General features: G+C 74.5%; 54 protein-coding genes and 1 riboswitch (1 of these 55 only partly in view). Of the genes, 15 read left to right on the top strand and 39 right to left on the bottom strand.

Annotated elements, in window-relative coordinates; genetic code table 11:
* Positions 1-1,500 carry the 5' portion of an APC family permease gene (locus tag HJG43_05460; GenBank protein ID UER54085.1) on the bottom strand. 504 nt of this gene lie to the left of the window's left edge, so the window shows 1,500 of its 2,004 coding nt (coding positions 1-1,500); the start codon lies at positions 1,498-1,500; its stop codon lies beyond the left edge, outside the window.
* A gap of 78 nt (positions 1,501-1,578) precedes the next feature.
* Between HJG43_05460 and HJG43_05455 the strand changes: the two genes are divergently transcribed.
* Together HJG43_05455 and HJG43_05450 are read left to right on the top strand one after the other, a co-directional pair.
* Positions 1,579-2,244 (top strand): TrkA family potassium uptake protein, encoded by a 666-nt coding sequence (locus HJG43_05455; GenBank protein ID UER54084.1) that lies wholly within the window; start codon positions 1,579-1,581, stop codon positions 2,242-2,244.
* The gene (locus HJG43_05450) at positions 2,241-2,903 is read left to right on the top strand and encodes a TrkA family potassium uptake protein (protein UER54083.1); all 663 of its coding nucleotides are present in this window, start codon (positions 2,241-2,243) and stop codon (positions 2,901-2,903) included. Before HJG43_05455 ends, HJG43_05450 begins: the two co-directional genes overlap by 4 nt.
* Before the next feature lie 45 nt (positions 2,904-2,948).
* Here the strand turns inward: HJG43_05450 and HJG43_05445 are convergent, their stop codons facing one another.
* Genes HJG43_05445 through dut form a run of 4 tightly spaced genes read right to left on the bottom strand, consistent with a single transcriptional unit; the run spans position 2,949 to position 5,294 of the window.
* Positions 2,949-3,635: a DUF3159 domain-containing protein gene (locus HJG43_05445; protein UER54082.1), complete on the bottom strand. Its 687-nt coding sequence runs from the start codon at positions 3,633-3,635 to the stop codon at positions 2,949-2,951.
* On the bottom strand, positions 3,632-4,018 hold the full coding sequence (locus HJG43_05440; protein UER54081.1) for an OB-fold nucleic acid binding domain-containing protein: 387 nt from the start codon (positions 4,016-4,018) through the stop codon (positions 3,632-3,634). The genes HJG43_05445 and HJG43_05440 overlap by 4 nt, the downstream gene beginning before the upstream one ends.
* On the bottom strand, positions 4,015-4,722 hold the full coding sequence (locus HJG43_05435; GenBank protein ID UER55738.1) for a DUF3710 domain-containing protein: 708 nt from the start codon (positions 4,720-4,722) through the stop codon (positions 4,015-4,017). The genes HJG43_05440 and HJG43_05435 overlap by 4 nt, the downstream gene beginning before the upstream one ends.
* A gap of 2 nt (positions 4,723-4,724) precedes the next feature.
* Complete coding sequence (gene dut, locus HJG43_05430; protein UER54080.1) at positions 4,725-5,294, bottom strand: dUTP diphosphatase; 570 nt, start codon at positions 5,292-5,294, stop codon at positions 4,725-4,727.
* A 53-nt stretch (positions 5,295-5,347) separates the two neighbouring features.
* Between dut and HJG43_05425 the strand changes: the two genes are divergently transcribed.
* Positions 5,348-5,812: a DUF3093 domain-containing protein gene (locus HJG43_05425; protein UER54079.1), complete on the top strand. Its 465-nt coding sequence runs from the start codon at positions 5,348-5,350 to the stop codon at positions 5,810-5,812.
* Here the strand turns inward: HJG43_05425 and HJG43_05420 are convergent.
* The gene (locus tag HJG43_05420) at positions 5,790-6,086 is read right to left on the bottom strand and encodes a DUF4193 domain-containing protein (protein ID UER54078.1); all 297 of its coding nucleotides are present in this window, start codon (positions 6,084-6,086) and stop codon (positions 5,790-5,792) included. The two genes, HJG43_05425 and HJG43_05420, sit on opposite strands and share 23 nt — an antisense overlap.
* A 376-nt stretch (positions 6,087-6,462) precedes the next feature.
* On the opposite strand from HJG43_05420, the gene HJG43_05415 reads away from it, so the two are divergent.
* The gene (locus HJG43_05415; protein ID UER53197.1) at positions 6,463-6,720 is read left to right on the top strand and encodes a hypothetical protein; all 258 of its coding nucleotides are present in this window, start codon (positions 6,463-6,465) and stop codon (positions 6,718-6,720) included.
* Here HJG43_05415 and HJG43_05410 read toward each other — a convergent pair.
* Positions 6,710-7,537, bottom strand: coding sequence for an inositol monophosphatase (locus tag HJG43_05410; protein ID UER54077.1), 828 nt, complete (start codon positions 7,535-7,537; stop codon positions 6,710-6,712). The two genes, HJG43_05415 and HJG43_05410, sit on opposite strands and share 11 nt — an antisense overlap.
* Positions 7,534-8,673: a ferrochelatase gene (locus tag HJG43_05405; protein UER54076.1), complete on the bottom strand. Its 1,140-nt coding sequence runs from the start codon at positions 8,671-8,673 to the stop codon at positions 7,534-7,536. Before HJG43_05405 ends, HJG43_05410 begins: the two co-directional genes overlap by 4 nt.
* A gap of 139 nt (positions 8,674-8,812) precedes the next feature.
* On the opposite strand from HJG43_05405, the gene HJG43_05400 reads away from it, so the two are divergent.
* On the top strand, positions 8,813-9,997 hold the full coding sequence (locus tag HJG43_05400) for a DUF3071 domain-containing protein (protein ID UER54075.1): 1,185 nt from the start codon (positions 8,813-8,815) through the stop codon (positions 9,995-9,997).
* A gap of 10 nt (positions 9,998-10,007) precedes the next feature.
* Here HJG43_05400 and HJG43_05395 read toward each other — a convergent pair whose 3' ends face one another.
* From HJG43_05395 to HJG43_05380, 4 genes are read right to left on the bottom strand one after another with little or no spacing between them, the layout of a single operon-like run.
* The gene (locus HJG43_05395) at positions 10,008-10,652 is read right to left on the bottom strand and encodes a thymidine kinase (GenBank protein ID UER54074.1); all 645 of its coding nucleotides are present in this window, start codon (positions 10,650-10,652) and stop codon (positions 10,008-10,010) included.
* A 23-nt stretch (positions 10,653-10,675) separates the two neighbouring features.
* On the bottom strand, positions 10,676-11,809 hold the full coding sequence (locus tag HJG43_05390; GenBank protein UER54073.1) for an alkaline phosphatase family protein: 1,134 nt from the start codon (positions 11,807-11,809) through the stop codon (positions 10,676-10,678).
* The gene (locus HJG43_05385; GenBank protein UER55737.1) at positions 11,806-12,411 is read right to left on the bottom strand and encodes a phosphodiesterase; all 606 of its coding nucleotides are present in this window, start codon (positions 12,409-12,411) and stop codon (positions 11,806-11,808) included. The genes HJG43_05390 and HJG43_05385 overlap by 4 nt, the downstream gene beginning before the upstream one ends.
* 18 nt (positions 12,412-12,429) lie before the next feature.
* Complete coding sequence (locus tag HJG43_05380) at positions 12,430-15,105, bottom strand: GNAT family N-acetyltransferase (protein UER54072.1); 2,676 nt, start codon at positions 15,103-15,105, stop codon at positions 12,430-12,432.
* Between the two features lie 61 nt (positions 15,106-15,166).
* Here HJG43_05380 and HJG43_05375 point away from each other — a divergent pair, with 61 nt between their 5' ends.
* Entirely contained in the window at positions 15,167-15,787 is a 621-nt protein-coding gene (locus tag HJG43_05375; protein UER54071.1) for a nitroreductase family protein, read from the top strand.
* 275 nt (positions 15,788-16,062) lie between these two features.
* On the opposite strand, the gene HJG43_05370 is transcribed toward HJG43_05375, so the two are convergent.
* Positions 16,063-17,349, bottom strand: coding sequence for an ArgE/DapE family deacylase (locus HJG43_05370; protein ID UER54070.1), 1,287 nt, complete (start codon positions 17,347-17,349; stop codon positions 16,063-16,065).
* A gap of 120 nt (positions 17,350-17,469) precedes the next feature.
* Between HJG43_05370 and HJG43_05365 the strand changes: the two genes are divergently transcribed.
* The 6 genes from HJG43_05365 to HJG43_05340 all read left to right on the top strand — a co-directional run bounded on the left by HJG43_05365 (position 17,470) and on the right by HJG43_05340 (position 26,292).
* Positions 17,470-18,546, top strand: a complete 1,077-nt coding sequence (locus tag HJG43_05365; GenBank protein ID UER54069.1) for a GNAT family N-acetyltransferase — start codon at positions 17,470-17,472, stop codon at positions 18,544-18,546.
* Positions 18,543-19,988: an oligosaccharide flippase family protein gene (locus HJG43_05360; protein UER54068.1), complete on the top strand. Its 1,446-nt coding sequence runs from the start codon at positions 18,543-18,545 to the stop codon at positions 19,986-19,988. The genes HJG43_05365 and HJG43_05360 overlap by 4 nt, the downstream gene beginning before the upstream one ends.
* Positions 19,975-21,114, top strand: a complete 1,140-nt coding sequence (locus tag HJG43_05355) for a GNAT family N-acetyltransferase (protein UER54067.1) — start codon at positions 19,975-19,977, stop codon at positions 21,112-21,114. Before HJG43_05360 ends, HJG43_05355 begins: the two co-directional genes overlap by 14 nt.
* Positions 21,086-22,543 (top strand): aminotransferase class V-fold PLP-dependent enzyme, encoded by a 1,458-nt coding sequence (locus tag HJG43_05350; protein ID UER54066.1) that lies wholly within the window; start codon positions 21,086-21,088, stop codon positions 22,541-22,543. Before HJG43_05355 ends, HJG43_05350 begins: the two co-directional genes overlap by 29 nt.
* Entirely contained in the window at positions 22,540-23,745 is a 1,206-nt protein-coding gene (locus HJG43_05345; GenBank protein UER54065.1) for a M20/M25/M40 family metallo-hydrolase, read from the top strand. The genes HJG43_05350 and HJG43_05345 overlap by 4 nt, the downstream gene beginning before the upstream one ends.
* A 75-nt stretch (positions 23,746-23,820) precedes the next feature.
* Positions 23,821-26,292, top strand: coding sequence for a DNA topoisomerase IV subunit A (locus HJG43_05340; GenBank protein UER54064.1), 2,472 nt, complete (start codon positions 23,821-23,823; stop codon positions 26,290-26,292).
* Positions 26,293-26,526: 234 nt separating this feature from the next.
* Here HJG43_05340 and HJG43_05335 read toward each other — a convergent pair whose 3' ends face one another.
* A complete protein-coding gene (locus HJG43_05335; GenBank protein ID UER54063.1) occupies positions 26,527-28,674 on the bottom strand; it encodes a type IIA DNA topoisomerase subunit B in 2,148 nt (715 codons plus the stop codon).
* A 188-nt stretch (positions 28,675-28,862) separates the two neighbouring features.
* Between HJG43_05335 and HJG43_05330 the strand changes: the two genes are divergently transcribed.
* Both HJG43_05330 and HJG43_05325 read left to right on the top strand, forming a co-directional pair.
* A complete protein-coding gene (locus HJG43_05330) occupies positions 28,863-29,090 on the top strand; it encodes a hypothetical protein (protein UER54062.1) in 228 nt (75 codons plus the stop codon).
* Between the two features lie 67 nt (positions 29,091-29,157).
* On the top strand, positions 29,158-29,646 hold the full coding sequence (locus tag HJG43_05325; GenBank protein ID UER54061.1) for a DUF456 domain-containing protein: 489 nt from the start codon (positions 29,158-29,160) through the stop codon (positions 29,644-29,646).
* Between the two features lie 106 nt (positions 29,647-29,752).
* Here the strand turns inward: HJG43_05325 and HJG43_05320 are convergent, their stop codons facing one another.
* The 3 genes from HJG43_05320 to HJG43_05310 form a co-directional block, all read right to left on the bottom strand.
* Positions 29,753-31,468 (bottom strand): RNA polymerase sigma factor, encoded by a 1,716-nt coding sequence (locus HJG43_05320; protein UER55736.1) that lies wholly within the window; start codon positions 31,466-31,468, stop codon positions 29,753-29,755.
* A 312-nt stretch (positions 31,469-31,780) separates the two neighbouring features.
* Entirely contained in the window at positions 31,781-32,377 is a 597-nt protein-coding gene (locus HJG43_05315) for a Fe-S cluster assembly protein HesB (protein UER54060.1), read from the bottom strand.
* 3 nt (positions 32,378-32,380) lie between these two features.
* Positions 32,381-32,782, bottom strand: coding sequence for a universal stress protein (locus HJG43_05310; protein UER54059.1), 402 nt, complete (start codon positions 32,780-32,782; stop codon positions 32,381-32,383).
* Between the two features lie 100 nt (positions 32,783-32,882).
* Between HJG43_05310 and HJG43_05305 the strand changes: the two genes are divergently transcribed.
* Positions 32,883-33,359, top strand: coding sequence for an NUDIX hydrolase (locus HJG43_05305; GenBank protein UER54058.1), 477 nt, complete (start codon positions 32,883-32,885; stop codon positions 33,357-33,359).
* Between the two features lie 12 nt (positions 33,360-33,371).
* Here HJG43_05305 and HJG43_05300 read toward each other — a convergent pair whose 3' ends face one another.
* The 22 genes from HJG43_05300 to HJG43_05195 form a co-directional block, all read right to left on the bottom strand.
* Entirely contained in the window at positions 33,372-34,547 is a 1,176-nt protein-coding gene (locus HJG43_05300; protein UER54057.1) for a homoserine O-acetyltransferase, read from the bottom strand.
* A complete protein-coding gene (locus tag HJG43_05295) occupies positions 34,544-35,863 on the bottom strand; it encodes a bifunctional o-acetylhomoserine/o-acetylserine sulfhydrylase (GenBank protein UER54056.1) in 1,320 nt (439 codons plus the stop codon). The genes HJG43_05300 and HJG43_05295 overlap by 4 nt, the downstream gene beginning before the upstream one ends.
* Positions 35,864-36,119: 256 nt before the next feature.
* Positions 36,120-36,237: riboswitch (SAM riboswitch) on the bottom strand.
* 48 nt (positions 36,238-36,285) lie between these two features.
* Positions 36,286-37,428, bottom strand: a complete 1,143-nt coding sequence (locus HJG43_05290; protein UER54055.1) for a DUF4192 domain-containing protein — start codon at positions 37,426-37,428, stop codon at positions 36,286-36,288.
* Positions 37,429-37,547: 119 nt separating this feature from the next.
* Complete coding sequence (locus HJG43_05285; protein ID UER55735.1) at positions 37,548-37,934, bottom strand: DUF1232 domain-containing protein; 387 nt, start codon at positions 37,932-37,934, stop codon at positions 37,548-37,550.
* Between the two features lie 123 nt (positions 37,935-38,057).
* A complete protein-coding gene (locus tag HJG43_05280) occupies positions 38,058-38,843 on the bottom strand; it encodes a matrixin family metalloprotease (GenBank protein ID UER54054.1) in 786 nt (261 codons plus the stop codon).
* Positions 38,844-38,955: 112 nt separating this feature from the next.
* Positions 38,956-39,606: an EcsC family protein gene (locus HJG43_05275; protein UER54053.1), complete on the bottom strand. Its 651-nt coding sequence runs from the start codon at positions 39,604-39,606 to the stop codon at positions 38,956-38,958.
* A 102-nt stretch (positions 39,607-39,708) separates the two neighbouring features.
* Positions 39,709-41,943: an LLM class flavin-dependent oxidoreductase gene (locus tag HJG43_05270; GenBank protein UER55734.1), complete on the bottom strand. Its 2,235-nt coding sequence runs from the start codon at positions 41,941-41,943 to the stop codon at positions 39,709-39,711.
* A gap of 108 nt (positions 41,944-42,051) precedes the next feature.
* Positions 42,052-42,993 (bottom strand): LLM class flavin-dependent oxidoreductase, encoded by a 942-nt coding sequence (locus tag HJG43_05265; GenBank protein UER54052.1) that lies wholly within the window; start codon positions 42,991-42,993, stop codon positions 42,052-42,054.
* 73 nt (positions 42,994-43,066) lie between these two features.
* Positions 43,067-43,630: an NUDIX hydrolase gene (locus tag HJG43_05260; GenBank protein ID UER55733.1), complete on the bottom strand. Its 564-nt coding sequence runs from the start codon at positions 43,628-43,630 to the stop codon at positions 43,067-43,069.
* A 122-nt stretch (positions 43,631-43,752) separates the two neighbouring features.
* Positions 43,753-45,465 (bottom strand): CTP synthase, encoded by a 1,713-nt coding sequence (locus HJG43_05255; GenBank protein ID UER55732.1) that lies wholly within the window; start codon positions 45,463-45,465, stop codon positions 43,753-43,755.
* Between the two features lie 33 nt (positions 45,466-45,498).
* Positions 45,499-46,677 carry a glycosyltransferase family 4 protein gene (locus HJG43_05250; protein UER54051.1) on the bottom strand — a complete coding sequence of 393 codons (1,179 nt, stop codon included), beginning with the start codon at positions 46,675-46,677 and terminating at the stop codon, positions 45,499-45,501.
* A complete protein-coding gene (locus tag HJG43_05245) occupies positions 46,674-48,320 on the bottom strand; it encodes a virulence factor MviN (protein UER54050.1) in 1,647 nt (548 codons plus the stop codon). Before HJG43_05245 ends, HJG43_05250 begins: the two co-directional genes overlap by 4 nt.
* Positions 48,317-49,159 carry a hypothetical protein gene (locus HJG43_05240; protein ID UER54049.1) on the bottom strand — a complete coding sequence of 281 codons (843 nt, stop codon included), beginning with the start codon at positions 49,157-49,159 and terminating at the stop codon, positions 48,317-48,319. Before HJG43_05240 ends, HJG43_05245 begins: the two co-directional genes overlap by 4 nt.
* Positions 49,156-50,184 carry a copper transporter gene (locus HJG43_05235; protein UER54048.1) on the bottom strand — a complete coding sequence of 343 codons (1,029 nt, stop codon included), beginning with the start codon at positions 50,182-50,184 and terminating at the stop codon, positions 49,156-49,158. Before HJG43_05235 ends, HJG43_05240 begins: the two co-directional genes overlap by 4 nt.
* A complete protein-coding gene (locus HJG43_05230; GenBank protein UER54047.1) occupies positions 50,181-51,413 on the bottom strand; it encodes a hypothetical protein in 1,233 nt (410 codons plus the stop codon). The genes HJG43_05235 and HJG43_05230 overlap by 4 nt, the downstream gene beginning before the upstream one ends.
* A gap of 39 nt (positions 51,414-51,452) precedes the next feature.
* The gene (gene recN / locus HJG43_05225) at positions 51,453-53,141 is read right to left on the bottom strand and encodes a DNA repair protein RecN (GenBank protein ID UER55731.1); all 1,689 of its coding nucleotides are present in this window, start codon (positions 53,139-53,141) and stop codon (positions 51,453-51,455) included.
* 15 nt (positions 53,142-53,156) lie between these two features.
* Positions 53,157-54,068 carry an NAD kinase gene (locus HJG43_05220; GenBank protein ID UER54046.1) on the bottom strand — a complete coding sequence of 304 codons (912 nt, stop codon included), beginning with the start codon at positions 54,066-54,068 and terminating at the stop codon, positions 53,157-53,159.
* Positions 54,065-54,919, bottom strand: a complete 855-nt coding sequence (locus tag HJG43_05215) for a TlyA family RNA methyltransferase (GenBank protein ID UER54045.1) — start codon at positions 54,917-54,919, stop codon at positions 54,065-54,067. Before HJG43_05215 ends, HJG43_05220 begins: the two co-directional genes overlap by 4 nt.
* A gap of 3 nt (positions 54,920-54,922) precedes the next feature.
* Positions 54,923-55,150, bottom strand: coding sequence for a hypothetical protein (locus tag HJG43_05210; GenBank protein UER54044.1), 228 nt, complete (start codon positions 55,148-55,150; stop codon positions 54,923-54,925).
* A 10-nt stretch (positions 55,151-55,160) separates the two neighbouring features.
* Entirely contained in the window at positions 55,161-56,168 is a 1,008-nt protein-coding gene (locus HJG43_05205; protein UER54043.1) for an HAD-IIA family hydrolase, read from the bottom strand.
* Complete coding sequence (locus HJG43_05200) at positions 56,165-56,584, bottom strand: tetratricopeptide repeat protein (protein ID UER54042.1); 420 nt, start codon at positions 56,582-56,584, stop codon at positions 56,165-56,167. Before HJG43_05200 ends, HJG43_05205 begins: the two co-directional genes overlap by 4 nt.
* Positions 56,585-56,674: 90 nt before the next feature.
* Positions 56,675-57,469, bottom strand: coding sequence for a hypothetical protein (locus tag HJG43_05195; GenBank protein UER54041.1), 795 nt, complete (start codon positions 57,467-57,469; stop codon positions 56,675-56,677).
* Positions 57,470-57,671 lie beyond the last annotated feature (202 nt).

The raw sequence follows: 57,671 nt of genomic DNA, 5'->3' as shown, positions 1-57,671 counted from the left end.
CAGCTCCCTGGCCACGTGGTCGTAGTGCCGGCGGATCGCCTGCATGAGCACGGCCAGCACCGCCATCGCGACCAGGGTGATCCACGCCCCGCGGGTGAACTTGGTGAGGAGCACGATGAGGAGCACCGTGCCGGTCATCGCCAGACCCACGGCGTTGATCGCCCGCGAGCGCAGCATCCGACGCCGGTCGGCCCGGTCCACGGTCGTGCGCAGCAGTCGGGTCCAGTGCAGGACCATGCCGGTCTGGCTCATCGTGAACGAGATGAAGACCCCCACGATGTACAGCTGGATCAACCGGGTCACCTGGGCGTCGAACGCCACGATGAGCAGCACGGCGGCCGCCGACAGCGCGATGATCCCGTTGCTGAAGGCCAGCCGGTCACCCCGGGTGTGCAGCTGCCGTGGCAGCAGCCCGTCACGGGCCAGGACCGATCCCAGCACCGGGAAGCCGTTGAACGCGGTGTTGGCGGCGAGCACGAGGATCAGGCCGGTGGCGATGGCCACGACGTAGAACGCGGGCGGGAACGTGTCGAAGACACCCTTGGCGATCTGGCCGATCACCGGGTCCTGCACGAAGTCCTCGCCGACCGGCTGGCCGTCACGCAGCAGCTGCTCGGAAGGGAACTCGACGAAGTGCAGCTCCATGAGGTTGGCCAGTACCACGACCGACATGAGCATCGTCGCCGACGTGGCCCCCAGCAGCGCCAGGGTGGTGGCGGCGTTCCTGCTCTTCGGCTCCCGGAAGGCCGGCACGCCGTTGCTGATCGCCTCCACCCCGGTCAGGGCCGCAGCGCCGCTGGAGAACGCCCGCAGCACCAGGAGCGCTCCGGCCAGCCCGACGAGACCCTGCTCGAAGCCCGGCTGGGGCACGAGGTCGAGCTCGGCGCTCGCGGCGAGCGGGAGGTCACCGCGAAACCACCGGACGAAGCCCCAGGCGGCGGTGCCGAGGATGGCCGCCATGAACAGGTAGGTCGGGACGGCGAACGCCCGCCCGGACTCCTTGACCCCTCGCAGGTTGATCGTCATCAGGACGACGACGAGCAGGGAGGCCACGGCCGCCTCGTGGCCCCGCAGCTGGGGGAAGGCGGCGGCGGCGTACTGAGCGCCCGAGGAGATGGACACCGCGACGGTCAGGACGTAGTCGACGAGCAGCGCGCTGCCGACGGTGAGGCCGGCGCTGGGCCCCAGGTTCGTGGTGACGACCTCGTAGTCCCCCCCGCCGGAGGGGTAGGCGCGGACGTTCTGCCGGTACGAGGCGACGACGACCAGCAGGACCAGTACGACCGCGAGGGCGACCCATGGCGACAGCACGTAGGCGGTGACCCCGGCCAGCGCCAGGGTGAGCATGATCTCGTCGGGAGCGTAGGCCACGGACGACAGGGCGTCGGAGGCGAAGACCGGCAGCGCGAGCCGCTTGGGCAGCAGGGTCGCTCCGAGCCGCTCGCTGCGGAGGGGGCGGCCGACGACCAGCCGCTTGGCGGCGTCCACGAGGCTCGGCACGGCGGCCCATGCTAGGCCCGTCCGGCCCGTGCCCCGCAGCCCGTCCTGGGCGTGGGTCCGCGCGTGTAGCGTTGCCCTGTGCACTTCGTGATCATGGGTTGCGGCCGAGTGGGCGCGACCCTGGCCCACAGCCTCGAGGAGCACGGGCACACGGTGGCCGTGATCGACCAGAACGCCGAGGCCTTCCGGCGCCTCGGTCCGCACTTCGGCGGTGACACGGTCACCGGTGTCGGGTTCGACCGGGACACCCTGCGCGAGGCCCGGATCGAGGAGGCGTACGCCTTCGCCGCGGTGAGCAGCGGCGACAACTCCAACATCCTCGCCGCCCGCGTCGCACGGGAGACCTTCGGCGTCGCCAACGTCGTGGCCAGGATCTACGACCCCCGGCGCGCCGAGGTTTACGAGCGGCTCGGCATCCCGACCGTCGCGACGGTCCGCTGGGCGGCCGACCAGATGCTGCGCCGTCTGCTGCCGCGGGGCGCGGCCGGGGAGTACCGGGACGCCAGCGGCACCGTCCTGCTGGCCCAGTTCAGCACGCACCGGGGGTGGGTGGGTCGGACCGTCGCCGACCTGGAGGAGGCGGTGGGCTGCCGGGTGGCGTACCTGACCCGGCTGGGCGAAGCCGTCCTGCCGCGACCGGCGACGGTCCTCCAGGAGGGCGACGTGCTGCACGCCACCGTCCGGGTCGACGACGTGGCCAGGGTCGAGCGTGCGCTCGGCGCGGCGCCGGAGGGAGCACGATGAGGGTCGTCGTCGCCGGCGCGGGCAGCGTCGGCCGCTCCATCGCCAGCGAGCTGCTGCACAACGGGCACCAGGTGCTGCTCATCGACAAGGAGCCACGCGCGATCCGGACGTCGTCGGTGGCGGAGGCCGAGTGGTTGCAGGCGGACGCCTGTGAGCTCGCCTCACTGAGCGAAGCCGGTCTGGAGCGCACCGACGTCGTGGTGGCAGCGACCGGCGACGACAAGGCGAACCTCGTGCTGTCCCTGCTGGCCAAGACCGAGTTCGGCGTCCCGCGCACGGTGGCCAGGGTCAACAACCCGAAGAACGAGTGGATGTTCGACGAGGCGTGGGGCGTCGACGTCGCGGTGTCCACGCCTCGACTGATGACCGCGCTGGTCGAGGAGGCCGTGGCGATCGGCGACCTCGTCCGGATCTTCACCTTCCAGCAGGGTCAGGCGACGATGGTCGAGCTCACCCTGCCGGAGGACTCACCGCTGGCCGGCACCCCGGTCGGAGAGGTCACCTGGCCTCCGGAGACGGTGCTCGTGGCGATCATCCGGGAGGAGAGCCCGATCGCCCCCACTCCGGACGACGTGCTCGAGGGCCTCGACGAGCTGCTGCTCATCACCGTGCCGGAGAGCGAGGAGGAGCTGCAACGGCTGCTGCGGGCCACCACGTGACCCGAGGCCCGAGGTGACGGGCGACCGGAACGGGGCGTGGACCGCTCAGGCCACCGGCGGCGGGGTGTGCGGCTGGGCCGGCGGCACTCGCCGCAGCACCAGCCAGGTGAGGTACGCGGTCAGCGCGAACAGCGGGACCCCCATCACCAGCCGGGCCGCGCCCAGGGCGCCGACCGCGTCGGCGAGGTACAGCGGCACCTGGACGACGAGCCGGACGACGAACATCGCGACCCACAGCCAGGTCACCTGACGGTAGGCCCGCAGCCGAGCGGGGTCCCGGCGCCAGGCGAGTCCCTCCCCCACGAGCGGACCGACGAGCACTCCGATCACCGGGAACGGCCCCCACGCCGGCACCGGGCCCAGTCGCGGGAACCGCAGGGTCGAGACCGCGTACAGCGCGGCGTAACCGGCATTGAGCAGGAACCCCGGCAGGTAGTACGAGACCGCCTCCCCGGTCCGGGCGGCCGCCCAGGCGGAGATCGCGACCCCGACGGCGCCGGCGAAGGCCTGGCTGACGTTGCTGCCGGTGACGACGCGTGCGGCGACGAGCAGACCCGCCGCCCCCAGCGCGGCCACCAGTGCGCCGTCAAGATCTCGCGTGACGGTGAACCACGAGACGAACAGCAGGCCGGGCAGCAGGGCCTCGACGACGCCGCGTGGACCGCCCACCGCCTCGGCGAGGGAGAACTCCTCGCCGGCCGCCTGCGCGAGACCGCCCCGCCCCTCACTCACGCGCCGTCCACCGGGAGCAGGTCGTAGGCCGGGTTGTACATCACGGACCGGCCGTGGGAGCAGCTGACGAGCCCGGTCACCACGATCCGTCGGCCCGGCTCGATGCCGGCGATCTCCCGCCGGCCGAGCCAGATCACGGTGAGGGTGCCTGAGCCGTCGAACAGCTCAGCCTCCAGAGCCGGGACGCCGCCACGGGGACGCAGGGTCACGGTCCGCAGCACACCGCAGACCCTCGTGCGTACCCGGTCGTACAGGTCCGAGCAGGGGGTGCCGCCGAAGGCTGCCGCCAGCGCGGACTCCTCGCTGGCGGCGAGCTCGTCCCGGTCGGCGGTGAGGCGGGACAGCGCGGACCGCAGCCGGCCGCGGGGCGGTGGAGTGCTCACGACTCCGCCGCCGTCGCGCCGTCGCTGGTCGTGGAGACCTGGGCGTCGCCGCCGCCCTGGTCGGGCAGCCGCAGCGGCAGCAGGTCGCGCGGCGCCATCGCCTCGGCCCCTCGGACGACGACGGTGCCGCGGACGACCTCCTCCAGCGGCCGGGCGGCCTGCTCGTCGGCCGCCGCCGGGCCGCTGAACACGGCTCGCAGGAACCAGCGGGGGCCGTCGACCCCGACGAACCGAGCGGGCCGGTGAGCCGTGCGGCCGTCGCTGGTGCGGGCGGGCAGGCGGGCCAGCAGCTCACGGCCGAAGCTGCCGGGGATCTCGTCCGCGCTCCCGCCCGACTTCGTCACCTGGGTGGCGATCTCGGCGCGGATCTCGTCCCAGATGCCGTCCCGTCGCGGTGCGGCGAAGGCCTGCAGCTGGACGGTGGACCCGGCCAGTCCAACGGTCGCTGCGACGACCCGGCGGGTCTTCTCCTCCAGCTCGAGGCGCAGCTCCATCCCGGGACGTGGCGGCACCCGTAGCGCGCCCAGGTCGACCCGGGTCACGCCGGCGGGGGCGTCGGCCTCGTCGAACGGGCCGGTCGTGGCCGCGGGAGCCGTGGACCCTGCGCTCGGCGCGGCGGCCGGGTCGGCCGCCGCCTCCTCGGTGACGGCACCGGGCTCGCCGGCGCTCTCGTCCTCGCGCGTCGATCGTCCCTTGCCGAACAGCCTCACCCGCCGTCCCCTCCTGTCGTCGTCTCCGTCCCAGTGGTCCCGCTCGCCGTCGTGCCCGTCGCCGTCGTGGCTACGGTGGCCGTCGTGCCCGTCGCCGTGGCCGGCGACGCCTCGGCGCTCAGCCCGCCGGTCGAACCGTGCCCCCCGGCTCCCCGGGCGGAGCCGGGCAACCGGTCCACCGCCACGAACCGCACGTCGGCGACGCGCTGCACGACCAGCTGGGCGACCCGGTCGCCGCGCCGCAGGACGACCGTCCGCTCATCGTCAGTGTTGACCAGAGTGACCAGGATCTCCCCACGGTACCCCGCGTCGACGGTGCCGGGGCCGTTGAGCACGGTGACCCCGTGGCGCGCCGCCAGCCCCGAGCGCGGGTGCACGAACGCGGCGTAGCCGGCCGGCAGCGCGAGCGCGACGCCGGTCGGCACGGTCACCCGCCGGCCCGGTGCCAGCTCGACGTCGACGCGGGTACGCAGGTCCACCCCGGCGTCCCCCGGGTGCGCCCGGGCCGGGACGGGCAGGTCGGGGTCCAGGCGGTGCAGGAGCACCTCGACGTCCGCAGCGGTCACGGTGGCCGACCCTACCCGCGCCCCGGCAGACGGCGGCGTGCCAGGCTGGTGCGGTGCCGACCCCGCCGCCCTCGACCACGCAGTTCGACGAGCGTCTCTGGCCCAGCCCGGCGACCTGGCTGCTCGCACCCGGCCTGGGGCTCGGCGCCGGCATCGCCGCCGTGCCGTTCGGGACGGCGGCCGCCGTCGGCCTCGGGGTGCTCGCCGCGGTGGTCGTGGCCGCCCTGCTCGCCGCGACCGCACCGCGGGTGCGGGTCACCGACGACGTCCTGGAGGCCGGCCCGGCCCGGGTGCCCCTGGCGCTGCTGGGAACACCTCAGGCCTTCACCGGGGAGGAGGCCCGCCAGGAGCGCGGGCCGCGGCTGGACGCCCGGGCCTACCTGCTGCTGCGCGGCTGGGTGGACGCCGTGGTCCGGGTGCCGCTGGAGGACCCGGAGGACCCGACCCCGTACTGGTTGGTCTCGACCCGCCGGCCCGAGGAGCTGATCGACGCGCTCATGCGCACTCGGCGCAGATGAGCTGACCGTCCTTCTCCGCGGCCAGCTGGCTGCGGTGGTGGACGAGGAAGCAGCGGGAGCAGGTGAACTCGTCAGCCTGGCGCGGTAGCACCCGGACCGACAGCTCCTCGTTCGACAGGTCGGCACCGGGCAGCTCGAAGCCCTCGGCGGCCTCGGCCTCGTCCTCGTCGACCTTGCCGGAGTTCTTGTCGGTACGACGCGCCTTGAGCTCCTCGAGGGAGTCCTCGTTGAGCTCGTCGTCGGTCTTGCGCGGTGCGTCGTAGTCGGTTGCCATCGGTGGGTCACGCTCCGGATCTGCGGCATCGGGTGGGGCGATGTGCCTAACGTCGCGGGCGGCGGCTTTGTGCCCGCGGCGCGCGGGATTGTGCCCTACCTCGTCGACCGACGCGCAGCCGGGCGTCCCGGGACCTCCCAGCACCGGTCGACCGCCCCGTGACGCATCCCACACGGGGCCCGCCGGGGCAGAGCGTCCACGCAGGTCACCGGCGGGGCAGGAGGGCGGCGAGGCACTCGCCGGCAACCCGTCGTCCACCATCGCGTTCCGATCCGGTCGCCGGGGCCGTCTATCGTCGTGGGCGGCACGACATCGGCAGGACATCGGCACGAGGACGCACAGCAGCACGAACAGGTGAGGACGTCGAGGAGGTGTCATGAGCGAGTTCGCGAGCGAGGTGAGCGAGCGGGTGCAGGAGACCCGCCAGTCGCTGGCCGAGGCGCAGGCCACCGGCGACGACTACCTCGTCGGGGTGCATGCCGGCGCACTGGAGTCGCTCGCGCGGCTCGCCGCCGAGCACGACCTGGAGGTCCCCGGCCTGGACGAGGACGTCGCCCGGCTCACCGCAACGGACGAGGACGACGTCGTCGAGCTCCCGGGCACTGGTGCCGCCCGCCCGGACGTCAGCGTGTGACCCTGCCGGCTCCCAGCCGTTCGAGCTCGGCCACCAGGGCCCGCGCCAGCGGCGGCGAACCGGCCACCACCATCGCCTCCCCGGCGGGACGACCGTCGGTGCCGGTGACGAGTGCTCCTGCCTCGGCGGCGACCAGTCCACCGGCGGCGAGGTCCCACGGGCGCAGGCCCTGCTCGTAGTAGGCGTCGAGCCGGCCGCAGGCCACCGAGCACAGGTCGAGCGACGCCGCCCCGGCGCGCCGCACGTCCCGGATCCGCGGCAGCAGGTCCGCGACCACCCGGGCCTGTTTCCGACGGCCTTCGACGGTGTAGCCGAACCCGGTCCCCACGAGGGCCCGGTCGAGTCGCACGCCCTGGGTGACGCGCACCGGAACGCCGTCCAGGGCGGCGCCCTGCCCGAGGGCAGCGGTCCACGTCTCCCCCGTCACCGGGTTGTGCACGCAGGCGGCCAGCTGCCGCCAGCGTGCCGGGTCGGGGTCACCGGTCACGGCGGCCACACTCACCGCGTAGGCCGGGATGCCGTAGAGGTAGTTGACCGTGCCGTCGATCGGGTCGACCACCCAGGTGACCCCGCTGCTGCCGGCCCGCAGCCCGCTCTCCTCGCCGAGCAGCCCGTCGTCCGGTCGCTCACCGAGCAGCACCTCGGTGAGCCGGGCCTCGGCGGCGGTGTCCATCTCGGTGACGACGTCGGTCGGGCTGGACTTCGTCGCCGCCACCGTCACCGACGCCGGCCGCTGGCGGACGAGGTCACCGGCCGCCCGGGCGGCCCGCTCGGCGAGCCGGACCAGCGCACGGACCTCGACGGCGTCGCTGGTCACGGGACGACAGCCCCGACCGGCTCCGGTGGCACCCAGTCGGCGCCGCACGCGGCGGGAGTGCCGGGGGCGCGCAGGTTGCGGCAGCAGCCGACCGGGCACACGTCGTGGGAGGGCGGCAGGCTGCCGACGGTGGGCCGCTCCACGACGCCGCCCGCCTCGACGGCGACCCGCTCCAGGACGAGGTCGACCAGGCCGGCGACGAACTCAGCGGCGGTGCCGGCGGTGGCGGCCCGCTCGACCGGCAGGCCGAGCTCGCCGGCGGTCGCGGCTGCCTCCGTGTCGAGGTCGTAGACCACTTCCATGTGGTCGCTGACGAACCCGATCGGTGCCAGCACGACACCGTCGACGCCCGCGGCGGCGAGCTCGCGGAGGTGGTCGTTGACGTCCGGCTCGAGCCACGGCTGCGTCGGCGGCCCGGAGCGAGAGCAGTAGACGAGCGTCCACGGCAGGTCCCGGCCGACCCGGGCCGAGACCTCGGCGGCGACCGTCGCGGCGACGTCCTCGTGCTGGGCGACGTAGGCCCCGCCCGCAGGACCTGCGGTGTCTGCCATGGCCTCGGGGACGGAGTGGGTGACGAGCACCAGCCGCAGGTCGTCGGCGTCCACCCGCTCGGTGAGGCGTCGGACGGCGGCCTCGACCCGGTCCACGTTGGCGGCGACGAAACCCGGGTGGTTGAAGTAGTGCCGCAGCTTGTCCACCCGCATCGTGCGGCCCTCACCGGCGAGCGCGGTCAGCGCCCGGGCGACGTCCTCCCGGTACTGCCGGCAGCCGGAGTAGGACGCGTACGCGCTGGTGGCGATCATGAGCACCCGGCGGGCGCCGTCCTGGTGGGCCTGGCGCAGCGCGTCGACCAGGTAGGGGGCCCAGTTCCGGTTCCCCCAGTAGACCGGCAGCTCGACCCCGCGACGGTCGAGCTCCGCGCGCAGCGCCGCGAGCAGCGCCCGGTTCTGGTCGTTGATCGGGCTGCGTCCCCCGAACGCGAGGTAGTGCTCGCCCACCTCGGCGAGCCGCTCCCGTGGGATGCCGCGGCCGCGGGTGACGTTCTCCAGGAAGGGGAGGACGTCCTCGGGCCCCTCCGGGCCGCCGAAGGACATCAGGAGCAGGGCGTCGTACGGACCGTGGTTCACGGTGCCCATCGTCCCAGCACGACCGTGGCGCGGCCCGTCGGGGTCGTTCGAGGACGGTGGCACTCCTCCGGCGCGCCACCTTCTCCCGACCGCCCGGGAGGTGGCAGAGTCAGCGGGCGAGAGAGTCCCTCGGGCGGAGGTAGTCCCCATGCACGACCTGAGGCTCGTCGGTGTCCACGACGACGGCGAGCACCTGGTGCTGACCGGCGCCGACGGTGAGCGGTTCCGGCTGCGCATCGACGAGCCGCTGCGCGCCGCGGTCCGCCGGGACCGAGCCCGTCTGGGCCAGCTGCAGATCGAGATGGGCGGCGCGCTGCGGCCGCGGGACATCCAGGCCCGGATCCGCGCCGGGGAGAGCGCCGAGGACGTCGCGGCCACCTCGGGGCTGCCCCTGGAGCACGTCCGCCGCTACGAGGGGCCGGTGCTGGCCGAGCGCGAGCACGTCGCGGACCGCGCCCGCCGCGTACCGGCCCGGCAGGTGGCGCACCGCCCGCCGTTCGGGGACCTCGTCACCGAGCGGCTCACCGGCCGGGGCGTCGACGCCGCCGCCGCCGTGTGGGACGCCTGGCGCGCGCAAGGCTCCACGTGGACGGTCCAGGTCGCCTTCCGCGCCGGCACCAAGGACCGCATCGCCCAGTGGGCCTACGACGTCGCGGCAAGCCACCTGGAGCCACTGGACGACGAGGCACGCTGGCTCAGCGCGCCCGCCGCGGGCGACCCCGGGCCCCGGCCCGGCGGTCGCCGGCTGGCCGCGGTCGAGCACGTCTACGACGTCGAGGCCGACGGCGGGGTGCGCCCCGCGGGCCGGTCGCGCCGGAGCTCACCCGCGCCGGCGGTCCCCGCCGCGCACTCCCGTGCCAGCGGCCCCGAGGAGGCCCAGACCGCGTCCGAGAGCGATGAGCGGGCCCGCACGCTGGACCTGCTCGACGCCCTGCGGGAGCGGCGGGGTCGGCGTCAGCCGGTGCTGCCGCTCGACGACGACGATGACGCCGCTGACGACGCTGACGACGCCGAGGACGTCGACGGCGGCGGGCTGCCTCCGGCCGCGCACCCCCCGGCGTCCCGGCCGGAGGAGCTCGCGGACGCCGAGCTGCTGGCCCTGCCGCAGGCCTCTCCTGGCGACGAGGGCCGGGACCTGCACCTCGAGGCGGGCACCGAGGACGACGCACGCACCGCCACCGCCGTCAGCTCAGACGCCGGCTCCGACTCCGTCGCCGAGGCTGAGCAGCCGACGGCCAGCGCCCCCGCGGGCCCGGCGGGGCGGCCACGCCGCGGCCGGCGTCCCGCTGTGCCCAGCTGGGACGAGATCGTCTTCGGCGCCAAACGGGACTGAGCCGAGACGCTCAGGAGAACGGCAGCACGTCCGGGGACACCGTGGCGGCCCGTGCCGTGGCGGCGCTCATCCGGCGCATGTGGTGACGGCGGCAGAGGGTCTCGTAGGAGACCACCCCGCTGCGGTCCCCCACGTCCCCGACGACGACCTGCTCACCCTCGACCACCATGACGCCGTCCACGGTGCGGGCGTTGTGGGTGGCTCGGGCACCGCACCAGCACAGCGCCTCCACCTGCAGCACCTTCACCCGGTCGGCGAGCTCGATCAGGCGGCGCGAGCCGGGGAACAGCTGGCTGCGGAAGTCCGTCGTGATGCCGAACGCGAAGACGTCGACGCCCATGTCGTCGACGAGGCGGGCCAGCTGCTCGACCTGGGCGGGGGTGTAGAACTGCGCCTCGTCGCAGACGAGGTAGTCCACCCGGCGCCCGTGGGTCCGGGCGTCGACGACGGTGGCCCAGAAGTCGGTGCCGTCGGTGACCTCGACGGCCTGCCGGGCCAGCCCGAGGCGGCTGGACAGGACGTTCTGCCCGGCCCGGTCGTCGCGGGTGAAGACGATCCCGTCCCGGCCGCGGACGGCGTGGTTGTGGTCGAGCTGCAGGGCCAGCGTCGACTTGCCGCAGTCCATCGTCCCGGAGAAGAACACGAGCTCGGCCACGGGCGTCCATCCTGCCCGAGGGCTCAGCCGAGACGGCGGCCGGGGACGACGAGCAGCGGCACCCGGGTCTCCGCGGGGGTACGGCCGCCGTGCATGCCGACGAGCTTGGCCAGCTCGGGTCGCTGACAGCGCGAGTCGTGCACGGACACCGGTGCGACGGCCGCCGCGACGACGTCGCCGATCCGGGGCAGCACGTGGTCGGCGACCGGACCGAACCAGCCGTCCTCGACGGCCTGCTCCCGGCTCACCACCTCCACGGTGCTGCCCAGCCGTGACCGCCAGGTGGCCAGGACGTCGTCGGCCGCGCCGTCCCGGGTGTACAGCATCGGCGCCCGCGGCTCGCCGCCGGTGAGCAGGACGCCGTCTGCCAGCTCGGCGTCCTGGGCGAGGTCGGTGCGGGCACCGGCGGGCACGTCGACCATCCCGTGGTCGGCAGTGACCAGGACGAGAGTGTCGGCGGGTGCCCGGGCGGCAAGCCTGCGGACCGCGAGGTCCACGGCGGCGAGCTCCTCCCCCCACTCCCAGGACGTGCAGCCTCGCACGTGCCCGACCTTGTCGACGTCACCCCAGTACAGGTAGACCAGCGAGGGCGCAGGTCCGCGCAGAGCCGCCAAGGCGGCCTCCACCCGCTCGTCGAGGGACTCCGCGGCGGCGAACCGGCCACCGCGCAGGGTCGCCTCCGTGAGCCCGGAGCCGTCGAAGAACGCCGGACCGATCCGGGTGACGGCGGCACCCCGCGCGACGAGGTGCTCGAGAACGGTCTCCTGGGGCTGCCAGGTCCGCGGGTCCGGGCCGTCCTCCCAGGACAGCTCGTTGAGCAGCCGGTCGGTGCCGGGCAGACGCACCTGGTAGCCGACCATGCCGTGGGTGCCGCTGGACAGGCCGGTGCCGAACGAGCCCATCGACGTGGCGGTGGTCGAGGGGTAGCCGCACGCCAGCACGTGCCCGTCGGCCAGCAGCCCGCCGAGGAAGGGGGCGTGACCCGCCCGCTCCGCCAGCAGACGCTCCCCGAGCCCGTCCACGAGGACGACGACCACTCGGGCCGCGTCCGGCAGCCGCAGCGGGGTCGCACGCTGGGGCAGTCCCAGGGCCGCCGCCGCGGCGGGCAGCACGTCGGCGAGGGTCCCGGAGACGGGGGGCAGCGCGTCCCGGCTCACGCGGGGCGGGTCATCGAGGACAGCACCCGGGCGAACTCCAGCGCCCCCGCCACGGCGTCCGTGCCCTCGGCGCCGGCGCTCACCCGGACCGAGATGTCGTCTCCGGCCATCGTCCCGGTGTAGCCGTGGTCGGCCTCGCACTGCGGGTCTGAGCAGCCCGCAGGCTCCAGGTCGATGTGCTGCACCGACCCCCAGCCGAGGGTCAGCGTCAGCTCACGGGCGGCGTCCCCGGGGCGGTGCCGGGCCGGGTCGGCGACGACGTGCGAGAGGACCACGGAGGTCACCCGGTCCAGCGGGACGGCCTCGGTGGACGCCGAGGCGTAGACCGTCGGGGAGGACTCGTCCGGGCCGTGGTCGTCGGCGTGGGCGGCGATGAGCCGGGTGGGGGTGACGACCAGGACGGTGACGTGCCGGCGGACCTCGGTGCTGTCGAAGGTGGTCTCCGGGTGCACGAGGTGGGCGACGACCTCCTCACCGGCGACGGCGGTCGCCACGACGTCCTCGACGAACGCCGGGTAGTAGCCGGCGCGCTCGATCTCCGTGCGCAGCCGCTGGGGCAGGGGAACGGTCGACGCGGCGGCGGGTGGGCGACGGTCACGCATGGCTGTCATCCTCCCACCTCACCCGGACAGCACCCGCCGTCCGGCGTCGGCACGGCCGGCGGGCGTCGCCAGCCGGGCGGTCGCGCCGGCCACGGCCAGGCCGCGCCGGCACACCATGACGGGGTTCAGCTCGAGGTCGGCGACCTCGGGCAGGTCGTCGGCCAGGCAGGACACCCGGGCGACGACGTCGCGCAGGGCCTCGAGGTCGACGGCCGGCGAGCCGCGGTAGCCGGTCAGCCGCGGAGCGGCCCGCACGGAACGGACCAGGTCGTCGACGTCGACGTCGGTCAGCGGCGGGATCCGGTGGGCGACGTCACCGAGAAGGTCCGAGGCGTCACCGGCCAGGCCGAAGGACACGATCGGTCCGAACAGGGCGTCCTCCATCGTCCGGACGACGCAGGCGACGCCCGGGCCGGCCATCCGCTGGACGACGAGCAGCGTCTCCTCGCCGGCGATCTCCCGCATCTCCTCGACGTGGCCGCGCAGCTCGTAGGGGTTGTCGATGCCGAGGCGGACCCCGCCGAGCTCGGCGCGGTGCCGCAGCCGCTCGTCGGTGGTCTTCAGCGCGACCGGCCAGCCGAGCCGGTCTGCCGCCGCGACGGCCTCGGCGCCGGTGCGCACGTACTCGGTCGGCCACAGCCGCACGCCGTAGTACCCGAGCAGGGCCTCGACGTCGGCCGGCGCGAGCCGGACGCCGGCCGGGTGCTCGACCCCGGCGAGCCGCTTCTCCACCAGGTCCCGGGCCGCGGCCCGGTCGATCCCGGGCGGGTCGACCCTGGTGCCGATCGGCCGGCGCCGCCACTGCGCGTGCCGGACGGCGGCGACCAGGGCACGCACCGCGTCCTCCGGGGTGGGGTAGGCGGGCACCGCGCGCTCCACCGCCGGCTCGTAGCCGGGGCTGTTCATCCCGACGACGGCGTCGGTGACACCGCGCATCCCCAGCAGGCAGGCCACCGTCGGCCGCTGGGAGGCAGCGGCGACCTGCTGCAGGACGCGGACGATCTCGACGTCCACGGTGCCCAGCGGTGGGATGAAGCAGACGACGACGGCGTCGAGCCGGTCGTCGGCATACACCTGCTCGAGCGCCCCGCGGAACTCCTCGACGCCGGCCTCGGGGTGCACGAGCACCGGCGGTGCCCCGATCTCGAGCCCCCAGCTGGTGGCGGCGTCCGCGACCAGCGCGGCCAGCGCGTCGGAGTTCCCGACGACGCCGATCCGGTCGCCGGAGGGCAGCGGCTGGTGGACGAGCATCTGGGCGACGTCGAACAGCTGGTGCAGGTTCTCCACCCGGACGACGCCCGCCTGGCGGAGCATCGCGTCGAGGGCCTCCCTCGGTGCCCGGCTGGTGCGCACCGCGTGGCCGGGCGGCACCCCGTACCCGCTGATCCCGGACTTCAGCACGACGACCGGCTTGCTGCGCGACAGCCGCCGGGCGATCCGGGAGAACTTGCGCGGGTTGCCGATGCTCTCCAGGTACAGGCCGACCACGGCCGTGGCCGGGTCCTCCTCCCAGTACTGCATGCAGTCGTTGCCCGACACGTCGGCGCGGTTGCCGGCGGACACGAAGCTCGACACCCCCAGCCCCCGGCGGGCAGCCGAGGACAGCACCGCGACGCTCAGGGCACCGGACTGGCTGAACAGGCCGAGCCGGCCGGCGGGCGGCCACATCGGGGCCAGGGACGCGTTGAGCCGGACCTGTGGGTCGGTGTTGAGGACGCCGAAGGAGTTCGGTCCCACCACGCGCATCCCGTTGGCCCGCGCCACCCGGACCACCTCGCGCTGGCGCGCCAGCCCCTCGGCGCCGACCTCGGCAAAGCCGCTGGAGATCACGACGACGCCCTTGACGCCGATGCCGGCGCACTCCCGCACCACCTCGACGACGGACTCGGCGGGGACGACGACGACGGCGAGGTCGACCGGGCCGGGGACCTCGCGGACGTGGGCGTAGGACTGGACGCCGTGCAGCTCAAACGCCTCGGGGTTGACCGCCAGGACCGGCCCGGTGAACCCGCTGTCGACGAGGTGCTGAAGGACCCGGGCGCCGATCGAGTCGGGCTCCCGGCTGGCGCCGACGACGACGACGCTGCGCGGGCTGAGCAGCGCCGCCAGGCTGTTCGCCTCGGCCCGGTGCTCGCGCGCCTCCATCACCGCGAGCGAGCGGTCGGTGGGGTCGATGTCGAAGGCCAGGGAGATCACGCCCTCCTCGAAGTGGTGGGTGACCTCGTAACCCGCCTCCTGGAAGACGGTGACCATCTTGCGGTTCTGGGGCAGCACCTCGGCGACGAACCGGTGGATCCCGTTCTCTCGTGCGGCCACTGCGAGGTGCTCGAGCAGCACCGACCCCAGTCCACGGCCCTGGTGGGCGTCGGCGACGTTGAACGCGACCTCGGCCTGCCGCTCGTCGAGCCGCTCGTACCGGCCGACCCCGATGATGTCGTCGCCGACGAGGGCGATCAGCGCGACCCGGTCGCGGTGGTCGACGTGGGTGAACCTGCGCAGGTCCTTGTCGGACAGCTGCGGCAGGGGGGCGAAGAACCGCAGGTAGGTCGACTCCGCCGACTGGGCCATGTGAAACCGCTGGAGCGCCTCGGCGTCCTGCGGGGTGATCGGGCGCAGGTGAGCCGTCCCGCCGTCCCGCAGGACGATGTCGGCCTCCCAGTGCGCCGGGTAGGTCACGCTCGGGTCCTCCGCCATGGTGTCAGAGTAGGGCGAGCGCGTCGTTGACCGGCCGCGGTACCGCTGGGAGGTTGCCGGGATGGAGCTCGCCGAGGTCATCCGCCGTCGCCGGATGGTCCGCGCCTACGACCCGACCCGACCAGTGCCGCCGGAGGTCGTCGACCGCCTGCTGCAGGCTGCGGTGCGGGCGCCGAGCGCCGGTTTCACCCAGGGCTGGGACTTCCTCGTGCTGGCCGACCCGGCGGACAGGGAACGGTACTGGCGGGCCACCACCGACCCGGACGCCGAGCCGGACTCCTGGCTGCGCGGGATGCGGACCGCTCCGCTGCTCGTGGTGTGCCTGAGCCACCGTGACGCCTACCTCGACCGGTACGCCGAGCCGGACAAGGGGTGGACGGACCGGGACGAGGCGCGCTGGCCGGTGCCCTACTGGGACGTGGACACCGGGATGGCGGCGCTGCTCATGCTGCTCACGGCCACCGACGCCGGCCTGGGCAGCTGCTTCTTCGGGGTCGGCGGGCCCCGGCAGGTCGAGCGGTTCCGGGAGGCGTTCGGCGTGCCGGACTCACGGCGCCCGGTCGGCGTGGTGAGCGTGGGCTACCCCGCGCCGGACCGCCGCTCCCCCAGCCTGCGCCGCGGCCGCCGCCCCGTTCACGAGGTCACCCACGTCGGCCGCTTCGGCACCCCACCCCCTCCGTGATCAGTCGAAAACCCCCCCTCCGTGATCATGCAGTCCCGCCACCCCGCACGACCCACTCGTGATCATGCAGTCCCGCCACCCAGCCCCACCGCCCGATCCCAGAATGCTGGGTTGCTGGCGCGACACGCCGGCCAAGATGCGCCGAACGCAGCATTCTGTGGCCGAGGCGCCTGACCCGACGTGGGCTGCCATGGCCACCACGGCCTGTTTTCATCTCTCGGGGTGGCCGCCAGCGGCCATGAGGCGTTCATGCAATCCCGCCACCCACGCGGACGTCAGTCGCTCACGATGCCGCACCGCCGGATGGCCAGCAGCGCGTAGGCCCGGGCGGCCGTCACGAGGTCTGCCTCCGCGACGTGCTCGTCGACCGTGTGGGCACAGGAGATGTCGCCGGGCCCGTACTGCAGGGTGGGGATGCCGGCGCCGGCGTAGAGCCGCAGGTCCGACCCGTACGGGGCGCCGACCCGCTCGGGCGCGCGGACGCCCAGACCGACGAGGCAGCCCGCGACGTCGTCCGCCAGCGGGTCACCAGCCGGCAGCTCGCCGGGAGCGAACTGCCCGCCCGACCACGTGACCCGGGCCGGGTGCTCGGCCAGCCAGTCGTCGTCCGCGCAGGCCGCCGCGACGGCCGCCTCGAGCTCCTGGCGAGCCTGCTCGACGGCCTCCCCGGGCAGGACGCCGAAGCGCCCCTCGGCGACCAGCCGGTCCGGCACCGTGCTGGGCCAGTCCCCGGCCCGCACGGTGCCGACCGAGATGGGAGCGGCGAGGTCGAGGTGCCCGAAGCCCGCAGGAAGGACGGCGTTGCGTCGGGCCTCCAGGTCGCGCAGGGCGTCGAGCACCGGCAGGAACGCCTCGAGGGCGGACACCCCGAGGGTGCGGGTGGCGCCGTGGGCCGCGTGACCCGCCACCTCGACCCGGAAGGTCAGTGCGCCGGCGTTGGCGACGAGCAGGTCCCCTGCGGTCGGCTCGGCGATGACGCAGGCGCGGCCGCGGTGGCCCCGGGCCAGGGTGGCGAACGTGCCCAGGCCGCCGTCCTCCTCCCCGACCACGGCGTGGACGGCGAGGGGCCGCCGCAGCCGGACGCCGGCGCGGCACAGCGCAGCGACGGCTCCCAGGACGGCCACGACGCCACCCTTCATGTCGCAGGCGCCACGCCCGTGCAGCCGGCCGTCCGTCTCCCGCAGGGTCCACGGGTCCCCGCCCACCCAGAGGTCACCGTCACCGGGCGGGACGACGTCGAGGTGCCCGGCGAGGACCAGTGCCGGCTCCTCGGCCCGGCCCGCCGACACCGTGCCGACGCAGCCCCAGGCCTCGTCCCGGCGCACCTCCTCGCCCGGGTAGCCGTCGGCCGCGCGCAGGGCAGCCAGGTCCAGCCGCCAGTGGTCGACGTCCGCCCCCAGCTCGGCGAGCCGCGCCGCCGCCCACGCCTGCACGTCGCACTCCGCACGACTGCCGCCGGTACTGGGGATGGCCACCGCGGCCCGCAGGTCCGCCACGAGGCCATCGGCGTCCACGGCGTCGACCGCGGCCGTCTCGACAGAGGTAAGAGCCCGGTTGCGCACGGCGGCAGTGTGCCCCCTGGCGCGGTTCCAGGCAGATCACCCAGCACGGGTTTCGCAGAACCGCCCACCTCGGGCGCCTGGGGCTGGTTAGCGTCGGAGTCCGGGGACCGAGGGGGCTGGATGCTGTCGCTGCACGTGACCGGCAGGACGACGACCGTCGAGTCGCGCCGTGCGGACGACCGGGCACTGGCAGGCGTGTGGCGGTCGCTGCAGGACGCTCAGGGGGTCGGCACGCCGTTCCTCACCTGGGAGTGGTTCTCTGCGTTCGCCGACGTCCCGGAACTGAGCCGCCGCGCCCGCGTCCTCGTCGTCCGGGACGGCGGAGCCCCCATCGGGCTGTTCCCGGTCCAACTGGGCGGGGAGCCAGGAAAACTGCGCCGGCTGGAGGCGGCTGGCAGCGGCGTCCTGGACCCCGATCACCTCGACGTCGTCGCGGTGGCGCCGCGACGCGAGCAGGTCGCCGAAGCCGTTACCGAGTACCTGCGCCGTGGCACCGGGTGGGACGTCACCGAGATGGCAGGTCTGGACGGGGAGGGCGCGCTCGCCTCGGCGCTGACCGCCGGGACGCGGCGCACCCCCACCGCGCTGCTGCTCCGCCACGAGATCGAGCCGGTCCCGGTCGTCGACCTCGTCGGCGAGTCGGCACCGGCCGTGTTGGAGATGCTGCAGCGACGCTCGCGACGCGGCATGCGACGCGCCTGGCGCTCCGGTGGTGGCTTCGACCTCGTGACCGACCCGGGCCGTGCCGCCCCGTTGCTCGACACGCTGATCCGACTGCATACGGCACGCTTCGGCGCCGCGTCCCAGGTGTTCGCCACCCCGGCACTGCGCACCTTCCACCACCTCGTCGTCCCGCGGCTCATGGCGTCGGGGCTCGCCAGGCTCGGCCGGCTCGTCGTCGACGAGGCCGTCGCCGCAGTGGAGTACATGTTGCTCCTGGACGACCGGGCCTTCAGCTACCAGAGCGGGTTCTCCCCTGAGCACGGCCACGCGCCCGGCCGGACGGCAATGTGTCAGACGATCCTCGCCGCTGCCCGCGAGGGCCGGCGCGAGTACGACCTGCTGCGCGGTGACGAGGACTACAAGGCCGAGTACAGCACACGGACACGCTGCGACGTCCGGCTCCTCGTCGTGCGGCCGACGTGGCGGACCGTCCACTGGGCGCTCGGGCGTCTGACCGGTTGGGACCGACGGTGACCGCGACGGCGGAGCGCTCGGCCGTGTCCAGCTTTCTGTGGGCAGGTTTCGCGTTCGGAACCAGCAAGCTCGCAACCTTCGTCGCCACCCTCGTGCTGGCCCGGCTCCTCGTCCCGGAGCACTTCGGTGTCGTCGCCGCCGCCATGGCGGTGATCGCCCTCATCGAGATCGGTCTGGACCTGGGGGTCGGGTCCGCCGTGGTCTACGAGCAGGAGGAGGGGATCACTCGGCGGGTGCAGACCGCATTCACCGTCAACCTCCTGGTCGCGATCGTGCTGACCGCTGCGTTCGTCCTGGCCGCCCCGGCGATCGCCGGATTCTTCCGGGTGCCCGACGAGGACGGCGTGTTCCGGGCTATCGGCCTGTACCTGCTGATCCGGGCGCTCGGTCAGGTGCACGACGCCGTCCTGCGCCGGGACCTCGACTTCCGCCGACGCGCCGTGGCCGAGGCCGCCAGGGCCGTCACCCGGCTCCTGGTCTCCGTCGGGCTGGCGCTGAGCGGCCTGGGAGTGTGGGCGCTGGTCATCGGCCTGCTGGCCGGAGAGACCGCGGGCACCGTCGTCAACTGGCTACTGGTCAGGCTGCGTCCCGCGTTTACCCTCGATCGTACCGCGGCGGGCGCCCTGCTCCGCTTCGGCGTGGCGATCGTGGCGGTGCAGACGGTGGCGGTGGCGTCCTCGAACGCCGACTACCTCGTAGTCGGCCGCGTGCTCGGCCCGCAAGAGCTGGGGTACTACACGATGGCCTACCGCCTGCCGGAGCTGCTGATCGAGAACCTCTACTGGATCTTCTCGAGCATCGCGCTGCCCTGGTACTCCCGGGCCCGCCGGGCCGGCGCCGAGGGGTTCGCCGGCTCGATGCTCACCGCGTTGCGGCTGCTCACCCTCTTCGGGTTCCCCACCGGGATCGGACTGGCCCTGGTCGCGCGAGACGCCGTCCCGGTGCTGCTGTCGCAGCAGTGGGCCCCTGCCGTCCCGGCGACGGCGCTGCTCGCCCTGGCGGCCGGGGTGCACGCGATCGGCTTCGCCAGCGGCGACATCTTCCCCGCGCTGGGCCGGCCAGGTCTTCTGCTGCGGCTCGACGTCGCCTTCGCCGTCACCGAGCTCGCGGCGTTCCTCGCGCTCGTCCGCCACGGGATCACGGCGGTCGCGGCGGTGCACATCGTCTCAGCCGTCCTGTACACCGCGGTGCGGCTCGTCGTGGCGAACCGGCTCGTCGGCACGTCGTGGCGGGACAGCGCCCGGGCAATGATGCCGGCCCTGGCGGTGTCCGTGGGGGTCCTCGCCCTGGCGCTGCCGGTTCGGCTGGTGATGGACCCCGGCGCCGGGGCGCTCGCCGCGACGGTCGCAGCCGGGCTGGCCGGGGGCGCCGTCGGACTGGCTGTCGCGGGCCGGTCCACTGCTCGGGAGGTGCTGGAGGTGCTACGCCGTGCGCGGAGCTGAAGCCGGACCGGCGCCCGGTCGGCTGCTCGACCCGGCACGGCTCACCGACGCCGACCTGCAGCGCTGGCGGCAGCTGGCGAGCGCGGCCGTCGAGCCGAGTCCCTGCCACGAGCCAGGAGCCGTGCTGCCGGCTGTCCGCCACCTGCCCGGCGGCGACCGGCTGCGGCTGCTCGTCGTCGAGCACGACAGCCGGTGGTTGGCCTGCCACCCGGTGCGCCCCGCCACCTTCTCCCGCCGGGCGCCGGTACCGGTGCTCTCGACGTGGGTCCACCCGTACCTGCTGATCGGCTCACCGCTCGTGGCAGCCGATGCCACCGTCCCGGCGCTGCAGGCGCTGCTGCGCACCCCATGGCGAGCCCGTCGCGGGGCGCTGCTGTGGTCGGTCGAGGACCTCGGGGACGCCGGGCCGCTGGCGGCGGCGCTGGAAGAGGCCGTGGCCGGGCTCGGTGGGCAAGTCGTGCGGTGGGAGGAGCACGAGCGGGCCGTGCTGGTCCGCGGCGACCCCGCGAACGCGGGCCGAGGGGGCTCGACCGCCCGCCGCGCGCGACGAGCGCGGCGAGCGATGGACCGGGAGCTCGGCCCGGTTCAGGTGGTCGACGTGAGCACCGACCCCGGTGCTGTCGACCGGTTCCTGGCCCTGGAGTCAGCCGGGTGGAAGGGCCGGGCAGGGACAGCGCTGGCGGCGCGATCCGGTGACACGGCCTTCTTCCGCGAGGTGTGCGCGGCCTTCGCAGCAGAGGGCAGGCTGGAGATCCGGTCGCTACGTACGGCCATGGGAGAGGCCGCGATGCAGACCGCCCTGCACGCCGGTGGATCAGCCTTCCACTTCAAGACCGCCTACGACGAGTCGCTGGCCGACTTCTCCCCTGGCGTGCAGCTACTGGTGGACTACCGGGACACCCTCGCCGGCGGCCCGGTGGACCTACGCGACTCCTGCACGGCACAGGAAAACCGCACGGAGTCGAGAGTCTGGTCGGGGCGACGGCGGATCGCCTGGGCCGTGGTCCCGTTCGCCGGGCCGGGCTCCCGAGCGACGTTAGCGATGCTGAAAAGGGCCCGGACGGCGCGCGCGGGGCACGTCCGACACCGGTCTGCCTATGCTGGCGTGGGTGGCGCTCCTGGTTGAGGACACCGACCCGCGTGACCCGCTCGCCCTGCGCGGGGACGCGCCGCTGCTCGACGCCTACCTCGCCGCCACGCACGACGGCTCGGCCCCGTTCACGATCCCGGGCCACAAGCGGCGCACGGACCTTGTCGGCAGCGTGGTGGCCGGGGACGTGCCGCTGTACGGCGGGCTGGACACGGTCCGGCTGCGCGCCGGGGTGCTCGCCGACGCCGAGCAGCGAGCCGCGGCGCTGTGGGACGCGGACGTGTGCCGGTTCTCGGTCGGCGGGTCGACCCACGGCAACCAGGCGCTCGCCCTGGCGGTCGGCCGTCCCGGGGACGCCGTCGTGGTCTCCCGGACCCTGCACCGCTCGATGCTCCTGGGACTCGTGCTGGCCGGGCTCGAGCCGATCTGGGTTCGACCGGACCTGGACCCACGGACCGGGCTGCCCGGCGGCGTGCCGGCGGACGCCGTCCGGCAGGCGCTGCGGACCCGACCGGACGCGCGGGCCGTCCTGGTCGGGGACCCCTCCTACGTCGGCGGCTGCGGCGACGTCGCAGCACTGGCCGAGGCAGCGCACGAGCGCGGGGTGCCGTTGGTCGTCGACGCCGCGTGGGGGGCGCACCACGGGTTCCACCCGTCCCTGCCGGCGCACGCCCTGGCACAGGGCGCGGACGCGTTCGTGACGAGCGCGCACAAGATGCTGCCGGCCTACTCGCAGGCTGCGCTCGTCCTGGCCTGCACCGACCGGCTGGACGCCGACCGGCTGGACCGGGCGGTGGAGGCGACGGCCACGACGAGCCCGGCCGGGGCGGTGCTGGCCAGCACCGACGCCGCCCGTGCCTTGCTCGCGGGCCACGGCACCCGGCTGCTGGACCAGGTCCTGCGCCTCGTCACGCTGGCGCACGACCGTCTCGACGGCCGTCACGGGCTGCAGGTGCTCGCCGGACCCCGGACCGACCCCACCCGGCTCGTCGTCCTGCTGGCAGGCGCCGGCGTGAGCGGCTTCGACGTCGAGGAGCGGCTGGTCGCCGCCGGGGTGCCGGTCGAGATGGCGGACCGCGACACCCTGGTCCCGGTGGTGACGGTCGCGGACGACGAGGGCACCGTCGACCGGCTCGTCACCGCCGTCCTGGACGCGGTCGCCGCGCTCCCGGTCGGGCCGCCGCGCCAGCCGCTGCCGTCGGCGGCGTGGTCGGTGACGGCCCCCACCGTCCTCACGCCCCGGGACGCCTTCTTCGCGCCGCACCGCACGGTGCCGGCCCCGGACGCCGTCGGGCGGGTGAGCGCCGAGCTGGTGGCCCCGTACCCGCCGGGCGTGCCAGTGCTCGCCCCCGGCGAGCTCGTCACGGCCGAGGCACTCGACGCGCTGCGCACGGCCCACGCCGCGGGCGCCCGAATCGCCTACGCCGCCGACCCCACGCTGGGCACGCTGCAGGTGGTGGCATGACGTCCCGCTCGCGGTCGGCGGCGTCCGGGGCCGGTCTCGCGGCACCGGCGCGGCAGGCTGTCCTCGACCTCGCCGTCCGGCTCGTCGCGACCGACTCGGTGAACCCCGCGCTCGTCCCGGGGGCCGCCGGCGAGTCCGCGGTCGCCAAGATGCTCGGCGACCGGCTGCAGCAGGCCGGGTTCGCGGTGGACGTCATCGACGCCGGCGGCCGGCCGAGCCTGCTCGCCGTCCACCGGGGCCGGGGCGGCGGGCCGCGACTGCTCCTCAACGGGCACCTCGACACCGTCGGCGTCGACGGCATGGCCGACCCCTTCGGCGCCAGGGTCGAGGGGAACCGGCTCAGGGGTCGCGGCGCCGCGGACATGAAGGGCGGGGTGGCCGGCATGGTCGTCGCCGCGGAGACCGCCGTCCGGGCCGGCGTACCGGGGGACGTCGTGCTCGCCCTCGTGACCGACGAGGAGCACGCCAGCGTCGGCACCGAGGCGGTGATCCGCCACCTGACCGACCGCGGCGAGCTGCCCGACGCCTGCCTGGTGGCCGAGCCGACCGGGCTCGACGTCGTCGTCGCCCACCGTGGCTACGCCGTGGTCGAGGTGGAGCTCACCGGACGGGCCGCGCACTCCTCGCAGCCCGGGCTGGGAGTCAACGCGGTCACCCACCTGGGCCGGCTGCTGGCCGCCGTGGAGGCCGCGGACGGCCGGGTCGCCGCGGCAGCCCCCCACCCCCTGGCAGGGGCGGGGTCGCTCATGGCCACCGTCGCCTCCGGCGGGACGTCACCGTTCGTGCTGGCCGGGTCGGCGACCGCGACGATCGAGCGGCGGACGGTCCCTGGGGAGCCCTCGGCGGTGGCGCTGGAGGAGGTGCAGGCCCTGCTCGCGGCGCTGCGGGAACAGGACCCGACCGTGGACGCTCGGGCCAGGCTCGTGCTCGCCCGCGAAGCGTGGCAGGCCGACGGGTCGCCGGCCACCGAGCGGCTGCTCGGGCTCCTCGAGGACGCGCTCGGCCGTCAGGGCGCTGGACCGGCACGCGCCGGTGCGCCCTACTGGATGGAGTCCGCTTTGTGGCAGGCGGCCGGGGTGCCGACGCTGGTGTGCGGGCCGTCCGGCGGGGGGCTGCACGCCGCCGACGAGTGGCTGGACCTCGACCAGCTGGACCGGTTCACGGCGGCCCTCGCGGACGTCGTCCGCAGGTTCTGCGGCTGAACGCCACCCTGGCGGGTGGACAGACCCCGGCGCGCCCCCTGCGACCACGGGAACGCTCCGGCGACAATGGCCGCCATGGCCCGTCGCGCGTCCAGCACCCCTCCACCGCCCGAGGACTTCGAGGAGTCGATCGTCGACATCGACGTCGGCTCGGAGATGGAGACCTCGTTCCTCGAGTACGCGTACTCGGTGATCTACTCGCGGGCGCTGCCGGACGCCCGCGACGGGCTCAAGCCGGTCCAGCGGCGGATCCTGTTCCAGATGGCGGACATGGGCCTGCGCCCGGACCGCGGGCACGTCAAGAGCGCCCGGGTGGTCGGCGAGGTGATGGGCAAGCTTCACCCGCACGGCGACGCCGCGATCTACGACGCGCTGGTCCGGATGGCGCAGCCGTTCTCGCTGCGCGTGCCGCTCGTCGACGGGCACGGCAACTTCGGCTCCCTGGACGCCGGCCCGGCGGCCCCCCGGTACACCGAGGCTCGGCTGGCGCCCGCCGCGATGCTCATGACGGCGGACCTCGGCGAGGACGTCGTCGACTTCGTCCCCAACTACGACAACCAGCTGACCCAGCCAGAGGTGCTGCCCGCAGCCTTCCCCAACCTGCTCGTCAACGGGGCGAGCGGGATCGCCGTGGGCATGGCGACGAACATGGCGCCGCACAACCTCGTCGAGGTGGTCAACGCCGCCCGTCACCTCGTCGACCACCCGGACGCGTCCCTCGAGGACCTCATGCGGTTCGTGCCCGGCCCGGACCTGCCGTCCGGCGGCAAGATCGTCGGGCTCGAGGGGGTCCGGGAGGCCTACGCGACCGGTCGCGGGTCGTTCCGCACCCGTGCGACCACCCGGATCGAGAACGTCACACCTCGGCGCAAGGGGATCGTCGTCACCGAGCTGCCGTACGGCGTCGGCCCCGAGAAGGTGATCGAGAAGATCAAGGAGGCCGTCCAGGCGAAGAGGCTCCAGGGCGTCTCGGCAGTCACGGACCTCACCGACCGCTCCCACGGCCTGCGGCTCGTCATCGAGGTGAAGACCGGTTTCAACCCCGACGCGGTCCTCGAGCAGCTCTACCGGCTCACCCCGATGGAGGACTCCTTCGGGATCAACAACGTGTGCCTCGTCGACGGCCAGCCGCGAACGCTGGGGCTGCGCGAGCTGCTCGAGGTGTACGTCGACCACCGGCTCGACGTCGTCCGCCGGCGCAGCTCCTACCGGCTGGGACGGCGGCAGGAGCGGCTGCACCTCGTCGAGGGCCTGCTCGTGGCCATCCTGGACATCGACGAGGTGATCCAGGTGATCCGCTCCTCCGACGACGCGGACGTCGCCCGCACCCGGCTGATGGAGGTCTTCGACCTGTCCCAGCCGCAGGCCGAGTACATCCTCGAGCTGCGGCTGCGGCGGTTGACGAAGTTCTCCCGGGTCGAGCTGGAGGCCGAGCGGGACCAGCTGGCCAAGGAGATCGCCGAGCTGACCGAGATCCTCGGTGACGAGGCGCTCCTGCGCACCGTGGTGAGCCAGGAGCTCGCCGAGGTGGCCCGCAACCACGGCACCCCACGGCGGACCGTCCTGCTCGAGGGGTCGGGGCAGTCGGCCGCCGCGTCCGCCGCGCCGCTGGAGGTGACCGACGACCCGTGCTGGGTGCTGCTGTCCGGGACCGGTCTGCTGGCCCGCACCGCCACCGACGAGCCGCTGCCCGCCGGCACCGTCACCGAGCGCGCGGCCCACGACGTCGTCGTGGCCGCTGTGCGCACCACCGCACGCGGCGAGGTCGCCGTCGTCACCAACCGCGGCCGGATGCTGCGGATGGGGGTCGTCGACACCCCCGCCCTGCCGCCGACCGCCGGCCCGCCGTCGCTGTCCGGCGGGGCACCGGTCAGCGAGTTCGTCGCTCTGGAGCCCGGCGAGCTGCCACTGACCGTCTGCTCCCTGGACGCCGGCTCGAGCGGACTGGCCCTGGGCACCGCCCGGGGCGTCGTCAAGCGGGTGGTCCCGGACTACCCCGCCAGCCGGGACGCGTGGGAGGTCGTCGCCCTCAAGGACGGCGACGAGGTCGTCGGGGCAGTTGAGCTCGGCACCGGCGCGGAGCACCTCGTGCTCGTCACCACCGACGCCCAGCTGCTGCACTTCCCCGCCGACGTCGTCCGGCCGCAGGGCCGCGGCGGCGGCGGGGTGGCGGGGATCCGAGTCGCCGACGACGCCCGGGTCGCCTGGTTCGGGGCCGTGGCGCCGGACGCCGACGCGGTCGTCGTCACCGTGGCCGGGTCGTCGGCGGCACTGCCGGGCACGGAGCCCGGCACCGCCAAGGTGACCCCCTTCGCCGAGTACCCCGCCAAGGGCCGCGGCACCGGCGGCGTCCGCTGCCACCGGTTCCTGCGGGGTGAGGACGTGCTGCTGCTGGCATGGGCGGGACCCGCCCCGGCCCGCGCGACGTCGTCCGCCGGGGCGCCGGTGCCACTGCCGGAGCCCACCGGACGCCGCGACGGGTCCGGCACGCCGCTGCCGCAGCCGGTGCACGCCGTCGGCGGCCCCGTCGCCACCGCCCCTCGGTGATCAGCCCCACAACCCCCTCCGTGATCATGCAGTCCCGCCACCCTGCCGCGCCTCGACCACAGAATGCTGCGCTCGGCACAGCCTGGCCGGCGTGTCGCGCCACCAACCCAGCACTCTGTGAGCCGGACGGTGGCCGGTGGGTGGCGGGACTGCATGATCACCGAGAGGGGATTTCCGGCAGATCACGAACGGGGGTGTCTCGGCTGGTCGGGTACGGGACGGCGGCGCCCGGCCTCAGACGTCGATACGGTCGCGGTTGAGCCCAGCGGCCCCCGCGACGATGAAGTCCTTACGTGGTGCGACGTCGTTGCCCATGAGCAGCTCGAAGACCCGCTCGGCGGCCTCGGCGTCCCCCACGTTGATCCGCCGCAGAGTGCGGTGGCGCGGGTCCATCGTGGTCTCGGCGAGCTGGTCGGCGTCCATCTCCCCGAGGCCCTTGTACCGCTGGATCGGCTCCTTGTACCTGCGGTTACGGCGCTCCAGGGAGCGGATGACCTTGTCCAGCTCCGCCTCCGAGTAGGTGTAGAGGTACTCGTTGCGCGCCCGGCCGCTGCCGATCACCTCCACCCGGTGAAGTGGCGGAACAGCGGCGTAGAGCCGCCCGGCCTCCACGAGCGGCCGCATGTACCGGAAGAACAGAGTGATCAGAAGCGTCCGGATGTGGGCGCCGTCGACGTCCGCGTCGGCCAGGATGATGATCTTGCCGTACCGGGCGGCCCCGAGGTCGAAGCTGCGGCCGGAGCCGGCCCCGACGACCTGGATGATGGAGGCGCACTCGGCGTTCTTGAGCATGTCCGTCACGGACGCCTTCTGGACGTTGAGGATCTTGCCGCGGATCGGCAGCAGGGCCTGGAAGTCACTTGAGCGGGCCAGCTTGGCCGTGCCGAGGGCACTGTCCCCCTCGACGATGAACAACTCGCTGCGGGCGACGTCGTCGGTGCGGCAGTCGGCGAGCTTGGCCGGCAGGGACGACGTCTCCAGGGCGTTCTTGCGGCGCTGGGTCTCCTTGTGCAGTCGCGCGCTGATCCGCGACTTCATCTCGGCGACGACCTTCTCGAGGACGAGGCCGGCCTGCTGCTTCTCGCCCCGGCGGGTGGAGGTGAGCAGGCCCCCCAGCTGGTCCTCCACCACGCGTGCCACGATCCCGCGCACGGCGGAGGTGCCGAGCACCTCCTTCGTCTGACCCTCGAACTGCGGCTCCGCGAGCCGGACGGTGAGCACCGCGGTCAGGCCGGCGAGGACGTCGTCCTTCTCCAGCTTGTCGTTGCCGGCCTTGAGACGCCGGGCGTTGGCCTCGACAACCTTGCGGAAGGTCTTGACCAGCGCCTGCTCGAACCCGGCGAGGTGGGTGCCGCCCTTGGGGGTGGCGATGATGTTGACGAAGCTGCGGACCTCGGTGTCGTACCCGGTGCCCCAGCGCAGCGCGATGTCGACCACGCACTCCCGCTCCACCTCGGTCGGCTCGAGGTGACCCAGGGCGTCCAGCACGGGCACGGTCTCCCGGAAGGTGCCCGTGCCGTGCAGCCGCCAGACGTCGGTGACCGGCGGATCGGTGGCCAGGTGCTCGACGAACTCGGAGATGCCGCCGTCATGGCGGAAGACCTCCTCGACCGGACCGTTCTCCCCGGGGGTGCCCGGCAGCCGACGCTCGTCCCGGACGACGAGGGTGAGCCCAGGGACGAGGAAGGAGGTCTGCCGGGCCCGCGTGACCAGCTCGTCGTAGGAGAAGGTGGCGTCCTTGAGGAAGACCTGCTGGTCGGCCCAGTACCGGACCCGGGTGCCGCTGACCCCACGGCGGACCTTGCCGACGACGCGCAGCTCGGAGGTCTCGGTGAAGGGAGTGAAGGGCGAGTCCGGGCCCCGGCCTGCGGAGTCGTCGAAGACACCGGGCTCCCCGCGCCGGAAGCTCATCGCGTACGTCCTGCCGCCCCGGTCCACCTCGACGTCCAGGCGGGCGGACAGGGCGTTGACCACGCTGGCGCCGACCCCGTGCAGGCCTCCGGACGCCGCGTAGGACCCGCCGCCGAACTTGCCGCCGGCGTGCAGCTTGGTGAAGACCACCTCGACGCCGGACAGGCCGGTCTTGGGTTCGGCGTCCACCGGGATGCCGCGGCCGTCGTCACGGACCTCGACGGAGCCGTCACCGTGCAGGACGACGTCGATCCGCTCGGCGTGCTGGTCCAGCGCCTCGTCGACGGAGTTGTCGATGATCTCCCACAGGCAGTGCATGAGACCGCGGGAGTCGGTCGACCCGATGTACATCCCGGGTCGCTTTCGCACCGCCTCGAGCCCCTCGAGCACGGACAGGTGGCGGGCGGTGTAGCTGTTCGCGTCGGCGGCAGCCCTGCGGGGGCTCTTGCGGTCGGTCGAGGCGGCGGGCACGGGCCAAGGGTAGTTCGGGGCCCGGACAGGTCCGCCGAGGCGCGCCCGACCGACGGGGCACGAGGTCCCGGCCGGACCGACCGGCTTCGCGGAGAGCGAACCTTCGGCCACGCTGCGCGCGGGAACGCCAGGCGGGTGGTTCACTGTTGGACCTGACGTACGGCACGAGCACCAGCGAAAGGGACGACGTGACCGCTGCACTGGCGACAACCCCGCTCACCGCCGCGGACCGCTGCGACCGCTGCGGCGCCCAGGCGTACGTCCGCGTGCGACTGAGCTCCGGGGGCGAGCTGCTTTTCTGCGCCCACCACGGACGCGAGCACACCCCGCGGCTGCAGGAGGCCGCGGCCGACATCCACGACGAGTCCCACCGCCTCGCCGGCGCCCCGGCGCCGGCCGCGGACCAGGAACGCTGACCCCCGACCGCCTCAACGGCCCGCCGACCCCGTGTCGGCGGGCCGCGTCGTTTCCAGGGCGGCCGTGATGCCGTTCGCCGAGGACCTGACCGTCCTCGTCGGTCTGGCAATCGTCGTGGGGATCGTCGGGACTGTCGTCCCGGTCCTGCCCGGCACGCTGCTCGTCGGGGCCGCCGTCCTCGTCTGGGCCCTCGTCGTCCAGACCACGACCGCCTGGGTGACGCTCGCGACCGTCGTCCTGGTCCTCGCGGTCGGCCAGGTCCTCGAGTACTACCTCGCGGCCCGCCACATGACGTCCTCGGGAGTGCCCCGGCGCAGTCTCGTCATCGCCGGGCTGGCCGCGATCCCAGGCTTCTTCCTCGTGCCCGTCGTCGGCCTCGTGCTGTTCTTCGTCGGTGCCCTGTACCTCGCCGAGCTGGTCCGGCTGCCGGACAGGACGGTCGCCTGGCGCTCGACCGTCATCGCCCTGCGTGCCGTCGGCCTCGCCGTCCTCGTCGAGCTCACCTCCGCCCTACTCGCCGGCGGGGTCTGGCTGTACGCCGTGCTGCGCGGCTGAGCGGACCGCCCGGGCGCCCTCACAAGCCCGGGAGTGCCCGCTGCCCCTCCGGCAGGTCGTGCCGGAGGGGCATCGGCGCCTCAACCACTCAGTCCAGGTAAACCACTCAGTCCAGGTAGTCGCGTAGCACCTGGGACCGCGACGGGTGCCGCAGCTTCGACATCGTCTTGGACTCGATCTGCCGGATCCGCTCGCGGGTGACGCCGTAGACCTTGCCGATCTCGTCGAGGGTCTTCGGCTGCCCGTCGGTGAGCCCGAACCGCATGGACACCACCCCGGCCTCGCGCTCGGACAGGGTGTCGAGCACCGAGTGGAGCTGCTCCTGCAGCAGGGTGAAGCTCACCGCATCGGCCGGCACGACCGCCTCGGAGTCCTCGATGAGGTCCCCGAACTCGCTGTCGCCGTCCTCACCGAGCGGAGTGTGCAGGGAGATCGGCTCGCGACCGTACTTCTGCACCTCGACGACCTTCTCCGGGGTCATGTCGAGCTCCTTGGCGAGCTCCTCCGGAGTGGGCTCGCGGCCCAGGTCCTGCAGCATCTGCCGCTGCACGCGGGCGAGCTTGTTGATGACCTCCACCATGTGGACCGGGATCCGGATCGTCCTGGCCTGGTCGGCCATCGCCCGGGTGATCGCCTGACGGATCCACCACGTCGCGTACGTGGAGAACTTGTAGCCCTTGGTGTAGTCGAACTTCTCCACCGCGCGGATGAGCCCGAGGTTGCCCTCCTGGATGAGGTCGAGGAACAGCATCCCGCGCCCGGTGTACCGCTTGGCGAGGGAGACGACGAGCCGCAGGTTGGCCTCGAGCAGGTGGTTCTTGGCGCGCCGCCCGTCGTGGGCGATCCACTCCAGCTCGCGGCGGGACTTGGCGTCGAGCTTCGCGCCGGAGTTGAGCCGCTCCTCGGCGAACAGTCCGGCCTCGATCCTCTTGGCGAGCTCGACCTCCTGCTCGGCGTTGAGCAGTGCGACCTTGCCGATCTGCTTGAGGTAGTCCTTGACCGGGTCCGCGGTGGCTCCGGCGCTGACCACCTGCTGGGCAGGGGCGTCGTCGTCGTCGGCGTCGGAGTAGACGAAACCGCTCTCCTCGTCCGTGCCCTCGCCTGCCGGGGTCTCGGTGACCCCAGGCTCGTCGGCGTCCAGATCCACGTCCACGGCCACGACCTCGACCGCACCGTCGGCGGTGATCGCGCCGGTCGCCAGGACCTCCTCCTCCGGGACGTCCTCGGACGCCGCGGGCGAGGCCTTCGTCGCGGCGGCCTTGCTGGCGGTCGCCTTCCTCGCGGCGGCCTTGCTCGCGGTCGACTTCACCCCGGTCGACTTCGCCCCCGTCGACTTCTTGGCCGGGGCCTTCTTCGCCGTGGCGGACGTGCGTGCCGTCGCACCCTTGGCCCCAGTGCGCCTGCGCGAGCCGGGCTCCGCGGAGCCGGACTCGTCGGTCGTCGCTGCGGCCTCGGCGGGAGCCACCTTCTTCGCGGCCGGCTTGCGGGCTCCGGTGGACTTGCGAGCCGAAGCGGACTTCTCCGCGCCCTTCTCCTCCGGCGCCGCCTTCTTCTGCGAGCCCGCCTTCCTCTGCGGCGCCGCCTTCTCTGGCGCGGGCTTCTCCGCCGCAGTCGCCTCGTCCGTCGAAGCCGCCTTCCTCGCCGAGGTACGCGACGCCGAGGCCGCGCGCCCACCCTCGTCGGCGGCGTCGTCCGTCTTCGCCGTGGTCGACCGGGCACGGGACGCCGACGCGGCGGCTACCCGCCTGGGCTGCGGCTGCTCGACCGCCACGTGCACGCCGTGGTCGCCGAGCGAGCGCAGGACGGCCTTCATCCGCTTCATCGGCACATCGGCCTGCTCACAGGCGCTCCGCACGGCGTCAGCCGGGACGCTGCCCACGGCGACACCACGCTTCAGCAGCTCCTGGAACGCTGGGTGACCGAACTCGGGCGGGAGCTGACGGGAGGTCGAAGACGACACAGACTGCCTTTCCTCGTCTGGAGTGCAGAGCCGGACGACGACCACGGAGGCTGCCGGTCCGCCATGCTCAACACCAGCGGCACCGTTCGCATGCCCGAATCTGGGCGCGCGGAACGAAGGACCATTTCAAGTCCCATTGTGGCACGCCCCGGGCAGGACGGTCCGCCGCGGGGCTCAGCGTCGTCCGGCCGCCTTCTTCTCGGCCTTCATCCGCCTCTTGGTCTCCCGGACGGCAGCCAGGCTGTCCTCGTCCCGGACGTCGGCCACGGACATCCGCACGTCGTCCGGTCCGTACTCGCCGGCCGCATCGCGCCACCCCAGCGGCCGGACCCCGAGCTGCTTGCCGAGCAGAGCCGTGAAGATCTTCGCCTTCTGGACGCCGAACCCCGGCAGTCGCTCGAGCCGGGCCCTGAGCTCGGCGCCGTCGCTGGCGCTGGTCCAGATCTGGGTGGGGTCGCCGGCGTACTCGTCCACCACGGCACGGGCCAGTGCCTGGACCCGCGCGGCCATGCTCGTGTGGTAGCGGTGGACGGCGGGTGGTTGCGCCATGAGCTCGGCGAACCGATCGGGGTCCATGTCGGCGATCACGACGGGGTCGAGCCGGCCGGTCCCCATCCGGTCGGCGAGGCGGGCCGGTCCGGCGAACGCCTGCTCCATCGGCACCTGCTGGTCCAGCAGCATGCCGACGAGCAACGCGAACGGGTCCCGGGTGAGCAGCTCGTCGGCCCGGTCATCCAGGGCGAGCCGGAGCCGGTGCGGACGGCCGTCCACAGATCAGTTCTCGGCCTTGACCGCCAGCACGGCGCACGGGGCGTCGAGCAGGATCCGCTGCGCGTTGGAGCCCAGGATGAGCTTGCCGACCGGGGTCCGACGTCGCAGCCCGATGACGATCATCTGCGCGCCGGTCTCCTCGGCGACCGCGATGAGGTCCTCCGCCGGCTCCAGACCGCGCACCAGCTGCCGCACCTCGTGCTCCACGCCGACCTCGTCCAGCTGCCGGCGAACCGCCGCCAGCTCGTCCTCGTAACGCCGCGCCTCCTCGGCGTCGAGGTCGCGACCGCCGCGGTTGCTGTTGATGACGATCATCTTCGTGTTGCGCAGGCGGGCCTCGGCGGCCGCCGTCTTCAGGGCCGCGCGGCCCTCCTTGGTCGGGACGTAACCGACAACGATCGCCATCGATGAGCCTCCTTGCTCGTGCGGGCCTCCGCTGGAGGGCACGCTACCGGAACATGCGGCGTCCGCTGCAGGTCGCCGCGACTCTGCGTAGCGTGACCGTGTGGGCGTCGGCGACGGGAACGGCTGGGTGCGGTGCCGCTGCGGTCACCGGCACTGGGGGCGGCACGGAGCCGCGGGCCTGCTACTGGCTCGGCGCACCGGCGAGACCGTCGAGGTGCTGCTGCAGCTGCGCGCCGACTGGACGCACCACGGCGGCACGTGGGGACTGCCGGGGGGCGCCAGCGACAGCCACGAGGAGGTCAGCGAGAGCGCCCTGCGAGAGGCCTGGGAGGAGGCCGGGGTCCACCCCGACGCGGTGGACGTGCTCGGGACCTGGGTGAGCACCGACCACGGGGACTGGCGGTACACCGTCGTCATCGGCGCGCCGCGCGGCCCGGTCGAGCCGCACGCGGCCAACGCCGAGACTGCCGAGGTGCGCTGGGTGGACCCGGCGCAGGCGCAGGCACTTCCGCTGCACCCGGGGCTGGCCGCCACGTGGCCTGCCCTCACCGCGGTCCTGCGCCGCCTGGGCATCTGACCGGCGGTCACGTCAGCCGGCGCGCGCCACCACCGCCACCGGAGTAGTCAGGGCGCGGCGCAGCAGCCGGCCCACGGCCCCGGCCTCGACGAGGAAGCCGTCGTGGCCGTGGGGCGAGCTGACGACCTCCAGGACACCGCGGCCGGGCGGCAGGTGCTCGACGATCTCCTCGGCCTGCCGTACCGGGTACAGGCGGTCGCTGTCCACGGCGACGACCACGGTGCGGGCCCGCACCCGGGACAGGGCGGCGGCGGTGCCGCCGCGTCCACGGCCGACGTCGTGGGAGCTCATCGCCTGCGTCAGCACGACGTAGGAGCCGGCGTCGAAGCGGTGCACGAGCTTGTCCGCGTGGTGGTCGAGGTAGGACTCCACGGCGTAGCGGCCCCCTCCGCCGAGCGGGCGCTCCCCCGGCTGCGCGGCACGACCGAACCGGGTGTCGAGCTCGCTGGCGGACCGGTACGTGGTGTGCGCGATGCGACGAGCGGTGCCCAGCCCGGCGTGCGGCCCCTGCCCCGGCAAGGCCTCGTAGTAGTCGCCGCCGGCGAAGCCCGGGTCGGTCCGGATCGCCGTCAGCTGAGCGTGGGCCCAGGCGATCTGGTCGGCGCTGGCCGCCGCTCCCGCGCACAGCACAGCGGCGCGCTCCACCCGGTCCGGCTCGCCGACCGCCCACTCCAGCGCCCGCATCCCCCCCATCGACCCACCGACGACGAGCGCCCAGGAGCGGATGCCGAGCGCGTCGGCGAGCCGAACCTCGGCCGCCACCTGGTCCCGGACGGTGAGGAACGGGAAGCGGCTTCCCCACGCCCGGCCGTCCGGCGCCCGGGACGCCGGGCCGGTGCTGCCCTGGCAGCCGCCGAGCACGTTGGGGGCGACGACGAACCAACGGTTGGTGTCAATGGGGCGTCCTGGTCCGACGACCCCCTCCCACCAGCCGGCTGACGGGTGGCCCCCGCCCGGTGGTCCCGTGACGTGGCTGTCACCGGTGAGGGCGTGCAGGACGAGCACGGCGTTGTCGCCGGCGGGCGACAGCCTCCCCCAGGTCTCGTAGGCGATCCGGACGCCGGGCAGGACCCCGCCCGTCTCGAGGTGGAGGTCACCGACGTCGGCGAACCGCCGGTCGCCCGGCGGGTCCCCCTCCCGCCAGGCGCCGGTGACGGGCGCCGCGCCGTGGACCGGCGCGCCGGTCACGACACCGCCTTGGCCGCGGTCAGCCCGACCTCCAGGTCGGCGAGGATGTCGTCGATGTGCTCGATCCCGACCGCGAGGCGTACCAGCCCCGGCGTCACACCGGCTGCCCGCTGCTCGGCCTCGGTGAGCTGGCTGTGCGTCGTGGACGCCGGGTGGATGACGAGGCTGCGGACGTCGCCGATGTTGGCGACGTGGCTGTGCAGGGTGAGTCCCTCGACGAACCGGCGCCCGGCCTCGATCCCGCCGCGCAGCTCGAACGCGAGCACCGCGCCGGCGCCACGCGGCGCGTACCGCTGGGCCCGCTCGTACCAAGGGCTCGACGGCAGGCCGGCGTAGGACACCGAGGCCACCTCGGCCCGGTCCTCCAGCCAGGACGCGACCCGGACGGCGTTGGCCACGTGCCGCTCCATCCGCAGGCTGAGGGTCTCGAGCCCCTGGGCGATGAGGAACGCGTTGAACGGGGAGATCGCGGGCCCGAGGTCGCGCAGCAGCTGGACCCGCGCCTTGAGCACGTAGGCGAGGTTGGCCCCCAAGGGGCTGTCGACCCCGAGGTCCCGGGCGTAGACGAGCCCGTGGTAGCTGGGGTCGGGGGTGTTGAAGCCCGGGAACCGGTCGGGCCGGCTCGCGTAGTCGAAGGTGCCGCCGTCGACGATGACCCCACCGATGGCGGTGCCGTGCCCGCCCAGGTACTTGGTCGCGGAGTGGACGACGACGTCGGCCCCCCACTCCAGCGGCCGGAGCAGGTACGGGGTGGCGACCGTGTTGTCGACGACGAGCGGCACCCCGGCCTCGTGGGCGATCCCTGCGACGGCCTCGATGTCCAGCACGTCCTGGCGCGGGTTGGCGATGGACTCGCCGAAGAACGCCTTCGTCGTCGGGCGGACGGCCCGCCGCCACGCCTCGAGGTCGTCGGGGTCGTCGACGAAGTCGACGGACACCCCGAGCTTGGGGAACGTGTGCCGCAGGAGGTTGGCGGTGCCGCCGTACAGGCTCGGACTGGCGACGACGTGGTCCCCGGCCTCGGCGAGGTTGAGCAGGGCGAGCGTCTCGGCGGACTGGCCGCTGGCGACGAGGAGCGCGCCCACGCCCCCCTCCAGGTCGGCGACCCGCTGCTCGACGACGTCGGTCGTCGGGTTCATCAGCCGGGTGTAGATGTTGCCGAACTCGTTGAGGGCGAAGAGGTCGGCGGCGTGCTGGGTGTCGCGGAAGACGTATGAGGTGGTCTGGTAGATCGGCAGCGCCCGCGCGCCGGTGGCGGCGTCGGGGGTCTGGCCGGCGTGGATCTGGCGGGTCTCGAAGGACCATCCGGTGGTCATGGCGGGTCTCCTGTGCGTCGGGGGCCGCGGCAGCGGCTGAGGACGGCGCGTGCGGCCTCGCGGCCGCACGGCACCGCAGCCGGTGTCGCGACGGAGAAGAGGGCTGTCAGCGGAGCCCGCGACGCGGTGTGGGACCGGTGGCACCGGGCCGACGTGGACGTCGCGAGCGAGCGCTCGAACGAGCGGTCGAGCGCTCAGCGACGCATTCGGTGGTGGTTCACGGCGACGGCCTCCCGGTCTCGTGGGGCCCGGCGCGGGCCCGCGCTTGCCAGTCGTCCGCAACGGACGGCCAGCCAGGTCATCACCCGGGGCACCCCACCGCGGTGGAGGGTTGCCGGCCAGCAAGCCGGGGCTTCGCGCTGGCGCTCATGACCTCGTGCGCAGGACTCTAGACGTGCGGTCCCGCTGGGTGACACCCCGTCTCAGCATGCGGGAGGCTCCGCCAGTCCTCCGGCCGGCTGCGCCCACGGCGGCGGGAGCCCGCGGTCCACGGCCACCCGGATCAGCTCACCGAGGGTGTCGCCGGGGTGCTCGGCCTCGAGCAGCTTGAGCACCTCGTCAGCCAGGACGCCGCGACCGGTCCACCAGGCCAGCCAGGCCAGCACGCCCATGGGCGCCCGCCTGTACCGGGGTGGGGCGAGGCGGACGAGCCGGCGCAGGTGCGCCTCGATCCGGGCGACCCGCTCGTGATCAGGATGCACCGGCGGCCCACCGATGGTCCCGGCGCCGCCGAACACCGCGTCGAGGGCGACGCCGACGTCGTGGTCGGGCAGCAGGGCGCCGTCGTCGCCGACCGAGAAGGCACTGCCGGTGGCCAGGCTCCGGGCCGCCTTCCGCGTCCCGGGCACGGCGGTGAGGATGACGGCGTCTCGCACCGCGGCGGTCTCCATGGCCTGCAGGACCTCAGCCACCTCCAGGGACGACGCCCGGTCCGGTTCCCGGTCGAGCATCCGCAGCCACGTGTCGAGCGCGGCGCCCCGGTGAGACGCATCCGCCACCGAACGGCCGGCCGGCGGTGCGTCCGCCAACCGGCCGGCGACGTCCCGGGCATCCGCGTCGGCGGCCGGCGTGAGGTCCGCGACCACGTCACAGCGCCGGTCGAGGAGGACCCGGCCGTCGAGGACGAGCTCGGCGGCGAGGGCGCCGTCCGCCAGCTCCTCGACCGGCCAGCCGTCCGGCGGGCAGCAGTCGTCGTCGCAGGTGAGACAGCGGTACCGGGTGCCACCGACGGCCCAGGCGTCGAGCAGCGGGACGCCGTCGACCGCGAGGCGCTCGCGGACGGCCGGCAGCAGGTCTGCAGGGAGGTCGTCGTCCGTGAACACGACGACAGCCACCGCGGCAGCCTGGCCGGTGCGGGCGACGAGCGCGACGGCGTCCGACTGGGCCTCGATCGCACCGGGGACGTCGTCCGGCACGAGGTCGAACCGCCCGACCGCGCCGACCCGGCGTCCTCCAGGGCCCAGACACAGCACCACCACGCTCTGTCGTGGCCGGTAGCCGACGGCGTACTGGGCGTAGACGATCAGGTCCCGGGGCTCGCTGGCCCGCCACACGGTGCGCTCCATGGCTCCACCGTGGTCGTCCGCCTCGCCGGCCGGACCGCGTCGGGCGGCGGCTGTGGATGGTACGACCGGTGGTCGGCCCTGTGGGGGACAAGCCGGCAGGGCCGGTCAGGACCGGCGCCTCAGCGCACGACCTCGCCGACGACGACGTCGGGGTGGGCGGCCGTCGTCCGGCCGTCACGGGCGGCCTCCCAGTCGAGGAAGGCGTCGACCTCGCTGAGCAGGGCACCGGCGAGCCAGGTCGCGACGAGGGCGTCGTCGGCGACACCGAGGAGCAGGAACACCGCCCCGGGGACGAGGTCCACCGGGGAGACGACGTACACGGCGGCGAGCGCCATCACAGCGAGCCGTCGCCGGTCCAGGCCTGGGTAGCGGCCGGTGAGACCGGCCCGCAGCATCCGCGGGACGGCGCGCAGCTGCTCGCCGAGACCGTGGCCGCTCGTCGCTCGGGCACGGGTCAGCGCACTCCACAGGGCCTTGAGCGCCGTGGCACGTCGCAGGCTCCGCACAGCCACCTCCGGTCCTCGGGCGCCGGCCGCCCGTCGCGATGGCGAACGTCCCCCGCGACCGCGGTGTTCCGGCCACCGCCCGGGGGAGCCCACCCCGGGCCGAAGCGCGCCCGGCCCCGCTGCTCAGAAGTCGGTCCGGCACGGACCCCCGGACACCGCCGCCAGTCCGCGCAGGTCACCGTCGGCGAAGTCGGTCACCAGCGGGGTGGTCGACGGGAACATCAGCTGGGAGCGGTCGTCGACGTGGTCGAGGCCGACCAGGTGACCCAGCTCGTGCAGCAGCACCGCACGGCTCCGAGCGAGTCCGGCGGCTCCGGCGGCGGCCTCGCCGAGCTGCGGGGAGTCGATCACCAGCTGACCGGTGACGTACCGCCGGGTGCCCGGCTCCGCGCCGTCCACGGCCTGCGGCCCGGCGTAGGCGGCGACGTCTCCCGCCAGCCGCGGGTGCTCGGACGGATCCGACCAGACGACGAGTACGGGCACCCAGCGGTCACCGTACCGCTCCGGCTGCACCGGTCGGCGGTCGTCGGCGGGCACCTCGTCGGTGACCCCTTCGCGAACGAACGAGAACCCAGTGACCCGCTGCACCTCGGCCAGCGCGGAGGTCAGCAGGTAGTCCGCTCCGGGCGGGGCAGCGCGGTCGTCGACGACGTAGCGGATGGGACGGCACGGGTCCCAGCGCACCGGCTCACCGGCGTCGGCGGCCAGGACGCGGAAACCGCCCTCCCCCGCCGGGGCGGGCGCCGGCGTGCCGAGCGGCACCGGGGACAGCCCGGCAGGCAGGGACGGGTGGCCGGACGGCGCGGCCGAGCCACCCGGCAGCAGCTCCGGCCGCAGCACGGTGAGGGTGACGACGGCGAGGACGGCCGCGGCCAGCGCCCCCACCAGGGGCCAGAACGCTGCCCTCACCGAGCGCACCCACCGGCGACACCCACCGCACGAGGCTCTGCCACACCGGCGTATCGGCACGCCGGCGGCGCCGGTTGACCGCTGTCGCCCACCCGGCGCAGCCGGCGGCTCGCTACACCTCGGCGAACTCCCGCTTCGCGGCGGTAGCGATCCGGCGCAGCAGGTAGGCGTCCAGGCCCGCTCCCGCGGCTCCGCCGACGAACGGGACCGCCCGGCCGAGACGGGCGACCCCCCGGGACACCAGCCGGCTCACCAGCCGGAACGCGATGCCCTTGTTCACCATCATCAGCACCGGGGCGGGCAGCCGACGCAGGGTGAGCCGCGCCACCCGGCCGCCCGGGGCGACGACCCCCGCCTTGGCGAGGATGTCGTCGGCGTCGCCGCCGACCAGCGTGACGAGCAGCGCCGTGCGCACCTGCGGCGCCTCCAGGTCGTGCCCGCGCAGGTGAGCGATCGCGGCCACCATCCGGGCAGCGACGACGTAGAAACCGACGACGTTCGCGGGCAGCGCGAACGGCATGGTGACGAGCCCGCCGAGCCCGGTGACGAACCCACCCGCGGCGGCCAGCCGGGTGTGCTCGGCCACGACGGCGTCGACCGCCTCCTCGACGGACCGCGACGCCGTCCGGGCCTCGTCAGCCACGTCCCGGGCTGGGTCGAACGGGCCGACCCCGCCGATGCCGAGGTCGATCAGCCGGTCCACCAGGGAGGCGGCCGCCTTGTCGAGCGTGGACGGGGAGCTCTTCTGCTGGTCTCGCGCCATGGGGGAATCCTGCCGGTGACGGGCCGGTACTGCTCGTCGAGGTCGCCGCCGCGACCGAGGAGCGACCGAGGAGCGACCGAGGAGCGCTGGCAGCTCTGCCCGTCACGGGCCCACGGGCTGGGGCGCGGGCTCGATGGCGAAGTTGTCGCGGAAGACGTTGTCGGGGTCGTAGCGGCGCTTGAGGGCGCGCAGCCGCTCCAGCGTGCCCGGCGGGTACGCGTCGCGGACACGCTCGGGACGGGTGTCGGTCTCGAAGCTGACGTACAGGCCGGTGAAGTGCCGGCGCATGGCGTCCCAGACGGGGTCCAGTCGGGCCCGGCTGGCTCCCATGACGACGACGTGGAAGTTCGCCGACCGGTGGGCGAAGGCGGTGGCACCAGGTGCGACGTCGGCCGTCGCACCGCCCATGGAACGGATCTGGAACCAGTAGGTCTCGCCACCGGCGATGAGGCGGGCGGCGTCGTCGGCGAACTCGGGAGTGAGGTGCTCGAGCAGCCCGCTGCGGCTGACGGGTTCACCCTGGCCGGCGTTCGCCCCCACGGGTGGCGTGACGATGCCGGCGTAGGGCGTGAGCTGGACCTGCTGGCCCAGCAGTGGCGCGATGCCGGCGAAGGGCTGAAGCCGGTCGAGGACGGTGTCGGGGTCCTCGGAGTCGATGACCGTCATGGTCTGGGCGATCACCCGCCCGCTCCTCGGGCGCCCGATGATGAGGAAGCTTGTCAGGTCGCGCGGGGAGGCCTCGACGGCGGCGCCCCACCTGCGCAGGAAGTCAGCGGTGTCGCTGGCGTCGTAGACGAGCTGGGCGAAGCCGACGTCGCCGACCTCGTCGACCTGGAACTCGAACGCGGTGACGACGCCGAAGGAGAACCCGGCCCCCCGCACGGCCCAGAACAGGTCGGGGTTCTCGCTCTCGCTGGCGCGGGTCACGGTGCCGTCGGCGAGGACGATCTCGACGCCGCGGACGTGGTCGATGGTCAGCCCGTGCTGGCGGCTCAGGAACCCGATGCCACCGGCGGTGGCCAGGCCTCCGACGCCGACGCCGCCGTAGTCGCCGGAGGTCAGCGCCCACCCGTGGGGCTGCAGGGCCTGGGCGACGTGCCCCCACCGCGCACCTGCTTCGATCCGCACGAGGCGGTTGGCCTCGTCGAGCACCTCGACCCGGTTCATCCGTGACAGGTCGATGACGATGCCGCCGTCATTGGTGGAGCGGCCCGAGATGCCGTGACCCCCGCTGCGGACGGACAGCGGCACGGGCTGCGTGCGGGCGAAGGCCAGCGCCTGGGCGACCTCGGTAGCGTCACTGACGCGAAGCACCAGACCTGGTGACCCGCCGCGCATGTAGCCCGACCGCACGGAGGGGTAGACGGCATCACCTGGTTCGACCGCGCCGTCGCGCAGGACGCTCGGGACGTGGTCGTAGTCGATGCCCTCCCGCCGCTGCGCCCGCACCCAGATGCTGGGCACCGTGCCGACCGAGGTGCCGCGCACGGCGCGCTCCGCGGCGACCGCCTCGCGCAGCGCAGGCGCGACCTCGCCGGCGAAACGGCGTATCGCCTCGGGGTCGTCGGAGGCGAGGACGATGATGCCGACGCCGTCCTCGATCACGCGCGGCAGCAGCTCCTCGACCCACTGCTGCGGTGGTCCGACGAGCAGCCCGCCGGTGGTCGCGGTGAAGCGTCCCGAGATGTTGACGACGCGGCGGATCTCGCGCGGGTCGCGGCCGGCGGCGGTCGCGGCGGCGTCGATGCGGGCGTTGCCAGCCGCCAGGCTGCCCAGACCAGTGGTGGCTCCAGGCGCGATCCAGCCGTCGGCCTGTTCACCGATGAGCCGCAGCATGCGCGGTCTGCCGCCACCGACCCAGACCGGGATGTTGTGTGCCGGTGCGGGGCCACGCTCAGCGCCCCGCACCCGATAGTGCTCTCCCACGTGGTCGAGCGGCGAGCGGGTGCCGGCGGCCCAGAGGCCACGGATGACCTGGATCGCCTCTGCCAGGGCGTCGACCGACTCTCCGGCACTGAGACGGGGCACGCCCATGGCCGCCATCGCCTCCCAGAAGAAGCCGGCCCCCAGGCCGAGGCCCACCCGGCCGCGGGACATCAGGTCCAGGCTGGCTGCCGCCCGGGCGATGACAGCCGGCGGACGCATGGGCACGTTCAGCACGCTGGCGGACAGGTGGACCCGGGTGGTTCTGGCGGCCACCCAGCTCAGCAGCGTCCAGGTGTCGTGGAACCGGGGCTGGTAGGGGTGGTCCTGGAAGGTGACCAGGTCGTAGCCGAGGTCCTCGCTGAGCACGGCGAGGTCGACGGGGGTGTGCGGGTGCTCGTTCGTCGGCGTGATGAACGTGCCGAGCTGCAGGGGGTGGCCGTAGTCCACGAACGTTCTCCTTCCCGTCCTCACACCTTCTCGTCCTCACGAGGACGACGCCGGGCAGTCTGCGGAGGCTTGTCAGCTTCCTTCGCCGAGCAGGCTCGAGCCCGCTGCGGGGCCCGACGCCGCGCGCTGCGTCGTCACCAGGTCGCGCAGGCCGGGAGCGACCTCCTGGGCGAAGACCGTCAGGGTGGATGGGTCGTCGCCCATGAGGATGTAGCCGCTGAAGCCGTACTGCAGGGTCAGGGCGGCGAGCTGGCGGACCCACTGCTCCGGCGGGCCCACGAGCAGCCGGTCACTCGCGTGCGCGGTGAACTGCCCGCCGATGTTGAGGAGGCGGCGCACGGCCCGCGGGGGTCGTCCCGCCTTCGTGGCCGCGGTGTCGATGACCGCGTTGGCGTCGGCGAGGTCCTGCAGGCTCTTGGTGTAGCTGAGCGACGGCAGCCAGCCGTCGGCCTGACGGCCGATGAGCCGCAGCATCCGGGGCTTGTAGGCGCCGACCCAGATCCCGATCTCGTGTGCCGGGGCGGGGCCCCGTTTGGCACCGTTGACCCGGTAGTAGGTGCCGTCGACGACGAACCGGTCACGGCTCTCGGTGTCCCACGTGCCGCGGATGATCTCGATGGCCTCGCTCAGCGCCTCGACGCTCTGACCGGGGCTGAGCCTGCGGCCGCCCATGGCCTCGATGGCGTCCCAGAAGCCACCGGCTCCCACGCCAAGCACGAACCGGCCACCGCTGAGCAGGTCCAGGCTCGCCGCCGCACGGGCGAGCACTGCCGGGGGCCGCAGCGGCAGGTTGGTGACGTTCGCTGCGACGTGGATCCGTTCGGTCTCGGCCGCGACCCAGCTCAGCAGCGTCCAGGTGTCCAGGAACGCCGGCTGGTACGGGTGGTCCTGAAAGGTGGCCAGGTCCAGACCGACCTGCTCACTGAGCTGTGCCAGGGCGACGACCTGGTCCGGCGCAGCGGCGATCGGGGTGATGAACGAGCCGAACAGCAGGTCGTGTCCGTAGTCGGGCATCCGTCCCTCCTTTCGTGAGTCCGACGCCAGCCGAAGGCCTGTCACCATCAGTCGACGCCATCGATCGGCTGGGTCAGCGGCCGGACGTGTGCCCCGGCCACGGCGCCTCCGCCGGGCGCAGCGTGGACCAGCCGGTGTCCCGTGCGGCGCAGGCGGCGAGCACCCCGGTCACCGCGGTCGGGTTGTGCAGGTCCCCGGCGAGGACGGCGTCGCGGGCGTCGTCCAGCGGCACCCAGGCGGCGACCAGGCCGGCCTCCTCGTGCACGCGCACGTGCCTCTCGGTGGCGGGTACCTCGGTGAGGTCGCGGGCCAGGTACACCCGGACCGTCTCGTCCATCCCGCCCGGTGAGCTGAACCAGTCGACGAGAACGTCCCAGCGGGCGGCCCGCAGGTCGGCCTCCTCCGCCAGCTCGCGACGGGCGGCCTCCAGCGGTGGCTCGCCGTCGACGTCCAGCAGGCCGGCGGGCAGCTCCCACAGCTCGCGGCGGACCGGGTGCCGGTACTGGCGCACCAGCAGCACCCGCCCGCCCTCGTCGAGGGCCAGGACGCCGACGGCACCGGGGTGCCGCACGTACTCGCGCTGGACGGTCCCGGCCGGGCCCAGGTCGACGGTGTCCCGGACGACGTCCCACACCATCCCGGTGAGGAGCGTCTCGCTGGTGAGCACCGGACGCCCGGCAGGCCGGTCCCGAAGTGCCGCCGGGTCGTCGGGGTGCTGGGAGCCAGGTAGACCACCGGACCCCGACGGCGCCACCTGGCTCACGAGACGACCGGCTCGCCGACGTCCACCTCGAGCAGACGACCCTCGCGCTGCCGGTCGACGGCGGCACCGATGAGGCCGCGGAACAACGGGTGGGCGCGGTCGGGGCGGGAGCGGAACTCGGGGTGCGCCTGGGTGGAGACGTAGTACGGGTGGACGTCGCGGGGCAGCTCGACGAACTCCACCAGCTCGCGGCCGGGACTGGTGCCGGAGAAGACCAGCCCCGCCTCCTCCAGCCGGCCGCGGTAGGCGTTGTTCACCTCGTAGCGGTGCCGGTGGCGCTCCTCCACCCGGGTGGCGCCGTACGCCTCAGCGACGACGGACCCCTCGACCAGCACGGCGGGGTACAGCCCGAGCCGCATCGTGCCACCGAGGTCGCCGTCGCCCTGGACGATCGCCTTCTGCTCGTCCATGGTCGCGATGACCGGGTGCTCGCACTCGGGGTCGAACTCCGAGGACGACGCCCCGGTCAGCCCCGCGACGTTGCGGGCGTACTCGATGACCATGCACTGCAGGCCCAGGCACAGCCCGAGAGTGGGGACCTTGTTCTCCCGAGCCCAGCGCAGGGCGCCGACCTTGCCCTCGATGCCGCGGACGCCGAAGCCGCCCGGCACGCAGACGGCGTCGACGCCCTCGAGCAGCCGCCGGGCACCCTCGGGGGTGTCGCACCCGTCCGAGGCGACCCAGCGGATGTCGACCTTCGCGTCGACGGCGAACCCGCCCGCGCGCAGCGCCTCGGTCACCGACAGGTAGGCGTCCGGCAGGTCGACGTACTTGCCGACGAGGGCGACCTCGACCCGGTGGGCGGGCCGGTGCACCCGGCGCAGCAGCTCGTCCCACCCGGTCCAGTCGACGTCCCGGAAGGGCAGGTTGAGCCGGCGGACGACGTAGGCGTCCAGGCCCTCGGAGTGCAGCACCTTGGGGATGTCGTAGATGGACGGCGCGTCGACGGCGGCCACGACGGCCTCCTCCTCCACGTCGCACATCAGCGCGATCTTGGCCTTGGTGGCGTCCGGGACGTCACGGTCGCAGCGCAGCACGATGGCGTCCGGCTGGATGCCGATGCTGCGCAGGGAGGCCACCGAGTGCTGGGTCGGCTTGGTCTTCAGCTCCCCGCTCGGGCCGATGAACGGCACCAGCGACACGTGCAGGAAGAACACGTTGTCCCGGCCGACCTCCTGGCGGACCTGCCGGGCGGCCTCGAGGAACGGCAGCGACTCGATGTCGCCGACGGTGCCACCGATCTCGGTGATGATCACGTCCGGGGCCACGCCGTCCCGGCCAGGGACCGCCTGGGCGCGCATCCGCGCCTTGATCTCGTTGGTGATGTGCGGGATGACCTGGACGGTGTCCCCCAGGTACTCCCCGCGCCGCTCGCGGGCGATGACGGTCAGGTAGACCTGGCCGGTGGTGACGTTCGCGGCCGCGTCGAGGTCGACGTCGAGGAACCGCTCGTAGTGGCCGATGTCGAGGTCGGTCTCCGCCCCGTCGTTGGTGACGAACACCTCGCCGTGCTGGAACGGGTTCATCGTGCCGGGGTCGACGTTGAGGTACGGGTCGAGCTTCTGCATCGAGACCCGCAGTCCCCTGGCGTGCAGCAGGTGACCGAGACTGGAGGCGGTGAGGCCCTTGCCGAGGGAGCTCGCCACCCCACCGGTGACGAAGATGTGCTGGGTGACCCCGGAGCCGCCCGACGGTGCACCCGACCTCATGGACCCCCGCGGGGTCGTCCGCTCCACCACGGGTTACCAGGCTAACAGCCGGGTGTAGCGGTCGGACCACTGCGCCACGACCTCCGCCTCGTCGGGCAGCTCGGCGAACCGGGCGCGTCCGGCGTGGCCCAGCCGGGCTCGTGCCGCGTCGTCGTCGAGCAGGGTCGCGACGGCGTCGGCGAGCGCCTCGGCGTCGCCGGGCGGGACGAGCATGCCGGCGTCGCCGACCAGCTCGGGCAGGCCGCCGACCGTGGGGACGACGACCGGCAGACCGACCGCCATCGCCTCCTGGACGACGAGGGCCCGCGCCTCCCAGGAGCTGGCCAGGGCGAGCACGTCGGCCAGTCCCATGAGCCGGACGACGTCGCGCCGGGCGCCGAGGAAGTGCACCGGGGCGCCGGTGGACACCACCTGGCGGCGCAGCGCTGCCAGCAGCGCCGGGTCGCCGTCCCCGACGACGAGCCACCGCAGGCCTGTCCGCCGGCGCAGCCGGGCGGCGGCCTCGACGACGACGGCGAGGTTCTTCTGCGGGGCGATCCGGGAGACGGTGAGCACGACCGGTCCGTCGGCCGGCTCACCGGCGACCTCCTCGTCCGGCTCCCCGGCGACCTCCTCGGCGACCTCCCTGGCCAGCTCCCGACGTCCCGCGGCCCGGTCGCCTGCCCACGGGCCGGCGGCAGGCGCGGCGACCGGGGCGGTGACCGCGGTGCGGGCACCGAGGGCGACGGCCCGGTCGGTGAGGTCCTGCGAGGCTCCGGCCAGCAGGTCGGCCCGGCGGGCCTGCAGGACCTCGCCGAGGGCCCGCAGGCGCCGCTGCCAGCCGCCGCCGAGCACGGCGTTGTGCCAGGAGACGACCACCGGCGGGCGGCGGCGACGCACCGTGGCGGCGAGCAGCACCGCCAGCAGCCCGGCCTGGTGGCCGTGGGCGTGGACGACGTCGACGCCGGCGACGAGCGAGCGCAGCCGCCGCAGACGGCCCACGGCGCCGCGGCGCCCGGGCCACACCAGGTGCACGTCCGGGCCCAGGTCGAACCGGGAGGCCGTCCGCGGGCTGGTCGCGACCACCGGGGTCCAGCCGTGCGCCGGCAACCCGGTGGCGAGGCTCTGGACGTGCGCGCCGATACCACCGGTGCTGTGCCCGACGAGCAGGAGCACCCGTCGACGTCCTCGCGTCGGCGGCTGCTCAGAGGGGACGGTCCGGTCGCCAGTCACGTGGTGTCCCTGCGGCGCAGCACCGCCAGCGTCCGGCGGGCCGTGGACCGGTCGCCGACAGCCACCCCGACAGCCGTCACCGCCAGGACGACGAGCCCCCCGGCCGCGCCGGCGGCGAGCGCGGCACCGACCGCAGCCGTCCCACCGCCAGAGCCCGGCGGCAGGACGAGGTCGACGACGACCCGACCGGCCCAGGCCGCGACGGCCCCGCAGCCGAGCAGGACGCCGAGCGTGCGGGGCACCCCGGCCAGAGCCGCGGGCCCGGCCGCGCGACGCAGCGCCCCGAGCAGCAGCACACCCGCGACCAGCATCCCGGCGCTCGTGCCTGCTGCCAGGCCGGTGACGGCGTCCCGCGGCGGCAGCACCCACAGGACGACCACCGCGGAGACGAGGACGACGCCGGCCCAGCCGGCCGCGGTGGCGAGCGCCGCCGCCCGGGCGCGGTGCAACGCATTGAGCGCCCGGCCGAGGTGCGCCACCAGGGAGAACCCGACGACGCCGGGAGCCATCGCCGTCAGCGCGGCCGTCATCACCGAGACGTCGGCCCGGTCCAGGGCCGAGAACACCGCGGTCACCGCCGGCGCGACCGCAGCCAGCCCCGCCGCGCCGGTGACGGCGACGAGCAGCAGCGCCCGCGTAGTACCGGCGGCCGCGACGGCGAACGCGTCCCGGGCCCCGGTGGCGGCGTGGTGCGCCAGCCGCGGAAAGGCCACCGTGGCCAGGGGGACGGCCAGCACGGCGTACGGGAGCAGGTAGACGGCCTGCACGTACTGGAAGACCGGCCACGCGCCCGTCCCGCCGCGGGAGTTCGCCAGCAGCAGGGTGACGACGACGGCGACCTGCTGGGCGAGCAGGGCGGCGAGCCCGGCGCCGGCCAGGGCACGTGCGCGACGGGCCACTCCCGGAGGGAAGGAGAGGGTGGGGCGCAGGCGGGTTCCGGTGCGCAGCACAGGCAGCAGCAGGGGGATGGTCAGCGCGGCGACGCCCGCGGTGGTGCCCCAGGCCAGGACGGCCTCGGCGGCGGGGGGCAGGGCGGCCGCGTCGTCCTGGCTGCCCTCGGCGAGGGCGGCGAAGGCGGCGTAGGCGGCGATGACGACGAGGCTCGACACGAGCGGAGCCATGGCCGGCCACAGGAAGCGCCGGTGCGCCTGCAGCACCCCGGTGAGCACGACCCCGACGCCGTACAGGAGCACCTGCGGGGCGAAGACGAGGAGCATCCGGGCGGCCAGGGCGGCCTGGGCCGTGCAGTCCTCGCCGCCGAGCAGGAGCCCGGTCAGCGGTCGAGCGAGCAGGGCCAGGAGGACCGCGGCCGGCAGCAGCAGGACCACCGCCCAGGTCAGCAGGGCGCTGGCGGTCCGGTCGACCTCCTCGTGGGCGCCGCGGGCCAGTGGGGAGGCGAGCAGCGGGACGACGGCGGCCGCCAGGGCGCCACCGGCGACGACCTCGTAGAGGACGTTGGGCAGCTGGTTGGCGGTCGCGTAGGCGGTTCCGACGCACTCGGCGTGCACGGTGCCGGAGAACACCAGCCACCGCCCGAAGCCGACGACCCGGGCGAGCAGGGTGACGACGGCGACGGCGGCCGCGCCCCCGATCAGGGTGCCGGCGAGCTGGCGCCGGGTGAGTGCGCCGCCGGGGTGGCTCACGCCCGGCGGCCCAGCCGGTCGAGGGCGTCCAGGACGGGTGTCCGCTCGATCACTCTGGTGAAGCTGACCCGTTCACTGGCCAGAGTCAGACCGGTGAGCCCGGCGAGCAACCCTGCCCGGGTCAGGGCGCCGGTCCGCCCGGCGTCCGCCGTCGCGGCGACCGCGGCGCAGCCCAGCAGGGCACCGGCCGCGTTGGCTCCGGTGTCACCGAGCATGGCCCGCTCGCCCAGGTCCTCCGCGACGAGGGCAGCAGCGGCCCCCGCGCCGGCCGCCAGCAGGGTGCCGCCGGGGCCGGCGGTGAGCGCCAGGGCGGCCGGCAGCAGGGACACCTTGAGCGCCCGGCCCGGCCGCAGGTCCAGCAGGTTGAGCAGGTTGGCGGTGCCGGCGACGACACCGCCGGCGACGACGACGTCCAGCACGCCCGCGGCCCCCGGCCTGCGCCGCCCCAGCACGGTGGCGGCCGCGGCCAGGCCGGCCGCGCCGATGCCGCCCACCTTGACCGCGCCGGTGGTGACACGGCCGCGGGCCAGGGCGCCGAGGTGCCCCCGCAGCCCCTTGTCGGTGCCGGTGCCGACGAGGTCGTCGAGCGCGCCCAGGACCGCCGCGGACCCCACCGCGACAGCGGCACCGGCCCGGACCCGCCGCGGCAAACCGGGCGCTGCCAGCACCCCGGTCAAGGCGCCCAGCGCGTACGCGGGACCCTCGAGCAGGGTCACCGGCTCCCCCCGGTGGTTGGTGCGCTGCCAGCGCTGGGTTCCTCCAGGGGCCACCCGGGTCAGGACCGCCCACGCGGTCCGGGCACCTGCCGCCGCGGCCAGCGCGGCCCGCACCGGGCTCACGGGGTGCCGTCGTCCGGGTCGTCGGTGGGGACGTCGGTGGGCACCTCAGTGCCGGCGTCCGCGGGGGCAGGCAGGTCCACCGGTTCCGGGACGACCGCATCGGCGCCGGACGCCACCCCGTAGTGGCCCTGCCCGCCGGCCAGCTGCTCGCGCAAGGCCAGGGCCGCGACGACCCGGCCCATCGGGGTGTCGACGGCGTCGGACGTGGAGACCCCGTCGGGGACCCCCTCCTGCCGGACGACACCCACCAGCCCGGTGTCACCGGCGGCCTCCACCGGCCCGGCGAGCACGGCGCCGGCCGAGCGGGCGTCCGCCTCGGCGAGCAGTGCCAACCACGGCTCGGAGTCCTCGACCGCCGCGGCGGAGGCCTCGTCGTCCTCGCCCGCCGGTGGTGCGCCGGTCACGACGAGGACGACGTCGGCCTGCTGGACGACGTCCCCGTCGACGGCGACGAGCCCTCCGCTGCGCAGACCCTCGACCGCCGTCTCGGCCTCGGCCGTGGCGTCCGGGGCCCCGTCGGCGGGAGCCGACACGGCCCAGGCCAGGACGGCGGCGAGGTCACCCTGGGTGCCGCCGGCCGCCTCAGGCGCCGGGTCCACGAAGGGCAGCAGCTGACCGACGAGGCTGCGGCGGAACGCCTGCTCGCCCGGGTCGGTCCACGCCGACAGCACGCTGACGAGGCCGGGGACGTCGGCGCCGGCGACCTCCAGCTCGTCGGCGAGCAGGTCCACCGCCTCCCGGCCGGCGCTGGGCAGTGCGACGACGACGACGCTCCGCCCGGTCAGCTGCCCGGCCAGCAGCCGCGGCGCGGTGGCGGCGACGTACTGGTCCCGCTGCCGGATCTGCTCGTCCCGGTTGCCTACGGCCAGCTGGAGGTTCTCCTTGTCCTGCCGCAGCGCCTCCACCTGGTTGGTCAGCTGGTCGCCGATGGACTCGCGCAGCGGACCCGCACCGAGCACCACGCCGATGGCCAGCGCCAGGAACACCGACACGAGGGAGACGAGGTGGTACCTGAAGTCGATCACGGCTGCCCCACCACCTCCTGCCCGGGACCGAACAGCCCCGTGAACCAGTCCCGCACCACGATCACGGCGTCGTTGACCCAACCCCACGCGATCGCGTAGAACGCCTGGCCCGCGGTGGTGGCCGCCAGGGCGACACCGAGGGCCAGCAGGCCGGACAGGACGAGCAGCCCCAGCTGGAGGTTGGAGATGCGCTGCCGGTAGAGCCGGGAGACGCCCTTGGCGTCGACGAGCTTGCCGCCGACCCGCAGCCGGGTCAGGAACGTGCTCGCCATCCCGGCGCGGCCCTTGTCGAGGAACTCCACCAGCGTGGCGTGGGTGCCGACGGCGACGATGAGCTCGGCGCCCTTGTCGTCGGCGAGCAGCATGGCGACGTCCTCGCTCGTACCCGTCGCGGGGAAGACGACCGGGTCCACGCCCAGGCTGCGGACCCGGTCGAGGCCAGGAGCACGACCGTCCCGGTAGGCGTGCACGACCACCTCGGCCCCGCAGGTCAGCGCCCGGTCGGAGACCGAGTCCATGTCCCCCACGATCATGTCCGGGCGGTGGCCGGCCGCGAGCACGGCGTCCGCCCCGCCGTCCACTCCGATGATCACGGGTCGGTACTCGCGGATGTAGGGCCGCAAGGTCAGCAGGTCCTCCTGGTAGTGGTAGCCGCGGACGACGACCAGCGCGTGACGGCCCTCGAAGCGGGTACGTACGTCCGGGACGCCGATCCCGTCCAGGAGCAGGTCCCGCTCCTTGCGGAGGTACTCCATCGTGTTGGTGGCGAACGACTCCAGCTGGACGGAGAGCCCGGCGCGGGCGTCCTCCATCGCAGCGGCGACCGACTCCTCGGTGAGCTCCTGCCCCCGGGCGACCTCGATCTCCTCGGCTCCGCGAACCAGCAGGACACGTCCCTCGTGGACGCGTACCCGCCGCCCCTCCTCGATCTGCGACATCACGGCCGGCCCGGCGGCGTCGACGAGCGTGACGCCGGCACCGACGAGGATGCCGGGGCCCATGTTCGGGTAGCGCCCGGAGGTGCTCGGCGCCGCGTTGACGACGGCGGCCGGACGGCAGGCGAGGAGCGCCTCCGCGGACACCTTGTCGATGTCCATGTGGTCGATGACGGCGATCTCACCGGGCCGCAACCTCTTGGTGAGGTCCTTGGTCCGCGGGTCCACGCGTGCGATCCCGCTCACCCCGGGCAGGGCCTCGGGCTTGCGTCGGCGGCTGAGAAGGTTGCGCATATCGGGCCCGATGCTCCCACGACCTGGGGCGGGAGCGGGTCAGGCGGCGCCGTCCCGGGCGGCGGCGAGCAGCTCCTCGGCGTGCGCCCGTGCGGTGTCGGAACCCTCCTGCCCGGCGAGCATCCGGGCCAGCTCGCGGACCCGGGCGGTGTCGTCGAGGTCGGCGACGAGGCTCGAGGTGACCTGGCCGTCGTCGTCCTTGGCGACGAGCAGGTGGCGGTCGGCGAACGCGGCCACCTGGGGCAGGTGGGTGACGACGATCACCTGGGAGGTGCGGGCGAGGCGGGCCAGGCGACGTCCGACCTCGACCGCGGCCCTCCCCCCGACGCCGACGTCCACCTCGTCGAACACGAAGGTGGGCACCGGGTCGGCGCCGGCGAGCACCACCTCGAGGGCGAGCATGACCCGGGACAGCTCGCCGCCGGACGCGCCGCGGGACACCGGTCGGGGTTCGGCGCCGGTGTGCGGGGCGAGCAGCAAGGTGACGTCGTCCCCGCCGTGCGGCCCCAGCTCCTCCCGGCGGCGGACGTCGACGGTGAGCCGGGCGTGCGGCATGGCTAGCTCGACCAGCTCGGCGGTGACGGCCGCCGCCAGGCGGTGCCCGGCCCGGGCCCTGGCCGCGTGCAGGGCGGCGGCGAGGTCACCGAGGCGCCGGTCGAGCCCGGCCAGCTCCTCCCGAAGCGTCTCGACCCGCTCGTCGTCCCCCTCGAGCTCGGCGTGCCGGCGGGCGGCGTCGTGGGCCCAGGCCAGCACGGCGTCGGCGTCCTGGCCGTACTTGCGGGTCAGGGCGCCGAGGGCGGCGCGACGCTCCTCCACGCCGGCCAGGCGCATCGGGTCGGCCTCGACCGACTCGGCGTACGAGCTGAGCTCGGTGGCGACGTCCGCGGCGAGGTACCCGATCTCGGCGAGCCGGTCGGCGAGCCGGGCCAGGGCCGGGTCGTGCTCCCGGACGCCGTCGAGCAGGCGGCGGGCCGCGTCGAGCAGGCCAGCGGCGTCCGGGCCGGGCTCGGGCAGGGTCGGGTCGCCCAGCAGTGCGGCGTGAGCGCCGGCCGCGGCGGCGCGCAGATCCTCGGCGTGGGTGAGCCGGTGCCACTCGGCGAGCAGGTCGGCGTCCTCACCGGGCTGCGGGTCGACGGCCTCGATCTCCTCGAGCCCGAGCCGCAGCAGGTCTGCCTCCTGGCGGCGCTCGCGAGCTCGCGTCGTGAGCTCGTCAAGCTCGGCGCGCACCGCGGCGGCACGGGCGTAGGCGTCCCGGTAGTCGGCGAGCAGGCCGGCCACCTCCTCGCCGGCGTACCGGTCGACGGCCTCTCGCTGCCGGGCGGGGCTGCGCAGCAGCACCTGCTCGGACTGTCCGTGGACGGCGACGAGGTCATCGGCCAGCTCGGCGAGCACGCCCACCGGCACCGACCGGCCGCCGAGGTGCGCCCGGCTACGCCCGGACCCGGCGACGGTCCGGACGACGATCAGCGCGTCGTCGTCGAGGTCGGCCCCGGCCTCCCGGGCGCGAGCGGCGACCGGACCCTGCGGGTCGACGACGAACCGGCCCTCCACGGCCGCGCTGGACGTGCCGCTGCGCACCGTCCCGGCGTCCGCCCGGGCCCCGAGGAGCAGGCCGAGCGCGGTGACCACCATCGTCTTGCCGGCGCCGGTCTCGCCGGTCAGCACGGTGAGGCCGGGACCGAGCTCCAGGACGGCCTCGTCGATGACTCCCAGGGAGCGGATCCGCATCTCCTCGAGCACGTCTCAGCCCTCCTGCACCGGGCCGCGCCAGCCGGTCACCGGCAGCTGGAACTTCGCCACCAGCCGGTCGGTGAACGGACCGGTGACGAGCCGGGCCAGCCGGATCGGGCGGCTACCGCGACGCACCTCGATCCGGGCGCCGGGCGGCAGCTCCACGGTGCGCCGTCCGTCGCACCACAGGACGCCGCCCACCGGGCTGCGGTTGACGACCTCGACCGCCAGCACGGAGCTCGGGGCGACCACCAGGGGGCGGGCGAAGAGGGCGTGCGCCGAGATCGGCACCATCAGCAGCGCCTCGACCTCCGGCCAGACCACGGGCCCTCCGGCGGAGAAGGCGTAGGCGGTGGAGCCGGTCGGGCTGGCCATGACGACCCCGTCGGCGCCGAAGGTCGACACCGGACGCCCGTCGACCTCGGTGGCCACCTCGATCATGCGCTCCCGGTTGGCCTTCTCCACCGACGCCTCGTTGACCGCCCACGTCTCGGCCAGCAGCCGCTCCCCCAGGCGCACCGTGACGTCCAGGGTCATCCGCTCCTCGACCATGTAGTCACCGGCCGCGACCCGGCGAACGGTGTCGTAGAGGTCGTCCGGCTCGATCTCGGCCAGGAAGCCGACGTGCCCGAGGTTGACCCCCAGCAGCGGGACGGGGTGCTCGCGAACGACCTCGGCAGCCCGCAGCACGGTGCCGTCCCCGCCGAGCACGACGACGAGCTCGAGCCCGAGGTCGACGTCCGGTCCGAGGCCCTCGACCCGGGTCGCCTGCTCGGTGCCGGGGACCTCGTCCGCCTCCTGCGCGAGCATGACCGGCTCCAGTCCGGCGTCGGCGAGACGCCGGACCAGGTCCGCGGTGGCGGTGCGGGCGGCGGGACGGCCGGTGTGGGTGAGCAGCAGCACGCGCCGGGTGGTCCCGCTCACCGGGCACCCGCCCCGCTGGGCCCCTCGGCCACCGCCCGGTCGACGAGCGCGGCGACCCGGGACCGCTCCGGCTGGTCCCAGCGCAGTACTGCCCCAGGGTCGTCCGCGGCCCGGGTGAGGTGCAGGAAGTACTCGACGTTGCCGCTGGGACCGGGCAGCGGACTGGCCACGACGCCGTGCACCCGCAGACCCTCGGCGGCGGCGGCCGCGGCCACGTCGCGCACCGCCTCGGCACGAAGCTCAGGCTGCCGGACGACCCCGCCGGCTCCCAGCCTTTCGCGGCCTACCTCGAACTGGGGCTTGACCATGAGCACCCAGTCGGCGTCCGCCGTGGCACAGCGGGCCAGGGCGGGCAGCACCAGCCGCAGGGAGATGAACGACAGGTCCGCGACCACGAGCCCGGGGGCGGGAGCCACCTGGTCGGGGGTCAGCTCCCGCACGTTGGTCCTGTCCAGGACGGTGACCCTGGGGTCCTGCCGCAGCGACCATGCCAGCTGGCCGTACCCGACGTCCACGCACACCACGTGCTCGGCGCCGCGACGCAGGAGGACGTCGGTGAAGCCACCGGTCGACGCGCCGGCGTCGAGGCACCGTCGGCCCTTCACGACGACGCCGTCGAACGCGTCGAGCGCGCCGGCGAGCTTGTGCGCACCCCTGCTGACGTACGCAGGGCCGGCGGCGGCGTCGGCGACCTCGATGGCGGCGCCGAGCTCGACCTGAGTGGCGGGCTTGGCCGCCGTCCGCCCGGCCACGGCGACCCGTCCCGCAGCGACCAGCTCACCGGCGTGCTGGCGGGAGCGCGCGAGCCCCCGCCGCACGAGCTCCGCGTCCAGCCGCTGCCGTCGCGCCACTGCTCACTCCACCGCCGCGGACAGTCGCTGCTGCAGCGCCTCGTGCACCGCGACGAGCTCGGGCAGCTGCTCGGCGGCGGGGGCGCGCGGGTCCAGCGCGGCCAGCCGGCGCACGGCGGCGTCCACGTCGGGGTCACCGGTCCGGAGGACCGACGGGTCAGTGGCTGGCTCCGCTGCGGGAGACGGTCTCGTGCGGTCTGCTGCGGCGTCCGGCTGGTTGTCGTCGTGCACGGCGGTCACGCTACCGCCGGGTGGTGACGACGTCCCGCAGCTGATCGGCGACCTCGGTGAGGTCCGGGCCCCGGCCGTGGTCACGGGCGTCCCAGACCGCGGCGGCCGCGGCGCACAGCATCTGCACGTCGTCGTCGCCGGCCCGGACCTGGAGGCGGCCGTCGTGGAGACGGACCTGCGCCGTCCCGCTCACCCACCAGCCGCCCTCGGGCGCCCGGGGAACCACCCGTGGCGGCTCGAGCAGGCAGCGCAGGTCGGCGCCGACGAGGTCCGGCCGCTCGAGCGGGCCGGCGGCGAGCAGGTCCTCCGGCCGGGTCACCCCGGTGAGCACGAGCAGCGAGCGCATCCCGGCGGCCCGCGCTCCGGCCACGTCGGTGTCGAGTCGGTCCCCGACGACCAGCGGCGAGTGGGCTCCCCGGGCCGCGACCTGGAACAACGTGGGCTGCGGCTTGCCGGCGACGAGCGGCTCGGCTCCCGTGGCGGTCCGGACGGCGGCGACGAGAGCACCGTTGCCGGGCGCGGGACCCCGCTCGGTGGGCAGGGTGGGGTCCACGTTGGTGGCCACCCATCTGGCCCCGGCGCGCACCGCCAGGGCCGCCTCCGTCAGCTGCCGCCACCCGACGTCCGGGCCGTACCCCTGGACCACGGCCACGGGCCGGTCGTCGGCCGAGGAGACGACGTCCAGACCCGCTGCGGTCAGCGCGTCGGCGACGCCGGGTCCACCTACGGCCAGGACGGGCCCTGCGTCGCCGAGCGTGTCGGTGACGAGCCGGGCAGCAGCCTGCGAGGACGTGACGACCTGGTCCGTCTCGGCGGGCACGCCGAGTGAACGCAGGTGCCCGGCCACCTGAGCCGGCGTGCGGGAGGCGTTGTTCGTGGCGTAGCGCAGCGCGGTGCCGGCCCTGTGCACCGCGGTGAGCGTCTCGACGGCTCCGGCCACGGCCTCGGCGCCGACGTAGACCACCCCGTCGAGGTCGAGGACGAGCAGGTCGTGCTCGTCGACCAGCACGCCGCTCACCGGTCGGCGAGACCTGCGTCCCGCCGGGCGGTCAGCGTCGCCCGCACCTGCCGGAGCCGGTCGGCGTACTCGCGGCGGTCGGGGCGCATCGCGACCGCCAGCGCCAGGTGCTCGGCCGCCTCCTCGAACCGGTTGAGCCGGGCCAGCGCGGAGCCGAGGCCGAACCGGGCGTAGTCCGCGTCGGGGTTGCGCTCGACGAGCCGGGCGAAGGTGGCTGCGGCGTCGTCGTAGCGGGCTGCCGCGAACTGTGCCCGGCCGAGGGTCTCCAGCACCATGGCGGAACCCGGCTCGGACTCGGCCGCGTGCTGCAGGACGGTGGCTGCCGCCGCGGCGTGCCCGTCCTGGAGGAGCTGCGTTCCTCGCCGCAGCCACTCGTAGGGGCCGCCCTCGGGCTGACCTGGGGATGTCTCCGGCATGTCTCCAGACCGTACGGTGCCACCCGTCGGGCTGCGAACCCGGACCCGGATCCCCGAGGGGCACAGCCTCCCGGCGGCTGAGCGGGCGGTTCAGTCCTCGAGCAGGTCCACGATGGTCTCGCCCGGCTCCGGGACCACACGACCGAGTCGTTCCGCGGCCCCGGTCTCGCCCGCGTCGTCCGCGTCCGCCGCCCGCTCCAGCCAGTCGCGAGCCTCTGCCGGGCGCCCCGCGGCCTCGAGGGCATCGGCCAGCACGGACCACACTCGGGCACGCCACGGGACGGCCCTGGCCTGGGCCCGCTGGGCCAGGGGCTGCAGCAGCACGACGGCCGCCGCCGGGTTACCCATGTCCATCCGGGCACCGGCCGCGACGAGGCGCATCTCCACCTGGCCTTCCTCGTCCAGTGCGGCGACCTCGGACGATGCGGCGAGCTCCAGTGCGCGCTCGGGCCGGCCGAGGCCACGCTCGCAGTCGGCCATCACCGGCAGCAGCGACTGGTCGCCGGTCAGGCGCCGCACCGTCCGCAGCTCGCGCAGCGCCTCGTCGTAGTGGCCGGCCCGGTAAGCGGCGAGACCGGCGGCCTCCCGGACGACACCGAGCCGTCCGGCCCGCCGTCTGGCGGCCTGGGCGTGCTCCCAGGCGGAGACCGGGTCGACGTCGAGCAGCCGCGCCACCATCACGAGGTGCCGGGCCACCTTCTCGGCACCCTCCTTGCTGAGGGAGCGCAGGTCTCTGCGGACACCGGCGTCCAGCTCCTCGCCGGTGACGTCCGCGGGTAGAGGCGGGTCCTGCGGTCGCGGGGTGACGTCCTGGTCTGGTCGCCCGGGCCGCCGCTCGCCACGCGATCGGGCCGAAGTGGCCGACGTGACCCCATCGGTTCGCACCCTGCGGTCGCCCAGGCCCGGGCCCTCACGCCGGTCCGGGCGGGCCGACACGTCCCCACGCCGGGGACGTTCGCGGCGCCCGGGACGTCCCCCCTGCCCTGCGCCTGCGTCCTGCCGTCGCGGACCGCCGCCCTGCGACCCCCCGGCCGCAGAAGCGCCGGGGCGGCGGCGGCCGCGCGGTCCACCAGAGGTCGGGTGCTCG

The sequence above is a fragment of the Kineosporiaceae bacterium SCSIO 59966 genome (genome assembly GCA_020881835.1).
GTDB lineage: Bacteria > Actinomycetota > Actinomycetes > Actinomycetales > SCSIO-59966 > SCSIO-59966.
This window is presented reverse-complemented; position numbering and strand designations above follow the sequence as displayed.

Coding starts and splice junctions, on each gene's coding strand:
- HJG43_05255 (UER55732.1), bottom strand. CDS start 45,465: ATGAGGTCGGGTGCACCGTCGGGCGGCTCCGGGGTCACCCAGCACATC.
- HJG43_05295 (UER54056.1), bottom strand. CDS start 35,863: ATGACCACCGGATGGTCCTTCGAGACCCGCCAGATCCACGCCGGCCAG.
- HJG43_05320 (UER55736.1), bottom strand. CDS start 31,468: ATGAAGCGGATGAAGGCCGTCCTGCGCTCGCTCGGCGACCACGGCGTG.
- HJG43_05230 (UER54047.1), bottom strand. CDS start 51,413: ATGCGCAACCTTCTCAGCCGCCGACGCAAGCCCGAGGCCCTGCCCGGG.
- HJG43_05350 (UER54066.1), top strand. CDS start 21,086: ATGCTGGCGTGGGTGGCGCTCCTGGTTGAGGACACCGACCCGCGTGAC.
- HJG43_05325 (UER54061.1), top strand. CDS start 29,158: ATGCCGTTCGCCGAGGACCTGACCGTCCTCGTCGGTCTGGCAATCGTC.
- HJG43_05275 (UER54053.1), bottom strand. CDS start 39,606: ATGGCGCGAGACCAGCAGAAGAGCTCCCCGTCCACGCTCGACAAGGCG.
- HJG43_05365 (UER54069.1), top strand. CDS start 17,470: ATGCTGTCGCTGCACGTGACCGGCAGGACGACGACCGTCGAGTCGCGC.
- HJG43_05375 (UER54071.1), top strand. CDS start 15,167: ATGGAGCTCGCCGAGGTCATCCGCCGTCGCCGGATGGTCCGCGCCTAC.
- HJG43_05415 (UER53197.1), top strand. CDS start 6,463: ATGAGCGAGTTCGCGAGCGAGGTGAGCGAGCGGGTGCAGGAGACCCGC.
- HJG43_05265 (UER54052.1), bottom strand. CDS start 42,993: ATGCCCGACTACGGACACGACCTGCTGTTCGGCTCGTTCATCACCCCG.
- HJG43_05385 (UER55737.1), bottom strand. CDS start 12,411: ATGCGTGACCGTCGCCCACCCGCCGCCGCGTCGACCGTTCCCCTGCCC.
- recN (UER55731.1), bottom strand. CDS start 53,141: ATGCGGATCCGCTCCCTGGGAGTCATCGACGAGGCCGTCCTGGAGCTC.
- HJG43_05290 (UER54055.1), bottom strand. CDS start 37,428: ATGGAGCGCACCGTGTGGCGGGCCAGCGAGCCCCGGGACCTGATCGTC.
- HJG43_05405 (UER54076.1), bottom strand. CDS start 8,673: ATGGGCACCGTGAACCACGGTCCGTACGACGCCCTGCTCCTGATGTCC.
- HJG43_05200 (UER54042.1), bottom strand. CDS start 56,584: ATGCCGGAGACATCCCCAGGTCAGCCCGAGGGCGGCCCCTACGAGTGG.
- HJG43_05310 (UER54059.1), bottom strand. CDS start 32,782: ATGGCGATCGTTGTCGGTTACGTCCCGACCAAGGAGGGCCGCGCGGCC.
- HJG43_05400 (UER54075.1), top strand. CDS start 8,813: ATGCACGACCTGAGGCTCGTCGGTGTCCACGACGACGGCGAGCACCTG.
- HJG43_05420 (UER54078.1), bottom strand. CDS start 6,086: ATGGCAACCGACTACGACGCACCGCGCAAGACCGACGACGAGCTCAAC.
- HJG43_05450 (UER54083.1), top strand. CDS start 2,241: ATGAGGGTCGTCGTCGCCGGCGCGGGCAGCGTCGGCCGCTCCATCGCC.
- HJG43_05260 (UER55733.1), bottom strand. CDS start 43,630: ATGGTGTGGGACGTCGTCCGGGACACCGTCGACCTGGGCCCGGCCGGG.
- HJG43_05345 (UER54065.1), top strand. CDS start 22,540: ATGACGTCCCGCTCGCGGTCGGCGGCGTCCGGGGCCGGTCTCGCGGCA.
- HJG43_05380 (UER54072.1), bottom strand. CDS start 15,105: ATGGCGGAGGACCCGAGCGTGACCTACCCGGCGCACTGGGAGGCCGAC.
- HJG43_05340 (UER54064.1), top strand. CDS start 23,821: ATGGCCCGTCGCGCGTCCAGCACCCCTCCACCGCCCGAGGACTTCGAG.